29 protein-coding genes and 3 pseudogenes are annotated in these 44117 nt (G+C 59.9%); 26 read left to right on the top strand and 6 right to left on the bottom strand.

Annotated elements, in window-relative coordinates:
• The first annotated feature begins 548 nt into the window (after positions 1 to 548).
• Positions 549 to 2996, top strand: a complete 2448-nt coding sequence (locus M6D32_RS03925) for a TonB-dependent receptor (RefSeq protein WP_298253560.1) — start codon at positions 549 to 551, stop codon at positions 2994 to 2996.
• A gap of 439 nt (positions 2997 to 3435) precedes the next feature.
• Here the strand turns inward: M6D32_RS03925 and M6D32_RS03920 are convergent, their stop codons facing one another.
• The gene (locus M6D32_RS03920; protein ID WP_298253558.1) at positions 3436 to 4380 is read right to left on the bottom strand and encodes a helix-turn-helix domain-containing protein; all 945 of its coding nucleotides are present in this window, start codon (positions 4378 to 4380) and stop codon (positions 3436 to 3438) included.
• 236 nt (positions 4381 to 4616) lie between these two features.
• Between M6D32_RS03920 and M6D32_RS03915 the strand changes: the two genes are divergently transcribed.
• From M6D32_RS03915 to M6D32_RS03890, 6 genes are all read left to right on the top strand, one after another.
• Positions 4617 to 6512 (top strand): AMP-binding protein, encoded by a 1896-nt coding sequence (locus tag M6D32_RS03915; RefSeq protein ID WP_298253557.1) that lies wholly within the window; start codon positions 4617 to 4619, stop codon positions 6510 to 6512.
• Between the two features lie 18 nt (positions 6513 to 6530).
• On the top strand, positions 6531 to 7502 hold the full coding sequence (locus M6D32_RS03910) for an ABC transporter permease (protein ID WP_298253555.1): 972 nt from the start codon (positions 6531 to 6533) through the stop codon (positions 7500 to 7502).
• 35 nt (positions 7503 to 7537) lie between these two features.
• Complete coding sequence (locus M6D32_RS03905) at positions 7538 to 8554, top strand: sugar ABC transporter substrate-binding protein (protein ID WP_298253553.1); 1017 nt, start codon at positions 7538 to 7540, stop codon at positions 8552 to 8554.
• Between the two features lie 82 nt (positions 8555 to 8636).
• Positions 8637 to 10754, top strand: coding sequence for an SMP-30/gluconolactonase/LRE family protein (locus M6D32_RS03900; RefSeq protein ID WP_298253551.1), 2118 nt, complete (start codon positions 8637 to 8639; stop codon positions 10752 to 10754).
• A complete protein-coding gene (locus M6D32_RS03895) occupies positions 10751 to 11845 on the top strand; it encodes a hypothetical protein (protein WP_298253549.1) in 1095 nt (364 codons plus the stop codon). Before M6D32_RS03900 ends, M6D32_RS03895 begins: the two co-directional genes overlap by 4 nt.
• Positions 11842 to 13338, top strand: coding sequence for a sugar ABC transporter ATP-binding protein (locus tag M6D32_RS03890; protein ID WP_298253547.1), 1497 nt, complete (start codon positions 11842 to 11844; stop codon positions 13336 to 13338). Before M6D32_RS03895 ends, M6D32_RS03890 begins: the two co-directional genes overlap by 4 nt.
• Before the next feature lie 202 nt (positions 13339 to 13540).
• Here M6D32_RS03890 and M6D32_RS03885 read toward each other — a convergent pair whose 3' ends face one another.
• From M6D32_RS03885 to M6D32_RS03875, 3 genes are all read right to left on the bottom strand, one after another.
• On the bottom strand, positions 13541 to 15478 hold the full coding sequence (locus M6D32_RS03885) for a hypothetical protein (RefSeq protein ID WP_298253545.1): 1938 nt from the start codon (positions 15476 to 15478) through the stop codon (positions 13541 to 13543).
• 339 nt (positions 15479 to 15817) lie between these two features.
• Positions 15818 to 17806, bottom strand: coding sequence for an HlyD family type I secretion periplasmic adaptor subunit (locus M6D32_RS03880; RefSeq protein ID WP_298253543.1), 1989 nt, complete (start codon positions 17804 to 17806; stop codon positions 15818 to 15820).
• 262 nt (positions 17807 to 18068) lie between these two features.
• Positions 18069 to 19880 (bottom strand): type I secretion system permease/ATPase, encoded by a 1812-nt coding sequence (locus tag M6D32_RS03875; protein WP_298253541.1) that lies wholly within the window; start codon positions 19878 to 19880, stop codon positions 18069 to 18071.
• Between the two features lie 740 nt (positions 19881 to 20620).
• Between M6D32_RS03875 and M6D32_RS03870 the strand changes: the two genes are divergently transcribed.
• The 13 genes and pseudogenes from M6D32_RS03870 (at position 20621) to M6D32_RS03810 (ending at position 33889) form a co-directional block, all read left to right on the top strand.
• Positions 20621 to 22432, top strand: coding sequence for an ethylbenzene dehydrogenase-related protein (locus M6D32_RS03870; RefSeq protein WP_298253539.1), 1812 nt, complete (start codon positions 20621 to 20623; stop codon positions 22430 to 22432).
• A complete protein-coding gene (locus M6D32_RS03865; RefSeq protein ID WP_298253537.1) occupies positions 22432 to 23466 on the top strand; it encodes a 2Fe-2S iron-sulfur cluster-binding protein in 1035 nt (344 codons plus the stop codon). Before M6D32_RS03870 ends, M6D32_RS03865 begins: the two co-directional genes overlap by 1 nt.
• A gap of 12 nt (positions 23467 to 23478) precedes the next feature.
• Positions 23479 to 23577 (top strand): annotated as a pseudogene (locus tag M6D32_RS03860) (ferredoxin); the annotation flags it as partial.
• 327 nt (positions 23578 to 23904) lie between these two features.
• Positions 23905 to 24630: a carbonic anhydrase gene (locus M6D32_RS03855; RefSeq protein ID WP_298253562.1), complete on the top strand. Its 726-nt coding sequence runs from the start codon at positions 23905 to 23907 to the stop codon at positions 24628 to 24630.
• A gap of 426 nt (positions 24631 to 25056) precedes the next feature.
• Positions 25057 to 25425 (top strand): hypothetical protein, encoded by a 369-nt coding sequence (locus tag M6D32_RS03850; RefSeq protein WP_298253535.1) that lies wholly within the window; start codon positions 25057 to 25059, stop codon positions 25423 to 25425.
• Between the two features lie 396 nt (positions 25426 to 25821).
• Positions 25822 to 26349, top strand: a complete 528-nt coding sequence (locus tag M6D32_RS03845) for a hypothetical protein (RefSeq protein WP_298253533.1) — start codon at positions 25822 to 25824, stop codon at positions 26347 to 26349.
• Between the two features lie 27 nt (positions 26350 to 26376).
• Positions 26377 to 27360, top strand: a complete 984-nt coding sequence (locus M6D32_RS03840) for a formylglycine-generating enzyme family protein (protein WP_298253531.1) — start codon at positions 26377 to 26379, stop codon at positions 27358 to 27360.
• Between the two features lie 128 nt (positions 27361 to 27488).
• On the top strand, positions 27489 to 27797 hold the full coding sequence (locus M6D32_RS03835) for a hypothetical protein (protein ID WP_298253529.1): 309 nt from the start codon (positions 27489 to 27491) through the stop codon (positions 27795 to 27797).
• A gap of 84 nt (positions 27798 to 27881) precedes the next feature.
• Positions 27882 to 29576: an arylsulfatase gene (locus tag M6D32_RS03830; RefSeq protein ID WP_298253527.1), complete on the top strand. Its 1695-nt coding sequence runs from the start codon at positions 27882 to 27884 to the stop codon at positions 29574 to 29576.
• Positions 29577 to 29587: 11 nt separating this feature from the next.
• Positions 29588 to 29794 carry a DUF3302 domain-containing protein gene (locus M6D32_RS03825; RefSeq protein WP_298253525.1) on the top strand — a complete coding sequence of 69 codons (207 nt, stop codon included), beginning with the start codon at positions 29588 to 29590 and terminating at the stop codon, positions 29792 to 29794.
• An 82-nt stretch (positions 29795 to 29876) separates the two neighbouring features.
• The gene (locus tag M6D32_RS03820) at positions 29877 to 30881 is read left to right on the top strand and encodes a transporter (RefSeq protein ID WP_298253523.1); all 1005 of its coding nucleotides are present in this window, start codon (positions 29877 to 29879) and stop codon (positions 30879 to 30881) included.
• A 76-nt stretch (positions 30882 to 30957) separates the two neighbouring features.
• Positions 30958 to 31767, top strand: coding sequence for a hypothetical protein (locus M6D32_RS03815; RefSeq protein ID WP_298253521.1), 810 nt, complete (start codon positions 30958 to 30960; stop codon positions 31765 to 31767).
• A gap of 214 nt (positions 31768 to 31981) precedes the next feature.
• Entirely contained in the window at positions 31982 to 33889 is a 1908-nt protein-coding gene (locus M6D32_RS03810) for an acyl-CoA synthetase (protein WP_298253519.1), read from the top strand.
• A 72-nt stretch (positions 33890 to 33961) separates the two neighbouring features.
• On the opposite strand, the gene M6D32_RS03805 is transcribed toward M6D32_RS03810, so the two are convergent.
• A complete protein-coding gene (locus M6D32_RS03805; RefSeq protein ID WP_298253517.1) occupies positions 33962 to 36826 on the bottom strand; it encodes a PAS-domain containing protein in 2865 nt (954 codons plus the stop codon).
• 1337 nt (positions 36827 to 38163) lie between these two features.
• Here M6D32_RS03805 and M6D32_RS26930 point away from each other — a divergent pair.
• A pseudogene (locus M6D32_RS26930) lies at positions 38164 to 39323 on the top strand (aconitase family protein); the annotation flags it as partial.
• A 132-nt stretch (positions 39324 to 39455) separates the two neighbouring features.
• Positions 39456 to 40103, top strand: a complete 648-nt coding sequence (locus M6D32_RS26925) for a hypothetical protein (protein ID WP_366145815.1) — start codon at positions 39456 to 39458, stop codon at positions 40101 to 40103.
• Between the two features lie 975 nt (positions 40104 to 41078).
• Here the strand turns inward: M6D32_RS26925 and M6D32_RS03785 are convergent.
• Positions 41079 to 41249 (bottom strand): hypothetical protein, encoded by a 171-nt coding sequence (locus M6D32_RS03785; protein ID WP_298253509.1) that lies wholly within the window; start codon positions 41247 to 41249, stop codon positions 41079 to 41081.
• Between the two features lie 524 nt (positions 41250 to 41773).
• Between M6D32_RS03785 and M6D32_RS03780 the strand changes: the two genes are divergently transcribed.
• The 4 genes and pseudogenes from M6D32_RS03780 to M6D32_RS03765 all read left to right on the top strand — a co-directional run bounded on the left by M6D32_RS03780 (position 41774) and on the right by M6D32_RS03765 (position 44064).
• The gene (locus M6D32_RS03780; RefSeq protein ID WP_298253507.1) at positions 41774 to 42085 is read left to right on the top strand and encodes a hypothetical protein; all 312 of its coding nucleotides are present in this window, start codon (positions 41774 to 41776) and stop codon (positions 42083 to 42085) included.
• Positions 42086 to 42532: 447 nt separating this feature from the next.
• Positions 42533 to 42985, top strand: coding sequence for an NYN domain-containing protein (locus M6D32_RS03775; RefSeq protein ID WP_366145813.1), 453 nt, complete (start codon positions 42533 to 42535; stop codon positions 42983 to 42985).
• A gap of 78 nt (positions 42986 to 43063) precedes the next feature.
• Positions 43064 to 43216 (top strand): annotated as a pseudogene (locus M6D32_RS03770) (NYN domain-containing protein); the annotation flags it as partial.
• 146 nt (positions 43217 to 43362) lie between these two features.
• Entirely contained in the window at positions 43363 to 44064 is a 702-nt protein-coding gene (locus M6D32_RS03765) for a metallophosphoesterase family protein (RefSeq protein ID WP_298253505.1), read from the top strand.
• Positions 44065 to 44117: the final 53 nt, after the last annotated feature.

The raw sequence follows: 44117 nt of genomic DNA, 5'->3' as shown, positions 1-44117 counted from the left end.
TCGTGAGCCACCACGCGCACGAAAAGGAGTTTCGCGATGGGCCTGTACTTATGAGCCTGCCGACTTCAGAAGAGAACAGGGTTGTTTTGCTCACGTACCATTGTCTCTGAGAAGTTAGCGAGTTGGGGGTAAGTGAGGCATAGGCGGTGCCGAGGTGTTTTGTTGGGAACTTCATATCAATCCTGGCCGCTTTGAGCGGCCCCATTTTTAAAGCCCCCGGCTCTGCCGGGGGATAATTACTGCGGTTTAGAATTTGAAGTTCCTATGACGAGGTTGCCGCGAAACTGATAGGAACTTCAAATTCACCGCACCAGTGCCGCCTGTGAACGGCTAACGGACCGGAAGGAGGGCGCCTGTCGATGTCGGCCTGTGTGTCTCGAGCCGATTCCCGCCCAAACGGTTCTTGCTGTTCGCTCTTTGATCCGAATCGGGAATTTTCCCGACGTTTCGGGACCTTTTTGAGATGCACGGTGCGACGCGCCCATTAATATCGTCCATTCCAGGCCGGCGATGATAAGACCGCGCTTGCTGGAATGGGGCGATACTGGATGCGCGTTCGGGTCTTGCTGATGGCGTCAACAGCGGCCGCAGCTCTGGCTGCCGCAAGCGGGCTGACGCGTGCGCAAGACAGCGGAAGCTACACGACCGAGCTGCCGCCGGTAGAAGTCGCCCCACCTCAGACCAGCGCCAAGCCGGTGGCCAGGCGTCCCGGAATTACCGCTAGTCCGACGACGGCGACTCGCCGGACGGCGGTGACAAGAGTTCGGGTCTACCCGACGAGCCCGGTTGCCACGCCGAGCACGGCGCTCGCCGTCGATAAGGTCCCCGGCAGCATCAACTTTGTGAATACGCCGGAAATCCAGCGCACCAATTCTCTCAACGTGATGGACGCGCTCCAGCAGAACGTCGCTGGAGTTAACATCAGCAACGTCGCCGGCAATGATTTTCAGGCGAACGTCGAATTTCGCGGCTTCGTGGCGTCGCCCGTCTCGGGTACGCCGCAGGGATTGGCGGTTTACCAGAACGGGGTTCGCATCAATGAGGCGTTCGGCGACACCGTCAACTGGGACCTGATACCGACCGCAGCGATCAAGTCGATCGCCGTGGTGACGAACAATCCGGCCTATGGTCTCAATGCGCTCGGCGGCGCCGTCTCGGTCCAGATGAAAGACGGCTTTAATTATCACGGCGCCGAGGTTGACTTGATGGGCGGCTCCTTCGGCCGCCTTCAGAGCTCGATGCAATGGGGCAAACAGGTCGGCGACTGGTCCGTCTACACCGCGCTGGAAGGCGTTCACGACGACGGCTACCGCTATTTCGGATCCTCCGATGTCCGCCGGTTCTACGGCGACGTCGGCTATCGAAACGACAGCAGCGAAATCCATCTCAATATGGGGGCTGCCGACAACAATTTCGGTTCGTCTGCCACGACGCCGGTCGAATTGCTCCAGCAGTACTGGGGCGCGGTCTACACCACGCCGCAGACCTCGAACAACCAGGTCGGCTATCTCAATCTGACCGGCAAGTTCGACGTCACGCCAAGCTGGACGGTCGAGGGCGTCGCTCATTACCGGGCGTTCAGCCAGCGCACTGTGGACGGCAATCCGAGCGGTGCGCAGCCTTGTACGGCTGACGCGACCTTGCTTTGCTTTGGTGACGGTGTCACGCCGGCGAACGGGCTGAATGGGCAGCAGCTTGCCAATCCGTTCCCGGCGAATGCGTTCCTGGGAGAAATCGATCGAACGTTCACCAATTCGAATACCGGCGGCGCGTCCTTGCAAGCCACCAACACCGACCAGTTGTTCGGCCACGACAACCGCTTTGTGGTGGGCGCGACCTTCGATGCCAGCGTGACGCATTTCGGCGCCAGTGCAGAACTCGGCACGATCGGCACAAACTACGTCGTCGATGGCAGCGGCATCTTTCTCGGAACGTCAGGCAGTCCGGTCGCGGACGGGCCGGTAGGGCTGCGGGCCACCAATCAATATACCGGGCTTTACGCGCTCGACACGTTCGACGTCACCAAGGCTCTCTCGGTCACTGCTGGTGGGCGCTTCAATGATGCCCGCATCTCGCTGCAAGACCAGATCGGCACTGCGCTTAACGGCAACGAAGCCTATGATCGCTTCAATCCGATGATCGGTGCGACCTACAAGATTACGTCCGAGCTGACCGCCTATGCCGGCTATTCGGAAGCCAACCGCGCGCCGACCCCGCTTGAACTGGAGTGCGCCAACCCGGCGGCGCCCTGTGTCCTCGCGACCTTCCTGGTCTCCGATCCACCGCTCAGGCAGGTGGTGTCTCACACCTATGAGGCGGGCTTTCGCGGCACCCACGATTTCAGCTTCGCAACGCTCGACTGGAAAGTCGGCGGTTTCCGCGCCAAGAATACCGACGACATACTCGCGCTCCCCTCGCAGGTGCAGGGCTTCGGCTTTTTCCAGAATGTCGGCGACACACGCCGGCAGGGCATCGAAGCCGAAGCCAACCTGAAATCATCCAAATGGCAGTTTCACGCCAGCTACGCCTTTATGGACGCACGCTTCCTCGATTCATTGCAGCTCAACTCGAATAGCCCGTTTGCTGACCCGACCACCGGCACCGTCCAGGTTTCACCCGGCAACATCATCCCGGCGATTCCGCGCCAGCGTATCAAGGCGAGCTTCGACTATTCATTGACCGACGCATTCAAGGTCGGCGGCGATGCGTTGTGGGTTAGCACCCAATATCTGGTGGGAGACCAATCCAACCAGGCGCCGCAACTGCCTTCTTATGCCGTCTTCAGCGCGCACGCGTCTTACCAACTCGACAAGACCTATCAGATCTTCGGCCGCGTCGATAACATCCTCGACAACAGGTATTATACCTATGGGGGATTCTTCGACACGACGCAGTTGCCGAACTTCTACAACGGCGGCAACCAGTTCACCGATGCGCGTTCTCTCGCCCCGGCTCGTCCGCGCGCCTTTTACCTTGGTCTGAAGGCGGTTTTCTGAGACGTATTCGGGAAGGCTGGTGAACCGAATACGGTTCGATCGCTGCGCAGTCGACGGCTGCGTCCAGCGATCGCATGTCGCCTGATCATTTGACCGTCCCCGTTCGCAACCGGGCTCGCAACCGGAATGAACCGTTGTTAACAAACGCGGCGACACTGTGTGGCGTTCGCTGTTCGATGTAAGATAATGCCACTCGCGTGCGCTGGCACTTCACAACTCCCAATGCCAGGATCAAACTCAAGCACCTTTACCCATCAATCTGAGTGAATCGGGCGACTAGTGCTCCGATTCCGAAGTTCGTATCATATTGCGGCTCCACGTTTACGAACTTCGGAATCAAAGAAGCACTAGCCAATTATATGATTCTAGTGCGGTTTAGAATTTGAAGTTCCTACGACGAGGTTACCGCGAAACTGATAGGAACTTCAAATTCACCGCACTAGCGCTTGCGCAGATCCGACGGGCTATGTCCAAACTTCCTTCGGAAGACCGTGCTGAAATGAGATGAGCTATGGAATCCCAATCGATACGCCACTTCGGTTACCGATAGCGAGCGCAGTTCGGGGCGCGTCAGCACGTCGTAGCATCGCTGCAGCCGCCGATCCAAAACCCATTCAGATACGGACACATCATTGAGCCTGAAAAGATAGTGCAAATGCCGCAACGACACGCCGTTACTTTTGGCGATCTTTTCAGGCGAAAGATCGGGATCGGTGAGATGTTCTTCGATCCAATCCTTGACGGAACGCAAGCGAGCCTTCTGCGCCGTCGCGTCTTCCGTGAGCTCATAGTTGTCGCCCATGTCCAGGGCGAGCGCCAGGACGTCCATGAGTTCGCCGCCCAGTCGGGCTCTTGCGGCTTCCTCCAATTGAGCTCCTTCCGCGGCGAGCGTCGAGCAGAATTCGGCGGCAATCCGGCCGAGACCGCGCGCGGTCGCGATCGTCGCTGCGACGGGGATCTTGTGTTCACTGAACCGCGAAGCGAATTCCTTGCGGGGAATCTCCAGATAGAGCGATCGAACCCTGCCGATGCACTCCAGATCGTAGGCTTCTGCCGCTGAGAAAATCGCGCCGACCGCAGGATTGGAGTGCAGGGTCTGGCCTGCCTGAAGGATGTTGACCTGTCCCTGTTGGACGAGCTCGACGTAGTAGCAATCCTTGTCGAGCTTTGCGATGTGCCGCTCGCGTCGTGTTATCCGTTGCTCCGATAGCAAGACGTCCGTCATCGTGACGGAGCCGAACCGTGCTTCTCGAATAAAGCCATGATAGTCGGAGCGCTTCTCGGCGTTCACGTCGACGTTGACATAGACGTCGCAAATAGCCCCTTGCCAAGCTGCGTAACGCTTGGACGGCTCTACCCCTTTTGTCGTGAACACCAGATCCATCGGTCATCCATCGATCATCCATTGGCGTAAGACTTTGTGCGCCGCACCAAAGGTCGAGGGGCGCAATTCTAGGTGTCCTTCGGCACCGCGCAAGCCAACTTTGCGCCTAAAAGCAAAACCTTTGCGCTCCCAAGCAAGTATCGCTTGGGGCATTGAGCTACTTGAAAACCGGAGGAGGCGTTCGCGCGCTGGTTCGGCAGGGATGCGCGTCAGGTGCCGGTCCAGGGAATTCAGCCATGCCTGCTGGTCTGCTTTCGCCAATGACGACGCGGTTCACAAGGCCCGTTGTTTCCATTGCAGACATTGAGGCGCTCGAGCGATTGCCGTACCAATCCCTCGTGCCCGCGCGCAGTCTCTACCAGCTCTTCGAGTCGACGGCGCAATTGCACCCCGACAGGCGAGCGTTGACGGTTCTGACCGGAAAACCTCGAGAGACACGCCAGGTCAGCCTCACCCATCGTGAATTGCTTGCCGATATTTCTGGAGCGGCCAACCTGTTCAGGTCGTATGGGATCACGCCAGGCGGTCCGACGGTTGCGTTTCTTTGCCCGATCTTGCCGCAGGTATTTCCCGCCTTGCTCGGCGCTCAGGTCGCGGGCGTGGCAAGCTCCATCAACTTTCTGCTCAGCGAAATCGCGATTGCAGACCTTCTTGAAGCGCAGGGAGCAAGTGTTCTGGTCATCCCGTCGGAATCAGCTGACTCCGCCGTTTGGCAAAAGGCGAGGAACGTCGCTGCGCGGGTAGGGTCGCTGCGAAAGATCCTGGTGATGGGAGACAGCCGCGATCTCGCGGATCGCTTCATCGATTTCGATGAAGCAATTGCCGCCCGGCGGAATTCTCTCGAGTTTGAGCCATCGATCGATCGAGACCTGGTGTGCGCACTCTTTCATACCGGTGGGACGACCGGACGCCCGAAGCTCGTTCGCCTCACGCACGGCAATCAAATTCATGCCGCCTGGAGCTTCGCTCAGGTTCATGGAATCGACGAACACGATGTTGCCTTGAGCGGCTTCCCGTTGTTTCATGTCGGAGGCACGATGACGGTCGGGTTGTCGGTTCTCGCAGCCGGTGGCCACGTCGTTATCCCGTCGCCGTACAGTCTCAGAAGCCCGGAGGCAATTCGCGACTATTGGCAGATCGTGGCCCGGTTTCGGGTGACGATCGTAAGCGGAGTGCCGACCTCAATCGCCGCCCTGGCCGAAGTGCCGATCGGTTCTTGCGATATCGGCACTGTCAGAATGGCGCTGACTGGAGGCTCCGTGCTTCCGAAGGCGATCGGCGATCGATTCCAGGCCCGAACCGGGATTAGACTGTTTGAAACCTATGGCATGACGGAAACGGCGGCAGCTATCGCATTCAATCCCGGACTTGGAGAGCCGCTCCAGGGCAGCGTCGGATTCAGAGCGCCGTTTGCGAGGACGAAGATCGTGCCTCTTGGCGATGCCAACATGCGCAGCGAATGCCCGCCGCTCACCAGTGGTCTTGTGCTCGCCAAGGGGCCGCAAGTATTTCCGGGGTATGTCGATCCCGGGCATAACGTCGGTGTCCTGACCGAGGATCGGTGGATCGTAACGGGTGACGTCGGCTACCTCACGCCGGACCAGCGCCTCGTGCTCACGGGCCGCGAGAAAGACCTGATCGTACGGAGCGGGCACAACATCGACCCAGCCGCGATCGAAGACGTCGCCAACGGCTTTCCCGGCGTGCAGATGAGTTCGGCAGTGGGGATGCCGGATGCCTATGCGGGAGAAGTTCCGATCCTCTTCGTGGTACCATCGCCGAACCAGACGATCGATGCAGAGCGATTGCGTGAGTTCCTGGAAAACAACGTCAATGAACCGCCCGCCAGGCCCCGGCGCATCGTCCAACTGGACGCGCTGCCGGTGACCGCGGTCGGCAAGATTTTCAAGCCCGCTCTTCGCGATCTCGCGGTGCAGGAGAAGGTGAGGACGGAGATTGAGCGGGTCTTCGGTGCCGGCACAAAAGCCGACATCGAGGTGGACAAGGACGACAAACTAAATACGCTTGTCCTGGTTTCGGTGGTTTCCGGCGACGAGAAGCTCGTGGCTGAGCTTGCCGAAAGCTTGTCCACGCTTCCACAAACTTACCGAATTGAACGCCGTTCGCCTTGAGGGTCGGGGTCGCCTGCGATGAAACGCTTTAGGTTCAGCCAGCAAGAAATCGTGTTCGCGGTCTTCGCGGCCCTGTTTCTTGCATTTTCAATCTTCCTGAACGGCTTTCTCACAGCGCAGAATATGCTGACGCTGCTGCAGAACGTGGCGGTTCTTGGCATTCTCGGCCTGGCGATGGCGATCGTCGTCATCGGCCGTGGCATCGATCTTTCGCTGATCGCGGCGCTCGCGGTTCCCGGGGGGCTTGTGCTGCAGATGGTTCAGAACGGCCACTCGCTGCCCGCATCCTTGCTGGTCGCGGCCGTCCTGGCGATCGGCATCGGGCTCGTCAACGGATGGCTCATCGCCTACGCCGAAGTACCGCCGTTGTTCGCAACCCTCGCCACCGGTCTCTTTGTTGCCGGCCTTGGTCAATCAGCGCTGTTCCAACTCGACGTGGTCCAGTGGAGCGACGGCATGGCGGGATTCGAGCGGCTCGGGCAGGGCAGCATCCTGGGCATTCCCACCTCGATCGTCATGTTTGCGATCGCCTGTGTCGTGGTGTTCGTACTCCTGCGGCAGACCCGCTGGGGAGCCTACATCTATGCCATCGGGGACAATCCATTCGCAGCGCGCGTTACCGGCATTCCGTCGAGGCCGATCATCGTGCTGCAGTATGTCCTCGCGGCGCTTATCGGCTATTTCGCGGGTCTGGTGCTGGCGGCTTCCGTCAGCTCCATGCCGACCCGCATCTTCAACTCGACCTTGATTTACGATGTGATCCTTGTCGTCGTGCTGGGCGGCATCGGCCTGTCGGGCGGGCGGGGTGGCGTCATCAATGTCATCATCGGCACGCTGCTGATCGGAACGATGCTGAACGGGATGACGATCCTCGACGTGCCCTATGCCGGCCAGAATCTGATCAAGGGGGTCGTGTTGCTGGTCGCAGTCATCACGGACACATTCCTGAACCCGAGAAACGAAGAAACGGCTCAACAAGGCGACATTTAACTCGCCCGATTTTGGATTTAAAAACGGAGGAAAACATGACGTATCTTCATAAATGCGGCCTCGGCAGCGTCGTCGCGTTGTTGCTGGCCTGCCTGACTGTCCCGGCGTTCGCGCAAAAGGGCATCGACGAGCCTTTCCAGAAGTCTTTCAAGGATTCACTCGCAGGAAAGACGGTCGCCTATGTGCCGGTCGCGATGAACTTCGATCTCACCGAGGGCTGGTACGCCGGCCTGAAAAAGGAGCTTGAACCCTACGGCGTCAAATTCGAGATCCGGGATCCCAACTGGAACACGAATGCGGGCGCGCAAGCCGTTACCTCGCTGATTTCCGAAAAGCCTGCGGTGATGGTGATCCATAATCCCGACGTTCAGACTTACGCGAAATTGTTGCAGCGAGCCGAGAACGAGGGGATCTACGTCATCCAGATCAACATGGGATCCGCCTATCGCAGTTCGGCGTTCGTCGGCGCAAACTGGATCGAAATCGGCGAACGCGACACCGATGCCGTGGTGAAGGCATGCCAAGGCAAGTCGAACAAGATCGCCATCATGCAAGGGGCGTTGTCGGCGGCCGCCAGCGCTTATACCCTCAAGGGCGTCGAAAACGTGCTCGCCAAGCATCCCGAAATCAAGGTGGTATCGAGCCAGGCGGCCGATTGGGACGCGGCCAAGGCGAAGGCGATCGCGCAGACCGTGTTGAAGCAAAACCCGGATCTCTGCGGTATCGTGGGCTTCTGGGACGGCATGGACATCGGCACCGCGGCCGCCATCAAGGAAGCGGGATTGACCGGGAAAGTCTATCTGGCGACGTCCGGCGGCGGAGAGCGGAAGGGTTCTTGCGAACTTGTCAAGAACGGATCGTTCGATCTCGACCTGAGCTATGACGTGCCGACGCAGGCGGAACAAATGGCGGGAACGATCAAGTGGCTGTTGTCATCCGGCGTCAAGGCCGGATCGGTCAAGGGCTCGGAGTACACGACGTTGATTCCAGTCACGAAAGCAAACGCCGATAGCGAGATGACGTGCTGGAATCTTTCTGACCTAAAGAAGTGATCTCGTGACGCACTCGCGTTCCGGACCGCTCGCTCCGGAACGCGAGCGCACGTCAGTACGCCGGGCTCCAAGGGAAGGATTGATGCGCGAGACGCTGACCCGACTGCGATATCGCTATTGGCCCGATCATCTTCTCGGTGAAATCCTCTCGAAGAGATGGACCGAAACCGCCATTCCGGTCATCCTGCTGCTGATCGTCGGCTTTGCCTTGAGCCGGTCGCTCGAGCATTTCCTTTCGCCGGCGAGCCTCGCTGACACCGCTCGTCAGGCCGGAGAGATCGGCTTCATCGGCCTTGGAATGGGGCTCGTCGTCGTTGCCGGCGGCATCGATCTTTCGGTCGGATCGATGTTCGCGCTGACGGATTTCTGCGCGCTTTATCTGCTGGACGTGCAGGGGTGGCCTGTTCCGGCGGTCATCGTTGCTACGTTGGTGGTTGGCGGCTTGCTCGGGGCCATCAACGGACTGCTGATCGGCTATTTGCGGCTTCGCGCTTTCATCACGACGCTGATCACGCTGATCATCTACCGCTCGACTTTCGATCTTCTGATCCAGCGATATTCGAATGACATCGCTTCGGCGTTCCCCAATATCCCTGCCTGGGATTTCATTGGGAACGGTGACGTGTTCGGCATTCCGAGCGTTGCGCTGGTTTACCTGGCGATTGCGGTTTTCGGTCACGTCTTCATGACCCGGTTGCGGCCAGGATGGCACATCATGGCCATCGGTGGTTCGCGCCGCTCGGCCTACAATTCCGGCATCCCCGTGCGGCGGACGATCGCGCTCTGCTATGTCGCGAGCGGCGTGCTGACAGGCATCGGCGCGTTATTCTTCGCTGCCCGCCTCGGTACGGTTGGCGGCGACATCGGCGTTGGTCTCGAAGTGATCGTGCTGACGGCTACGGTCCTCGGCGGTATCACGCTTGGAGGTGGAAAGGGATCGGTCGTCAAGTCGCTGGTCGGCGTGCTCGTCGTTCTTCTGGTTACCAACGGGCTCACGGCCATGAACGCGCGCGGCGGGGTCAATCGTATGGCGCTTGCCACGATCCTGCTGACGTCCGCGATGATTGATATCCGCTGGCAGAAGAACCGGACCCGCATCATCAGCAAGGTCTACGTCGCGCCGACCTACCATGCATTGCCGCCGCCGCCGCCGACGGAAATCGGAGGCGGAGGGCCTTTTGAGCAAAATGACAAGCTGCGGGAGGTCTCGCTGATCGGTCTCGGGCGCATCGAGGCCCCGGAGGATGTCATTCTCGACCGCAACGATGTTCTCTATGCCGGATCGCGCCACGGCGACATCATTCGATTCTTCCCGCCCGATTACGAGCGAATGGAGGTATTCGCGCATATCGGCGGTCAACCTCTCGGTATGGCGTTTGATCGGCAGGACAATCTCTACGTCTGCATCGGCGGCATGGGCCTCTATCGGATCGCTCCCGATGGGGCAGTCGAAAAGGCCACGGACGAGACCAACCGCAGCGTCTATTCGGTGAACGACGACAGCCGTCTCCGCCTCGCGGACGATCTCGATATCACCGACGATGGACTGATCTTCTTCTCGGAGGCGACCGTCCGCTACGAGATGGACGAGTGGCCGGTCGACGGGCTCGAGGCCCGCGGCAATGGCCGCATCATCTGCTACGACACGAAAACCGGAGCGACGCATACGGCGCTACGCGGGCTCAAGTTTCCGAATGGCGTTGCCGTCGCAAGCGATGGGCAATCGATACTTTTTGCCGAGACGTTCGGCTGTTCGGTCAAGCGCTACTGGTTTGCCGGTCCCAGGAAGGGAACGGTCGAGACCGTGATGGACAATCTCCCGGGATATCCGGACAATATCAACCTTGCTTCCGACGGCAACTACTGGCTCGCGCTCGTCGGAATGCGCAGCCCCTCGCTCGACCTTGCATGGAAAATGCCCGGCTTCCGCCGGCGCATGGCAAAGCGCGTGCCCGTCGATGAATGGCTGTTTCCGAATATCAACACGGGCTGTGTCGTCAAATTCAACGAGCAGGGCAAGATCCTGGAGTCGTTCTGGGATCTCAAGGGCCTCAATCATCCGATGATCACGTCGATGCGGGAGCATCGCGGCTACCTTTATCTCGGAGGTATCGCAAACAACCGGATCGGGCGCTTCAAGCTGCAGAACGCCGATCCCGACTTCGTGCAATACGACCAGCGTTGGAGGAAGAAGTCGTGATCGCCTCCATCCGCGAGTTTGTAAGCCGGGTTCTCGGCCGCGGCGAGGCAACCATCACCGTTCCGTCGTTTGACGGTGCGTTGAAGCCCAATCAGGCGCTCGGATCGGCGGAAACGCTGCTCGAATGCGAAGCTCCGGAAGATATCGCAGTCGACGGCAACTCGCTCCTGGTTGCCGATGGCCCACGGTTGTTGCGTTTCGCCGGATCGTCGGCAACGACGATCCGGACCTTTGAACGCTCGATCTCCGCCCTGGCAGTGCTGCCAGCCGGCGGGCTCGCCGTGGCGCTCGGCGGAACGGAGATCCGGATCTACGACGATATCTCAGCCGAAAATTCAACGCGGGTGTTCAGCGGCGAACTGCATGCCGTCAATGCGCTCGCTGCGGCAGCGGACGGCACCTTGATCGTCACCGACGGTTCGTCGGTGCGCGGCGTGGATGATTGGGCGTGGGACTTGATGGAGCTTGGCCAGACCGGCCGGGTGTTTCGACTGGACCCGAAGACCGGCGCCGTGACACGCCTTGTGGGCGGATTAGGCTACGCATTCGGCGCCGCGGCGTGCGGCGATGACGTGCTCGTCAGCGAGAGCTGGCGGCATCGTCTGATTTCGATCTCGCCCGACGGCAGCAGCAAGATCGTGCTCGGCCGCTTGCCGGTCTACCCGTCCCGGATTGCAACGGCCGGCGACGGGGGCTTTTGGCTCACGGCATTCATCGCCCGCACGCAGCTGGTCGAGTTCGTGCTTCGAGAACCGGCGTATCGCCGCCGGATGATCGCCGAAATCGATCCGGAATACTGGGTCGTCCCGCGGCTCAGGTCCGGAAACACCTTCAAGGAGCCGCTCCAGGGAGCGCATATCAAGACCATGGGCGTGATGAAGCCGTGGGCTCCTCCACGTTCCTACGGTCTTGTTATCCGGCTGGGCGCCGACGGGTTGCCGCGCTACTCGCTTCATAGCCGCGTCGACGGCCTCAATCATGGCATCGTGTCCGCCGTGGAGTTCTGCGGCGATCTCGTCATGGTCGCAAAGGGACCCCGGCGCATCCTCAGGCTTCCTCTGAAGAGGCTGGACGCGGAGGCATCCGCATGACCGAGACCGTCCTCTCCTTGTCGAAGGCAACCAAGCATTACGCCGGCGTGCCGGCGATCGATGGCGTCGACTTTGAACTACGGCGCGGCGAAATCCATGCCTTGGTGGGCGAAAACGGGGCAGGAAAGTCGACGCTGACGAAGGTGATGGCCGGCGTCGTGACATTGACGTCCGGAAAAATGACGATCGATGGCCTCGATGTCACTCCGCAGACCCCGCTCGAGGCGCGGCATCTCGGTATCGCGATGGTGTTCCAGGAGAACAGCCTGGTGCCGACGATGACGGTGGCGCAGAATCTGTTTCTGGGTCAGGAGAAGTTCTATAATCGCCTGCGCGGCATTTACATTGCGGCCCAGCAGTTCCTTCAATCGCTCAATTTCGACGTGACGCCGACGGCCACGGTCAGCGGACTCGGGGCCGCCAAGAAACAGATGGTCGAGATTGCCCGCGCGGTCCTGCACCGGGCAAAGGTCATCATCTTCGACGAGCCCACCGCATCCCTCACACCGGAGGAGAAGAAGTATTTCTTCGATCTGGTGCGCGATCTGAAGAAGCGGGGCGTGTCCATCATCTTCATCTCGCATGCTCTCGAGGAAGCGCTGCTGCTCGCCGACCGCATTACCGTGCTTCGCGACGGAAAGCATGTGGTCACAGACGATGCCGCAAAGTTTGACCGGGCCCGGATCGTTCAGGCCATGGTGGGGCGGGATCTTTCGAAAACGCTCTATGGGGCACGGAAGGAGAAGGTCCGCCCCTTGGGCAGGCGCGTTCTGACGGTGCAGAATCTCAAGATGGCGCCGATGGTGAAGAACAATTCGCTATCTGTATTTGCGGGCCAAATTACCGGCGTGTTCGGTCTCGTCGGCGCTGGCCGCACCGAGACATTCAAGATAGTATCGGGCGTCATGAAGCGTGACTTCTTTCATGGCGGAGAGATTCTTCTGAACGACAAGCCGGTGCGCTACCGGGTGCCGGGGCCCGCCGTCAAGGCGGGTATTGCCTACGTCACCGAAGACCGGAAGGTCGAGGGTTTCTTTGAAACCGCGTCGATCGCACGCAATTTGTATCTTGGGCTGCTCGCCAAATTTCCGGCGGGGCGGGCCTGGTTATCGCGGCGCGAAAGCAATGTGGCAGGCAAGACGTGGATTGAACGTCTGAAGGTCCGTGCCATCGGCGATGAAGTCAAGGTCGTCGAGCTGTCGGGCGGAAATCAGCAAAAAGTGGTGATCGCCAAATCCCTGATCCAGGATCCGGAGCTGATCATCTTCGATGAGCCGACGCGGGGTGTCGATGTGGGGGCCATCGTCGAGATTCACGAATTGATCAACAAACTGGCCGACGAAGGCAAGGCGGTGGTCGTGATCTCCTCCTACTTGCCGGAAATCATGGCGCTGTCGGATCGAATTCTCGTTTGCAGGCAGGGTAAAGTTGTCGAGGAGTTCTCCGCGCTGGAAGCGACCGAGGAAAAGATCATGTATGCGGCGATTCACTGAAAGCCGCCGAAGTCCGGCGTCACCTGCGCAATCATCGGAGCTATCCCAGGCGCCCGGCATGCCCGATAGGGGTGCAGTCAAGCGGCCGGCTTGAACGCGACGCCAAAGGTGCTTGCGGACCAAAGCGAGCCGGCGACCGCGCCCCGTCAAAAGTGATGACAAGGGCGCGCTCGCCGCTGCGGATGCATACCATCAAGGTCCGTCAGTGCCACATGTGCTCGAAATGATGATGGTGGCTGAAGTTAGCGAACTGATCGGGCAGGCCGGCGCCTCCGGCGTCCGTTAAGGGTGAACCATCGTTGCCACTGTGGCCGCTCGCTGCACTGTTGCTGCCAGCACCATTGTTGCTGCCTGCACTGTTGTTGGAATTACCGCTTATCGCTGCCGTCAAAGTTGCGACGGCCGTGCTGATGGCGCTTGTCTGTCCGCCTTCCAGAGCCTGGACTAGACTCGCGATATCGCTGGTGATGGCGCTGGTAAGCATCGAGGTCGACGACCCGCCTGGATCGGCTCCTGAACCGGATCCAGCCGAAACAGGCGTGCCAGCACCCGCGCCTGCATGCGGATCGGTGACGCCAAACCCTTTGTCCGTCAGCCCGTTGACCGGATGATTGGTCGGCTGGTCGTTGCCATTGACATTGCCTGATGTCGGGCTGTTGGCATCCGCGATCTGCGTCGTGGTCGCGCCGGCAACGGTCGTCGCAGTCCCCACATACGTTCCGCCGCCGTTCGGAATATTGTTTCCGGAGACGTCCTGGGCATCGCCGACATAGCCGTCGCCTGCGGCGGTGAGCTGCGCTGCATCGGTGGCCGAGACGGTGCCTCCATTGTTCAGGACGTCATGCAGCGCCTGGAGAGCCGAGCTTGTGTCGGCCTTCAGCGTGCCGCCGAGAAGCTCGTTGTCGAATCGAGCCCCAAAGATGCCGCCCTGCGCCCCGTCGAAGGATGCACCGAGTTGCTCATAGCCTTGTACCTGCTGGATCAGCGCGTTGAGACCCGCGCTATCGAGATGCGTCGTTCCATTGGCTTCCGCTGTGAGCGCGTTGTTGAGATTGTTAGCGCCGGCGATAAAGGCAGACCAGAAATCCGTCTGCGCCTGATTGTCCTGGTAGTGCGTAATGGTGCCTTCCAGATATCCGGGTTGGCTGGCGAACCCTCCATCGTGACTTGTCGTAAAGCTGTTCGCCGCCAAGCCGGCTGCAGTGGCTGTCGGATTGCCCGCATTTGCCGCAAGCGCCTGATCGTTCTGCACGATGTCGATGATGTCGAGCAGGTTGTCGTTGGTCGCCCGCGCCGCGACGTTCGGGTTCGCCCCATAGGTGGCATCGAAATCTTTGACCTGGAGTTCGATCTGGTTGAGCACGGTCTGGAGATGGACGCCGGTCAGGGCTTGTGCCGCGCTGTCCGAGATGCCCTCAGCCACGGCGAGCGCATGCTCGGCGCCCGAATTGGCCTGGATTTCCGCAAGCCCTCCGTTGTTGATGAAATTCTGCAGGCCGGTGGCGACTGCCTTCATGTCCGTGTTGAACTCGGCAAGGTTGCTGTGGTTCAGTCCGCCATCCGCGAGGTTCGTTGCGGCGTTGAAAACCGTGCCGATGTCCGACAGGCTGGCGCCCGCCTTGGCGGTAGCGATCGCCGCTGAATCGTCAGCGGCCTGGGCCGGAAGGGCTTGAAAGCCCTGATCGGTGGCGCCGGTACCGGGATTGGTGACCCCATTCGCCGCGAGCGCATTTTGCAGGTTGGTGTCGTTGGCGATCTCGCTCAGGATCTGCTGCTGCTCGGTGTGAATAACCGCCTGAGCTGCAATTGCCGCCGCACTGTTACCAATGGCCTGCGGCGCTGCTGTTGCAAGATCATTGAGCTGTCCCAGGATCTCACTCAGTGTATTGGGGTTGGACAGTGTGACCGCGGTGCCATTGACGGTCGCCCCATTGGTCGTTGCCGAAGTGATGTCAGCCTTGAGAGCGCTGATGTCCGCCTCGTACATGCTGGCGTAGTTGAGTTGGTTGCTGCTGTCTGCTGGGTCTGACCAAAGTCCGCCGTTACTCAGACGAACCGCGTCGTTGAAAATGAGTCCGGCCTGTCCGAGGTCGTTGGTTGCGGCGCCTAATGCCGTGGCTCGATCGGTCGCAATGGTCATTGCTTAGCCTCCCTGCAGTTGCGTGTGAACTCGTTGTGCATGGTGTCCGGATCGACTGCCGCTGACGCGGCCGTAGAATCGCTTGTTCTGCAAGGCTTGACCACTTTCGTAGAAACGCGAGCGAATCATGTCGCGAGTTGCCATTGCATTCTCCCCTTCAAGAACACCTGCTACTTCGGAGCATCCTCAGGGAGCATGTTAGAACTGTGTCTGCAGTTTGGCTCGTCGGCTGTATGATTGCGGCGAGTCTTTGAAGCGAGGTCGCGCGCCGCAACCGCGTCTGTCCCGCGATCCACTCCGCCTTTGACAGAGGCAGCTCACTACGATCGAGAGTACCGTTCACTGTTCGACGAAGGCGCGGCGCATCTGATCGGCGATCGGCTTGAAGAGATAACTCATCATCGTCCTGCTTCGCGTTTGCATGAAGACCTCGGCAGGCATTCCCGGCACGAGTTGCTGACCGGCAAGCCGCCGGCGCTCCTGGTCCGACAGCACGACTCTCACCGTGAAATAAGGCGCGCTAGTCTGCGGATCATGGCTCGTATCGGCCGAGACATAAGAGACGGTGCCGGTGAGCTGCGGCGTGACACGCTGGTTGAACGCGGAAAAGCGGACAAACGCCGGCTGACCGAAGCGCACCTGGTCTATATCCTTCGGCTGCAGCCGCGCCTCGACCTGCAAGTCTTCCGCGTCAGGGACGATTTCCATGATGGTGTCGCCCGGGCGTATGACCCCGCCGATCGTGTGAGCCGTGAGCTGATGAACGAGACCGGATACCGGCGCATGGATCTCGATTCGGTCGAGCAGGTCGCGTGCCGCAACGCTGCGTTCAACCAGTTCGGCCTCTTTGCCCTGGGCCTCGCCAAGCTCTTTCACGACATCGGTGCGAAAATCCTGATCCGTGCGCACCATCTGCAGCTGAGTCTCGCCGATCTTTGATTTTGTCTCGGCTATGGAGGACACAAGCTGCCCACGCTCGCCGTCGATCCGCGCGGAATCCCGCTGCAGCGCTGTCAGGCGGGCCAGCGGCACGAGGTGCTTATCATAAAGCTCCTGCACGCCGGTCAATTCGCTCGCAATTAGTTCCAGCTGCTTGTCCTTGGAATCGCGCTGCGCTTCGAGGCCCGCAATTTCCTCGGTCAATTGCGCAACCCTGCCTTGCAGTAGATCTTTCTGGCTCTGGCGTGCGGCTGAGCGAGCCATGAACAGCGAACGTTCCGACGTAAGCAGGCTTTTTACGGTCTCATCTCCCGAACGCGATGCAAGCTCCGAAGAAAGTTCCATTCGCGCCAGGCCGTCGCGCTCGGCCACGAGGCGAGCCATCTTTGTCCGCACCTCATCGAGCTGTTTGGTCACCATTTGCAAGCTGGCGCGCGCCTGTGTCGCGTCCAGCCGGAGCAGCAGTTCGCCCGTCTGCACCCGGCTTCCGTCATGCACATCGATTTCGTCGACGACCCCCCCAGTCGGATGTTGGATGTTCTTGACGTTGGATTGCACGACGAGATTGCCGGGCGCCACGACGGCTCCCGCGAGTGGCACGAATGCGGCCCAACCTCCACCGACGATGCCGGCGGTGAGGAGAACCCGAAGGCCGACTCGCAGTTCGTGTTCAAACGCCCATTGGACGCCGGTCTGCAAACCATGCTCGCCGTCGTCTACAGGAGGTGCGCCGCCGCGATCGAGAATGAAGTCTGCACCCACCATCAAACCGTTGCGGCACTTGCCAATCACATCCGCAACAGCCGTGTTGACCGTAGGCTGAGGGGCATCTGCGGTAACAATGGCTTCGCCCTCGCCAATTCGCGATGAATGCGAAGCCTCGGGCGCGGGCATGTCCGGCCCGGGCCTGTCCAGATCCATCAAGACGGGATCGCGTGGAAATAAAGGTGGGCTCTCCTGATAGGACGGCCGTACGACCGGCTCAGCCCGGTGGCTACTGCCGTCTTCGGCCTGGACGGGAGCCGCTATGCCGAACGGCTTCAGGCAAATATCGATGGCCTGCTTGACCTTACTCTTCTTTCGCCTCGCACCGTGTGTTTGCCGTTGGGGTTTGCGCGGTGCTTGACGTTTCCGCGCTTCGCCGCGTCCGGGCGGGGCAGGGGATTGCCGGCCGTCTCGGCGTTCACCGTCAAGCGCCTGGCGCAATCGCTGCAGCTCAAGGATCAGCGCGTCGCCCTGTGGTCCGATGTCGTCGGCGTAAGGCTCGCCGCTTCGGTTTTGCGCAGATTCGTCGTGGTATCGATTGTCCTCAGCGTACCGCATAGCTAGAGCTCCGATTCCGAAGTTCGCAAGCTGTTGCGGCCCCTCCGATGCGAACGTCGGAATCAAAGGAGCTCTAGCAACTTATTGATTTGAGTGCGGCTTTGAATTTGAAGCTCCTATAACGAACTCACGTCGAAACTGATAGGAACTTCAAATTCGCCGCACTAGTGGAGTGGATTTGACATTCGCTACCCATCCGGCCGCGAGTTTGGAAAGCGAATGTCAAATCCTAAACTCCACTAGAAACAGACATTTGCTAGTGGTCCTTTGATTCGAACATTCGCAAAAGTGCACGCTGAGAAGAGATGCGAATGTTAGAATCGGACCACTAGACGTGCTCAGGCACTGCGGCGTATTGCGGCGCCGACTTGGGACCGGGGCGCGCTTGGGTTCTCGGCGCGTTCTGCGTCACGGTTGCACCGACGCGAGCGAATATCTCCCGGCACGGGCCGAAGGCGATCGATCTTCCTTCGTAAAGCACGAGCGCCATATCCAATGCCGCAATCACGCTGGGGCGATGCGATATCACGATCACAACGCTCTTGCTTTGGCGCAGGATCTGGATGGCACGGCTCAATGCGTTCTCGCCATCGGTATCGAGATTCGCGTTGGGCTCGTCGAGTACGACCAGAAACGGATCGCCATAGATGGCACGCGCGAGCCCGATTCTCTGCCGCTGACCCGCCGACAGCGACAAGCCACCCTGACCGATCGGGGTCGAATAGCCGTTAGGCAGGCGAAGGATGAGATCGTGAACGCCAGCGATCTGCGCCGCCCTGATAATTGCCTCTGATGTCGCGCGCTCATCGAAGCGGCAGATGTTTTCGGCGATGGTACCGTCAAACAAGGCGACTTCCTGCGGCAGATAGCCGATATGCCGTCCGAGATCCTCGCTTCGCCACTGATCGATCGCAGCGCCATCGAGTCGAACTGTGCCGGACTTGGCCGGCCAAATTCCGACCAGCGCCTTGGAAAGCGAGGTTTTGCCGGATGCGCTGGCCCCCAGCAAAGCCAGGCCCATACCCGCTGTGAGCGCGAAACTAACGCTCGAGACGATGGGCGTATCGGTGGCAGGCGCTGCGACTGTGAGCTGCTGGACGACGAATTCGCGGCAGGGACGCGCCAGGTCCAATAACGGCACCGGCGGTCTTGCCGTCTCCTTGCAAATCGCGCGCAGCCGCGTGATCCCCTGACGAGCGGCAACAAGCTGCTTCCAGCTGGACAAGGCGACCTCGACTGGCGCCAACGCCCGCCCCATCATGATGGAGGACGCGATCATGATTCCGCCGGAAGCTTTGTCGGAGACGACCAAATAGGCACCCACCCCCAGCATCCCGGACTGCAGGACATAACGCAGCACCTTGGCGCCCGAGCCGAGATTGGCGAACAGGTCGGCGGCACGCATATTTTCCTGCAGGTATCGCTCGTTCGATTGCGACCACCGCGCCTTGAATCGATCCGTCATGCCGAGCGCGCGGATGACCTCGGCGTTGCGCTGGATAGCGTCCACGAGCACCTGCCGCTGTGCGCTGGACTCCGTCGCGGCCTTGGCCGCTCCACGCGATAGGCGTTCGGTCAGGACCGTCATGGCCACGATCGATATGGTTCCTGCCAGCGCGGTCATTCCAATCACGGGATGAAACAAAAACAGTCCGAGCAGGAATATCGGAATCCAGGGCATGTCGAGGAACGCCGTCGGTCCCATGCTCGACATGAAAGCGCGGACCTGCTCGAGATCGCGCGATGGCTGCTGCATGGCAGCCGGCTTCACACCTCGAAGTGGTAACGTCACCAGTGCATTGTGGATCGCTTCCTGTAGGTCGACATCAAAAAGCGTTGCGACCCGGCACAGCATCCTTGCCCGCAGCGCCTCGAAATATCCCTGCACCAGATAGGCAAGCAGCACTATCGCCGAAAGACCAAACAATGTTGCAAGATTGCGGCTCGGAATGACCCGGTCATAGACCTGCAGCATATAAAGAGAGCCGGACAGCATCAACAGATTGATCACGCCGCTGAATATGGCAATACCGGTCATCCGTCGCGCACTCTCGCGCAGAGCGCGCGAGACCGGATCATCCGCTGCCGTTGCCAGAAAACTGCGTGGGCTGAACCGCGAAGACGGTCGCCGATCTTGCATGTCACTCCCCATTGCATCTTCTCACCGCGCGTTAGTCGAACTTTTGTTGGCAGCGGATGCTGTCCATTTTCCGGCAGCAATTGGACCGACGACCACTTCGCTGCGGCATTCTGGCGACGCGAGACAAACGGACGGTTCGAATCACAAAGAAAATTCAGCGTGAGAGATGTGCAATCGACCGACTCGCACCGCCGCACGAAGACATTATTATTTCGGTGACGCGCGGGTGGCGGCTACGCGCCATGATCGCAGTCATAGAATCGTCAGCCTATCACCTTGCTTCAACAGCGATTGGCCCTCGTCTCGGCCGAATGACGCCACGAACCCGAATATCTTTGTCCGGTCGGCCAACGGCGTTCGTCAGTTTCTTTCGAAGCCGACGGCGCGACGAAAAGCAGGGGAGAAGTAACATGAGCCGGTTGGCATACAGCGCGAACCCGCCGGGTAGTCCTGGGATCCGCAGCTAGCGACTCAACCACGCGCAGACTGGTGCAATCGTTCAATTCAGCCGGGCGTGTTTGTTTGGACGACGATGCTGCGCGTCGACGAAAGGAGAAGTTTTGTTCGCTGACCGGCGATCTTCTCTTTGGGGAACAGTTGAGTATGCGTTATCAAGTTATTGTACGGCTGCGCTCGGAGATATCCGATCGAGATTCGTATTGCGTATCTGGCAGATACGTAAATGACGCGTGCCGAACGAAAACCGAAGCCCGCCGCACGCGTGAAAAGGGAGTGCGCGGGTGAGACAGCGGAAGACCGATTACGGCACGGTCCTGTTGCACTGGCTGGTCGTCGCGGCAATCGGCGTCGCCTTCCTCAGCGGTCTGCGCATCGCTACGGAAGCGCCGGGGCGAACGTGGATCAACCTGTTCGATGCGTTGCTGCCACGGACGAACGTCTGGACGATGCACATCGAAGCCGCCGTGGTGCTGATCGCGATTGCGATCGCCTACACGGTCTATCTAGTCCGATCCGGGCTTAGCAGCCGCGTTCGATTGGACAAACTCCGTCTGCGCGCGTTGATCGGGCGAAAGCACGGCCGTCTCGGCGCGTTCAGCGTCCTTCTTACCTGGGTGTTCTTCCTCACCATGGCGACCCTGATCGTCAGTGGCGGCCTTCTCTATTTTGGTCTCTTCGCGGACCATGGCGTAGCGGCCGCACACTGGTGGGCGAGCTGGGCCGTTCCGCTCTTTACCTGCCTGCATGTTGTCGTCCAGGTCATGATCGGCGGCACTTCGCAGCTTTTTCGCATTGTTCGTCCGGGACGTTTGCCGCCTCCGCCACCTCGCCTAGATGCCGCGGAGCTACTCGCGTTGCTGGTCGAACAATCCGGACAGCCGGCGGCGCCGTCTCGGCAGCGGCCGCAGGCGGGGGCGCAAACTGGCAGCGCCGCAAAACAGCGAGACGTCACATTGCATTCAAACCCTTTCATTGTTGCAGCGGCCTTTGCAATTCTGGGCACCGGCGTGCTGATCGGGACCGATGTTCTGGTGGTTGACAGCCTGTACATCCACCGGATCTCGAGCGGGGAAGCTCCCATTCTTGACGGCGACACGTCCGATCCGGTTTGGCGAAACATCCAGCCATTCTCTCTGATGACAAATCAGGGCGACAATTTCGACGGCAAGGGTGAAACCAGGATCAATATTCGCGCGGTGCACGACGGTACCTGGGCGTATTTCCTGTTCACCTGGGAGGATCCCACGCGATCGCTGAAGCAACTGCCGCTAATCAAGAGGGCCGACGGTTGGCAGCTGCTTCATGACGGCTATGAGAGGGGCGAAGAGCGCGACTTCAATGAAGACAAGTTCGCCATCTTGTTCACGACGCTGGAGGCAACGCTTGCCGGCGACCACACTTTCCACGCTGGCCCACAGCCGGTTGCAGACGCACCGGCGACCAAGACCGGGAGAGGCCTGCATTACACACCGGCCGAGGGAATCTATGCGGATGTGTGGCAATGGAAGGCCACCAGCGGCGGCCCAAGCGGCTGGATGGATGACGATCATTTCGGCCCGCCGCTCAAGCCGACCCCGATGCAATTGAATAATGTCGTTCCGTACAGGGGCGGATTCGCGCCCGACCCCGGCACTGCAAACTATTTCAACAATTTCGATGCGCCATTGAACCCGACGGACCGCAATCAATTGATCAGGCCGCGCCGATTGCCGAAGGATGCGGCCGCGACGACCGCGGCGATGGGATCCATCAATCTCGATCCGGAGGTCGGCGAGAGCGACGGCGCGCGCTGGTTCATGACAGAGACCGAATCGGTGCCGTACACGACGGAGCTGGACCGTCAGATTCCCGTCGGCACCGTCATTCCCGGGGTGATCATATCGGGAGAATTTTCAGGCGATCGCGCCGACGTTCGATGCGCGGCGCGATGGGCCTCCGGCCACTGGTCGCTCGAGGTCGCGCGTCGCCTCGATACGCACAGCCAGTTTGACGTCCCGATCAAGACAGGCGTCTTCATGCGTGTCGCAGCCTTCGATCATAGCCAGATCGGGCACACGCGTCATGTCCGTCCAATTCGCATTGAGGTGGAGTAATGGCTAAGATTTGCAAGGTGACCTTCAACAACGAGACGTTTCTTGCCAATTGCGGTGATCTCCTGCTCGACGGCGCGCTGATGAGCGGCGTCGAGCTGCCCTACGACTGCCGCAGCGGCATTTGCGGGTCCTGTCGGGTGCGTCTAGTGGATGGCAAGGTATTCGGCGGTACCGATGACAACAGCGATATGATCTACGCCTGCCAGGCGCGGATCGTCTCCGATCTTCAAGTCGTCGCTGAGCCCACGCCCGAACCAATTTCGACGCCGGCGCGCGTGGCCGAATTGGTTCGGCTTGCCCCCGATGTCGTCGGCGTCGGCCTTGAGCTCCAGCGACCGTTCCGGCACTTGCCCGGCCAATATTGCAAGCTTCAATTTCGAGGCTTTCCGGCGCGATGCTATAGCCCGACCTATCCGCTTGAGGGGGCGCCGCGCAGCCGCCGGCTGAATTTTCACATCCGGCGCCTGCCGCACGGAGCCGTATCTTCCGTGATCGGAACCAGGATTCGCGTTGGCCACCGCGTGAGGCTGTCGGGCCCGTTCGGCAGCGCATTTCACCGGCGCAACCATCGCGGTCGCGTGATTCTGATCGCCGGTGGGACCGGGTTTGCACCGATGTGGGCAATCGCAGCCGCCGCCATCACCGAGCGTCCGCAGCGCGAGCTCGCATTCGTCGTTTCCACTCGAAAGCTCCGGTCGTTCTACATGCATGGCGCCTTGTGCCGATTGGCACGCTTCCCTAACGTCACCATTGTCCCGGTCGTGTCGGAGCCGCAGAGCGTCTCGTACGCCATCCGAAGTGGCCAGCCCACGGATTACCTGCCAGCCCTGTCGCCGGAAGACCTCGTCTATACCGCGGGTGCGCCCGGCATGACCGAAACGGTGGCTGAGCTTGCCAAGGCGGCAGGCGCCAGATGTTACGCGGACCCGTTCGCGCCAAACGACAATAGTGGCGAGCCCTCCGGTCTGGTGGCGCGCTTCGTTGGCTGGCTGGATCGCTCCCGAAAGGCTCCCGAAACTCTGCGCGCGGCGTAGGACACGCCGCACTCGCTAGGTCACGGCATCAAAGGAATCGTCGCGGAATGCGGCGGCAACGCGATTTGCGCGACGTGCTATGTCTACGTCGACGAGCCATGGGTTTCAAAATCGGCCCCATCGCAACCCGGCTTCACCACCAACATCATTATAAACCCGGCCCCCCTAAACATAGCGGGCAGGTGCAACACTAAGCTCCGCCAGCGCAACCCGAGCCCGTGCGGCCAAGAACTCGCACGATCAAACATTCGAAATGCAATTGGGCCGCCTAGCTAGCGGCCATTTTGCATTGTGATAGCTTGGGCCGCGGCGGCCCTCCTGAGCCGGATTTGGAGGACGGTACTGATCCGCCGAATTTGCATAGCGCGAGCGGTATCTCAGCCTACGATCGAAGTGATATACCGGTCGAAGCAAAACCGAACCGATCGAGAGGAAGACATGTGTGAGATCTGCCGGCCCGGCAGGGGCATCTCTCGGCGGGCACTTGGCCTGTTTGCGGCTTCTTCGGCAGGGTTCTTGCTCGCCGGCGAGGTGAGCGCGAAAGAGAAGGAATCGAAGCCGCCTAAACCGCAGAACGTACTTTCCCCGGAGGACTCTCTCAAACGACTGGTCCAGGGCAACGAACGCTATGTGGAAGGGCTGATGCGGCGCCACGATTTCAAGCACGAGCGCGAGGCGTTAGCGGCCGGCCAAAACCCATTTGCAGCGATCTTGAGCTGTGCCGACTCGCGTATAGCTCCCGAATATGCATTCGATAGCGGCCGTGGTGATCTTTTTGTGTGCCGTATCGCCGGCAATTTCGCCAGCGAAGAGACCATCGCCAGTCTCGAGTATGCGGTCGCGGTCCTCAATACGCCGCTCATTCTGGTTCTGGGGCATGACGCCTGCGGTGCCGTCGACGCGACCATCAAGTCGCTGAAAGACGGCAAGCCGCCGCCCGGACACATTCCCTCCCTGGTCGCAGCCATTGCGCCGTCGGTCAAAGCGGCTTCCTCACAAAGCGGGGATGCTCTCGACAACGCGATCCGACAGAACGTCATCGATAACGTAGCCAAGCTAAGATCAGCGGCACCCATCCTCAGCGCGGCGGTGGGCGAAAAAAAGCTGAAAGTCGTCGGCGGCATCTACCGGCTCAAAAGCGGGAAAGTCGAGATGGTAGGTTGAGCGAACGAGAGCTCGAGCTGTCGAACTGCTCGCTGTGAAGCGTCAAAGCGAAGCCGTGAAGACGACGTTACCAATTATCGGCTATCGAAAGCCGGGTGCGGAGGGGGCGAGGTCTGCAGCCCGCCCCGGCCTCAGTGGACACCCGCAAGAGATGAGAAACTGCCGGGCACCAACGTGGCCTGGCATGTGGACTGCCGCAATGTGTCCGACGGCGACTCTCCAAACAGCGTGCGGGAGGCAACCGCAAACCGGCCAAGCTCCCAAAAGCCGTGGTCGGTCACAATTTGTGTGTGACGGTTCCAGATTTGCCCGATAACGATTCTTCTCACGCCAATTTTCCGCATCGCTCAACCAGGGATCGCCGCCGAAGACCGTCGGCAGTTCGTGTGGGTCCAGTCGAATGACCGCATAAGCAGATGCGCCACAGTGAACGGCGTGATGCTCTGCCTGCGGAGGTATCACGACGATGTCCGAAGGCAGCATGTCGAACGACCACTGGGTCACCCGATCCGCGGCGCCCAGCAACATGCCGACGAGTATCTTCACGTCTGCGGAAGTGCGCTGTGCGCAGACGCCTTCACTGAAGGCGCAGACACTCAGCGTGAAGTCACCGATTCCCAGATGGGAAATGCATCCGCCCAGTTTGCCGCGGCCGAGCTGCAGGATATCAAAATGCGTACCCTTGACTGCTTGCTGCAAACCCTCGAAGCCATCGAGATCGCGTCTTTCGACTCTGAGGTGCTGGGCCACCGCCACCCTCGCCATTGCTGTCCAAATCAGACGACGATAGCGTGATCGGTGATGTGACAACAGCACGAAATCCCGCGAATGCGACCAAGTGTCCCGCGACCAAAACGCGGCAAGCGTGGGGCACCTTGATTTAAATCAAGTCGAAGAGTTCTCCTTGTTTTATCGAATGAGCCTGCTCGAGCGACGGGAAGATCTTGACCGATCTCTGTCATCATTCGTTAAGCGTGGGCCGGACTGCGATGTCGATTGGCACAAACTGCACATCACAGCGTGGCCGGATTGGCCTAGCATCTAAACCTCAACGAGAATGGGCACGCGGATACCTCCGGCTCAAATCGGAGAACGCGCAGCGAGATGCTGCGCGCGAAAGCATGTGCGCCAAAGCGGACGAGGTCTGACGTTTTACCCTGAAAGACATCTCGGAAATTGGGAGGGAGTAACATGCGTTCAATGTCACAGCTTCACTTTCCATCAGCCGCCGCCAAGATCCTACTGATTGGGAGTTTGGGCGCCGTCGTGATGATGACGCCGGCCTCGGCCTTGAATGTCGCAACGCCTTCTGCTTTTGGCATCAAGGCCGCGTCGCAGGCATCTGGTGATCTCATCGAGGTGCGCGCGGTTGCCCGGCGTGGCGGGATGGCGCGCGGTCCGCGCGGCGGCATGGTTGGCCATCGCGGCGGCGCCGCCGTCGGATATCGCGGCGGTGCCTATCGCAGCCGTACCGCCGTCGTTGGACCGCGCGGCAATGTCGCTGTTCGCAGCAGAACCGCCGTCGTAGGACGTGGGGGTTGGGCGCGTCCCGGCTGGTATGGCTGGCCCAGAGGTGGCGCGATCGCGGCCGGTGCGGCGATCGGCTTCGTGAGTGCGGCGACCGCAGCAGCCTGGGCGGGAGCGGCTCCCGCGCCAGGAATGTGCTGGTACTACACCGATCCGTCCCGTACCCAGGGATTCTGGGACTACTGCCGATAACGATGCAGCGCGCGGGGAGATACCACGATGTTGCATCAAGAAATCAGACCAATCGAACAGGCGCCTGATCTCGCCGGCATCCCCGACATGGTCTGGATCCCCGGCGGTACTTTCCGGATGGGCTCCGACCATCACTACCCCGAGGAGGCGCCGGCTCATCGTGCGACGGTCGATGGCTTCTGGATCGACCGCACGCCGGTGACGAACCGGCAATTCAAGGAATTCGTGCGCTCTACGGGCTACGTGACCTTCGCTGAGATCCCGCCAGATCCGAAAAACTATCCCGATGCACTACCGCAGTTGATCTTTGCGGGATCGCTCGTCTTCTCGCCGCTGCCGCGCGTGACCGACCTCAGCGACTGGAGTCAGTGGTGGACCTTGATGAGGGGCGCGGACTGGCGGCATCCTTATGGACCGAAGAGCAGCATCAATGTGCTCGACAAGCATCCGGTGGTGCACGTCTCATACGACGACGCGGCTGTCTACGCCAAATGGGCCGGCAAGGAATTGCCGACCGAAGCCGAATGGGAATTTGCTGCGCGCGGCGGCCTGGATGGCGAAGAGTTTGCCTGGGGAAACACGCTGGCCCCTGACGGCAAGCACATGGCGAACACCTGGCAGGGCAATTTTCCGAACCAGAATGTGTGCGAGGACGGATACGACCGCACCTCGCCGGTCACGGCGTTTCCGCCGAACGGTTACGGCCTCCACGACATGATTGGCAATGTCTGGGAGTGGACCACAGATTGGTGGTCGACCAGGCACGAGGCTGACGCCGCTAAGCCGTGCTGCATCCCGCAAAATCCGCGCGGCGGCCCCGAAAGCGAAAGTTACGATCCGTGCCAGCCGCAGATCAGGATTCCGCGCAAGGTCATCAAGGGCGGCTCGCACCTCTGTGCGCCGAACTATTGCCGCCGCTATCGCCCCGCAGCGCGCCACGCCGAACCGATCGACACGTCAACAAGCCATCTCGGATTCCGCTGCGTAGTTCGTGCAGGAGAGAAGCCATGAGTGAGACCGGAAATTCCGACAAGTTCGACTGACGGCAGTTGGAGAGCAACTCGAGAAGCAGGGATTCAGTCTCACATTACCAACGGGCAACTGACGGCAAAGCCGCCGTCGATCGGAGGAGAACCAAAATGTCTGCAACCCTTATCAACCTGATCGTTCAGCTTGTCGCAGGCGCTCTCGGTGGAAACGCCGCCGGCGCCACCATGAAGAACTTCGACCTCGGCACGCTTGGCAACACCGTTGCCGGCGCGATCGGCGGCGCAGGCGGTGGGACGCTGCTCACCACCTTGCTGCCGCTGCTGCAAGGCGCTGCGGGCAATGTCGATGTCGGCGCACTGGTCGGGCAAGCCGTCGGCGGCGGCGTTTCCGGCGCAGTCCTCACCGCGATTATCGGCGTGATCAAGAATGCCATGGGTGGCGGGCGCACCGCGAGCTGAGCGCTTTTGCGTTGCCGGCGGCGCAAGAGGCCACCGGCACCGCTGAAATGAAGACAATCAGTTAGTCAAGCCGAGGAGTTTGGAATGAGTAGCGAGGTCAGAAACCAGAACAACACTGACAAGACGCAATCGATCGACCGGCGTAATCTTCTGCTTGGCACCTCGACACTGGTAGCGACTGCGACGCTGACTTCCCGCGCGCTGGCGCAAGCTCAGAAAGCGGCGCCGGCAACGCCCTCCGCTCCCTCCGGCCGCAAGCCGAACATCCTCTTCATCATGGGCGACGACATCGGCTGGTTCAACATCAGCGCCTACAACTTGGGAGTGATGGGCTACCGGACGCCCAACATCGACCGCATCGGCAGGGAAGGTGCCATGTTCACCGATTGGTATGGCCAGCAGAGCTGCACCGCAGGACGCGCGGCCTTCATCACGGGGCAATCGCCGATCCGCACCGGATTGACCAAGGTGGGCCTGCCCGGCGCCGAGCTCGGGCTCGGGCCGCTCGATCCCTGCGTCGCCGATGTGATGAAAACGTACGGCTACGCCACCGGTCAGTTCGGCAAGAACCATCTCGGCGACCGCAACGAGCACCTACCGACCGTACACGGCTTCGACGAGTTCTTCGGCAATCTCTATCATCTCAATGCCGAGGAAGAACCGGAGAACCCGGACTATCCCAAAGATCCGCGCTTCCGCGCCAAGTTCGGGCCGCGCGGGGTGCTCAAATGCAAGGCGAGCGACCGCGACGATCCGACCGTCGATCCGGCCTATGGCCGCGTCGGCAAGCAGGTGATCGAGAATACGGGTCCGCTCGACACCAAGCGCATGGAAACCATCGACACGGAGTTCCTCGCTGCCGCCAAGGAGTTCATCAATCGACAGCAGCGCGCCGGCACGCCGTGGTTCTGCTATTTCAATTCCACGCGGATGCACATCTTCACGCACCTGAAGAAGGAATCGCAGGGCAAGACCGGGCTCGGCCTCTATCCGGACGGCATGGTGGAGCACGACGGACATGTCGGCGAGCTGTTGAAGCTGCTCGACGATCTCGGCGTAGCCGATAACACCATCGTGGTCTACACCACCGACAATGGCGCTGAAGTCTTCACGTGGCCCGATGGCGGTACGACCCCGTTCAGGGGAGAGAAAGCCACCAACTGGGAGGGCGCCTTCCGGGTGCCCTGTCTCATTCGCTGGCCGGGCGCGATCAAACCGGGAACGATCGTCAACGACATCTGTGCGCATGAAGATTTCATTCCGACCTTCGCGGCGGCCAATGATGATACCGATCTGGTGGAAAAGGTGAGGGGCGGACACATCTTGAACGGCAAGCAGTTCAAGGTTCACCTCGACGGCGCGAACCTGATGCCATTTTTCAAGGGTGAGATGGAGAAATCGCCGCGCGAAGAGTTTCTTTACTGGAGCGATGATGGGGATCTCATGGCGCTCCGGGTACGCAACTGGAAGATTGCGTTCATGGAGCAGCATACCGAAATCAATCCCAAGACCCCGCTCGGGGTCTGGCAGGGAAATTTTACCAAGCTGCGTGCGCCCAACATCTACAATTTGCGGGCCGATCCGTTCGAGCGCGGCGTCGACGGCATCTATTACGGCGACTGGCAAGCGCGCCGCGTGTTTCTGATCGTGCCGGCGCAGGCCATCATTTCGCGGTACATCGAAAGCTTCAAGACTTTCCCGCCGCGTGCGAAAGCTGCGAGTTTTACCGTCAGCGACGTGATGGAGAAGATCACGACCGCCGGGCCGGGCGCGGACTGAACGCCGGATTTATGCCCGGCTACGACATCTTTGCCTGGATCGTGCTGGTCATCCTGGTGACCAGCGCAATCGGCGTGTTCTGCATCGCCGGATGGCTGCCCGGGCACATCGCGAAATCGCGAAATCATCCGCGGGCGCAGGCGGTGACGGTCGCCGGCTGGAATGGCTCGGTATCAAAACGTCAAAATCACTGTGATGAACCATTAGGATCGGAATAGATTCGGCGGATCGAACGCAACCTGGCGGGGAGTACTTGAAGTGAATTGAAAATAGAAACAGCCAGCCGAGGAGAGCAAAAAAATGGCACGTACCACATATCGCATCCTGGCAGGAGCGCTGAGTGCGTTCGCTCCGCTGGGGCTTACGCCGAGCGCGCTCGCCGACGAAGGAGGTCTCAGCTTCTGGCTGCCCGGCACGTTTGGAAGCCTTGCCGCAACCCCTGGCACTCCAGGATGGGCGTGGGCGACGTTCTATGTCCACACCGATGTGGCAGCCGGTGCGGGCGCCCAATTCCCGCGCGGCGGGCGGGTCGATGTCGGGATCAGCGGCCGAGGCGACCTTGTCGGATACGGACCGACCTACGTTTTCGCCACGCCGGTTTTCGGCGCGCAGTTATCGGCCAGCCTGCTCGGCATCGCCGGTCGGAACGAGGCAACGGCGGCGCTTTCTCTGACCGGGCCACTCGGCAACACGATCGCACTCAGCCGGACGCAGGATCTGACCTCCTTCGGCGATGTGCTGCCGCAAATCGCGCTCAAATGGAATCAGGGCGTCAACAACTTCATGGTCTACGGCACGGGGGACATCCCTGTCGGCGACTACGATCCCAACCGTCTTGCCAATCTCGGCATCGGCCATGGCGCGATCGATTTCGGCGGCGGCTACACCTACTTGAACCCGAAGACCGGCAATGAATTTTCCGGCGTCGCCGGCTTTACCTACAATTTCAAGAACCCCGATACGCAATATCAGAACGGAATCGATTTTCACTTCGACTGGGGCGCTTCGCATTTTGTCACCAAGCAGCTCCAGCTCGGCCTGGTCGGCTACTATTTGCAGCAAGTGACCGATGACTTCGGAGCACCGCCTGCGCTCGATGGTTTCCGCTCGCGCGTCGCCGGCGTCGGGCCCCAGGTCGGCTTTCTTTTTCCGGTCGGTGATATGGAAGGGTACGTCAACGTAAAGGCCTACAAGGAGTTCGCGGCCCAGAACCGGCCCGAGGGTTGGAATGCCTGGCTGACCTTCGCGATTTCGCCGAAGGCACCTGAACCGCCGCCTGCCGTTACGCCGACCTATCACAAGTGATATGAGGAACTCCTCCAGCGCGCTTGCGCAAGCAACTGCGCGGAATGTACGCACGCTGTGCGGCATCACGGGTTGCATGTTTGCTGCCATAACGACCGGTTCGGCCGCAGCTGTCGCGCAGACCTCTACCGAGCAGAACCTCGCCGCAAACCCGGACGCGCTCGATTTCTTCCGTCCGCCCCCGAACCTGTTTCAGATGACATACGACCACAAAACCGCACCCGGCTCGGTGCGCGAGGTCACCAGTCAGACGCTGAACCTGCGCTATGACCACGCCTTCGATTTGCAGTCTGGCTGGATTCTGGCGACGCGGTCCGATTTGCCGATGCTTGCAAAGAATCCCATCAACGATTCAAATCCTGCTGGCGATTTTGTCCGGGGGATCGGCGACACGGATGTTCAGGCGGCTCTCATTCACGATATCGATCAGCGCTGGGCCTTCGGCTTCGGAATGCGGCTCGTGACGCCCACCGGCGATGAGCTGCTAACCTCCGGCAAATGGCAGGTGATGCCGATCGTCGGCGCGCGACTAGCCCTGCCGGAGATCAACAATGGCAGTTATTTCGAGCCGCTGTTGCGCTACGCCGTCAGCGTCGCCGGCGATCCCACGACGAAGAACATCAGCAATCTACAACTCGCACCGATGCTCAATATCGGTCTGCCGGACCACTGGTACGTCACTCTTTTCCCGAGTCCGGACATCCGCATCAACTACGGCGATCCGATCACCGGACAAACCGGCCGCTGGTTCGTCCCGTTCGACTTTCGTGTGGGGAAGAAATTCACCGACAATATCGCGCTGTCGCTGGAGATCGGCGTGCCGATCATCAGGGATTACCCTGTCTACGATTTCAAGACCCAGCTTCGGCTCAATGTGACGTGGTGATATGCTTTGGGCCACAACACGGGGTCTCGCGCCAGTCGTAAGACCGCAAACCGTGCTTACATCGCCAGGCTCCAACTCTTCCCATAGCCCGGCGCAATGGTCGACAACGCTGTTACCAGGTTGCACTTGGCCGCCGTTATGGAAAGATGCGGCCGCGCTTGGCCGAGATAATGGGGTCTCACCGCCGGGGAAATGAAGAATAGGGAGGCCGAGCATGGCCGGCATACATTCGCTCGATCGGCTCATCGCCGACGAATATCCGATTTTTGCCACCGATGCCGATGTTCGAGCCTTCGAACGCGTCCCCTATGCCGACCGCATCGCGGCCCGGAGCACCTATGATGCCATCAAGCTGGGCGCCGCCAGGAATCCCGACGCGCCCGCTATCCAATTCCTGGCTAACGCCGATCCGGCAGACGCACCATCTGTTATTTCCCACCGCGACTTCTTCGCTCGGGTGACGCAAGCCGCCAATATGTTTCATGCGTTGGGAGTTGGCGAAAGCGACGTGGTGAGCTTCATGCTTCCGCTGCTCCCGGAAGCCTTTGTCGTTCTGTTCGGGGCCGAAGCTGCCGGTATCGCGAATCCGATCAATCCGCTCCTGGAACCGCATCAAATTGCGGAAATCCTGGACGCCGCGAAAACCACGATCCTTGTCGCCCTCGGTCCGGTGCCCGGAACCGACATATGGGAGAAGGTGAAGCAGGTCCGTGGCCGGCTGAAGCACCTGAAAGCGACCGTGCAGGTTCATGGTCCCGGCGATCCCGTGGACAAGGTCTACTCCTTCGGTGATCTCATCAAGGACCAGCCTTCCGACAGGCTCGTCAACGATAGGCGGATTTCCGGCGAGCAGATTGCAGCGTACTTTCATACCGGAGGCACAACCGGTACCCCCAAGCTCGTCTGCCACAGCCATGCCAATCAGGTCTATCAAGCCTGGGCTTGCAATCTCCTGCTCAAGGCGAAAGCGGGAGCCAATCTGCTTTTTGGCATGCCTCTTTTCCATGTCGGCGGCTCGCTCACACAAGCGCTTAGCAGCTTGTCAGCAGGCGGCTGCCTGATCGTTCTGTCGCCATCAGGATGGCGAAATCCCGCGGCTGTAAGGAACATCTGGGGCCTTGTCGAACGCTTCAGGCCCGAAATTGTTAGCGGCGTCCCGACGGTCCTGGCCGCAGCGCTTTCCGTTCCGCCCGGCAACGCTGACTTATCGAGCTTGCGATATGCAGCCGCCGGAGGATCGGCCATACCGATTGCTGTCGGCAAAGCGATCGAGGAAAGGTTCAAGATACCGGTTGTCGAAGTCTATGGCATGACCGAAACCTCCAGTGTCCACACCATGGCGTACCCCGATCGTCCCATCCGTCTCGGATCGGCCGGCCTGCCGGTACCCTATGGTCGTGTTCGCATCGTCAAGCTGGACGACAATAATCGCGTCGAGCGTGACTGCGAGCCCGACGAGATCGGCGTCGTGGTGATGGCTGGTCCCGGTGTCTTCCGCGGCTATCTCGACGAAGTCCACAACAAGGGAGCCTTCGTCGATGGAGATTGGGTCAACTCGGGGGATCTCGGCCGCCTCGACGAGGACGGGTACCTTTGGATCACCGGCCGCGCCAAGGATCTTGTTATTCGTGGCGGCCATAACATCGATCCCGGTCCAATCGAGGATATCATATTCCAGCATCCCGCCGTCGGCCTGGCCGCCGTCGTCGGCCAGCCGGACGCCTATGCGGGCGAGTTGCCCGTGGGCTACGTACAATTGAAGCCGGGCGCTTCTGTCCAGCCGGGCGAATTGGAGGCGTGGGTCCGGGAGCGCACGCCCGAGCGCGCCGCTGTTCCCGCGCAAATCATTCCAGTCGATCCGATGCCACTTACCGGTGTCGGCAAGGTCTTCAAGCCTCGGCTTCGATGGGATGCGGCCAGGCGAGTATTCACCGGCGTTCTAGCGCCTCTTGTGGAAAGAGGCATCGACTGTCGCGTTGAGGTGGGGCCACATGGCAGCCATGGTAGTATGGCGACAGTCACGATCGCGCATGTTCCGGAGCAACAGCGGGAGGCAATCGCTAACGAAGTCGATACCATGCTCGCCCCGTTCGTGATGCGCCACCGGATCGTCTATTCATAGGCATTGGTACGTCGAGGCAGCGCCAATCCGGCGCGCTCGCACGGCGCGGCTCTCGTCTGACGGCGGCCGTTGCTATGCAACGCGGTCGATCGGGTTCAATTGTTCGATCACGCGGCCGATGTCGGCGGCCGGACGCGGGCGGCCGAAGTAGAATCCTTGCACCGCAGTGCAACCGGCTTCGCGCACGAGCTCAAGCTGCTGCGCCGTCTCTACACCTTCGGCCGTGGTTTCCACACCGAGATTAGCGCCGAGGGCAGCTATGGTGCGGACGATGGCTCCGCTTTCATGGCTCTCGCCGAGGGTCTGCACGAAAGAGCGATCGATCTTGATCGTGTCGAAACGAAATTTGCGCAAATAGCCGAGCGCGGAATAGCCGACGCCAAAATCATCGAGGCTGATCCGCACGCCGAGGGTTCGCAGCTGCCGCAGGATCGCAACCGTCGCCTCGTCGTCTTCAAGCAGCGCGGTCTCGGTGACCTCGAGTTCGAGCCGATGCGGAGCAAGGCCTGCTCCCGCCAACGCACTCGTGACCATCGCGACAAGCCCGCGGGCGCGGAACTGCACCGGTGACAGATTAACTGCAACCCGGACGAAGTCCGGCCATTTGGCGGCCGTGGCACAGGCGCTGCGCAACACCCATTCGCCGAGCGGGACAATGAGACCGGTCTCCTCGGCGATCGGTATGAATTCGGCAGGCGAGACCGCACCGCGCTTGGCGTGGTGCCATCGCAGCAGCGCCTCGAAGCCGGTCAGCTCATTGTTGCCGAGATGAACCTGTGGCTGAAACGCCAGATGAAACTCGCCGGCCTCAAGAGCCTTGCGCAACTCTGCTTCCAGAGTCTGCCGCGACCGCACCTGCGTTTCCATATCGGGTTGGAAAAGTTGATAGGCCCCACGGCCCTTTGCCTTCGCCTGATAGAGCGCGAGGTCGGCGCGTTTCATCAGTTCGTCGGGATCGAGGCCGTGATCGGGCGCGGTCGCGATCCCAATACTCACACCGGTATGGATTGTCTGGTTTTCCAGCGGCGGCGGGCGGCCAATGACCTCGACCAGGCGGCGGGCAAGCGCCTCAGCCGATTGTGGTTGCGGCCCTCGCTGCAACACTGCGAATTCGTCGCCGCCGAGGCGGGCGACGGTATCAGCCTCGCTAACGCATTCGAGCAGGCGCGCGGCGACCCAGCGTAAATGGTCGTCTCCGACGGCGTGACCCAGGCGGTCGTTGACGGTCTTGAAGTTATCGAGATCGAGGCAGAGCACCGCCATTGCATCGCCCTGCGCAACTTCCTTGAGGCTATCGGCCATCTTCTCGCGGAACAGCACGCGGTTTGCCAGGTCGGTCAGCGCGTCATGCTTGGCCATGTGCGCGACGCGCTCCTGGGCCTTGTGGCGCTCGGTAACGTCCTCATAAGTTATGATCCAGCCACCCTGGTCCATAGGATGGTGGCTGAGCTTGATGATGCGGCCGTCGCTGAGATGGCGGTGTTGGGTACGCGCGCCCTCATTCAGCCTTTTGACATAGTCGTCGTAAAGTTGTTGCGCTGTCGTGGCTGGATAATTGCCGAGCGCCCAGCTGTGCTCGATGATCTCGCGCATGGTGACGCCGGGCTTCACGATCTCCGGTGACATGCCGTACATGTCGATATAGCGCCTGTTGCATACGATTACGCGCAGATTGCCGTCCAGCATGCACAGGCCCTGCGACATGTTGTTCAGCGCCGCATCGAACCGCCGGTACTGCTCGCTCAACTCATCATGATCGCGCTCGCGGTCCGTGACATCCTCATAAGTGCAGACGAAGCTGCCGTCACTCAGCGGGCTATAGCGCACGGCAAGCCGGCGCCCATCCGGCATGCGGCGCTGAACGGCCAGATCCTTGTGTCCCGAAAGCCGTGCACGCAGGTCGTACAGCAGCTGGTCGGTCGCGAAATCGGCGGCGTAGACGCCGTTCTGTTTGACCATGCTCACGAGGTCGGACAGATGCGTGCCCGGCCTCGCCTCGTGAGGAGCCAGGCCGTAGATCTTGAGATAGTTGCTGTTGCATACAAGCAGCCGCATGTCCTTGTCGTAGACGCATAGACCATGCGCCATGTTCTCGAGCGCGGCATCCAGCAGGAGGTTCTTCTGTCTCAGCGCTTCCTCGGAGCGCCGCCGCTCGGTAACGTCCTCGCAGGCGCTGACCCATCCGCCGTCTGGCGTCTCCCGCGATATCACCTGGATCACGCGTTGGTCGGCACGGGTGAGAAAGCCCGCGCGGGTACCGCTGCGAATCTCGCTCATGCGCCTTGAATAGAGCTCATTCGCCGACAGGCCCGGCGCATTTCCCTTTGCGACCCAGTGCTCGATCATCGCGCGGTGTGTGATGCCGGGGCGAATAATCTGCGGATCAAGTCCATAAACTTCGAGGTACTGCCGGTTGCAGACGATCAGTTTCTCGTCGGCGCCGAACATGCTCAGTCCATGGGACATATTGGCGACCGCGTGCTCGATGCGCTCGGTCTGGACCCGCAGCGCCTTTTCCAGCCTGGCGCGGGGGGTGACGTCGTCGCAGACGGTGAGCCACCCGCCGTCGGGCAGCAGCCGTACATCCAGCGTCGTGACCACACCGTTCGGCTGTTCCTGTTCGACGCTGCACGGTCTTCCGGAGGCCAGCAGGGCAAGACGGGTTTGGTAATGGTCTTCGACCAGCTCCGGCGCAAAATTGCCGCGCGAAGCACTGTGTTCAAGTAATTGCCGATAGCTGATGCCCTGCCGGATTACATCCGGCGACAAATTGAACAATTCGAGAAAGCGCTGGTTAAGCAAGACCACCCGGTTGTCAGCGTCGTAGACGCAGACACCTTGCGTCACGCTCTCGAGCACGTTTTGGCTGAGCGCAAGGCGGGCCGTTATCGTTTGAGCCTTACGGGAGCGGCGTATCTTGTTGCGGGGCGCAGCCATCGGGCGAGAAGTTTCCAACGTCCAAGAAACATCAAATCGTAACGCATTGAATTTGCGGGCTCTCAGGCTAGCGTCCATCTGGGAATATTGTCTTAAGCGTCTTAGTTTACGGACCATGACCGCCTTGACGCCAGAAGGGCCAGCGCACTGCCGTTCGTCGTTGCCTGGATCGCGATACTATTCGGCGCCTGGATCAGTGCGTGTACAGCGTTCCCTGGATTGGGGGATCTGGGCTCCTGTCGCGCAGTTTGGTATCGCGAAGATACCAACCGAGATGCTGTTTGTGCTCTTCATGCGGTTGAAGGGCGCGTCGTCCCTGAAATGGGTGTTCGCCGTCAGCGGCTTCTTCTGGCTGCTGTTCCTGTATGGGCTGAGCATGACAGATTACTCGAACCGGCGGGGGTTTCCGCCTACGCCGGCCGCGAGCACCTGGAATCGGCCGGTCGGGTGCGCCAAAAGGGCGTCGATTCACATAGGATAATGCGGAAGCCATGGTAGCGCGCAATGATCCGGCGGCAAGGTGAAGGCGGTCGATCGATTTGGTTTTGCTCGATTAAGCCAGTCACGTTGGGCCGTCCAGCATCATTCAGCAGACTCTGTGTATGTCGGAGGCACTGAAATTGGTCGTTGACGGCTATGCAAGTCTTTTAGGATCGCAAGGCGCGATCGAACAACTTCACCAACGTGCGATGGTGTGTTGAGGAAACGACAGATTCATTGTTCGGCGCTAGTTTTTTTGATTGCCTTATTGGGTGAGGATATTAAAGCAGTTGAAGCGGTCCAAGACTGCAGAAGAGGATGGGGGCTGGCGCACGAAGAAAGAAGTTGCGTTGGAGGAAGCTACAATGATAGGCGCCGTTTTTCAGCCTGAACTCATCGAACTGATGAGGTCCGTGCTTGAGGAAGCAATAGTAATGCTGCCTGAGGCAAAGCGAACGTCGACGACCAAAGCCGACATAGCCTCTAACATTTTAGCCTGTGCGGCGAAGGGCGAGCGCGACCCGGCAGTGCTAAGAGCTGCTGCATTTTCCGACGTCATGAATTGTACTCGCTATTCGCACGATGTTTCAACGCATCGGCGGGCGGTTTAGGGAACTCTGCTTCTATGCCCTGTTCCACCGCTTCGGTTTAGGTCAGCCGCCGGCCCGGGTTTCAACGTGAACATCGCCTGAGCCGTCGCGAAGCTCTGCCGACGGCTAGCATCAGGCAGTCGAACATCGCCCGAAGGGAACGTAACGCGTCAACGCGCATTACATTGGCACCAGGTAGTGCGCCTGAGCATCAATATCCAAACACGATGGGGAAGCGGGGACATCGCAGTCCGAGAGGCTGTGCAGATGCCACAGAATGTTACCCAGAAGCTTGTCTCGGCCCATCTCGTACACGGCAAGATGCGTCCGGGCGAGCCCATCTTGATCCGCATTGATCAGACGCTCACACAGGATGCGACCGGCACGCTGGTGATGCTGGCGCTGGAGTCGATCGGCCTGGATCGCGCGCGTACGGAACTCAGCGCGCAATATGTCGATCACAACCTGCTGGAAGCCGACCACCTGAACGCCGACGATCATCTCTTTCTGGAGAGCGCCTGCCGCCGTTTCGGCTTGTGGTACTCGCGCGCCGGCGACGGCATCAGCCATGTGGTGCACATGCAGCATTTCGGCAAGCCTGGCAAATCCCTTCTGGGCTCCGACAGTCACACGCCGGCGGCGGGAGCGCTTGGAATGCTGGCGATCGGAGCCGGCGGTCTTGACGTTGCGCTCGCCATCAGCGGTGAGCCGTTTCCCACGACGATGCCCGCCGTACTCGGTGTCGAGTTCACCGGCAAGTTGCCGCCCTGGGTGAGCGCCAAGATGTCATCCTCGAGATGTTGCGACGCCACGGCGTCACCGGCGGCGTCGGCAAGGTGATCGAATATTTCGGACCCGGGCTCGACGCGCTGTCCGCGATGGACAGGCACGTCATCGCCAACATGGGTGCCGAGTTGGGGGCAACCACCACGGTGTTTCCGTCCGACCGCAAGACGCGCCGTTTTCTGGAGGCCAGCGACCGGGCTCGTGACTGGCAGGAAATCGTTGCCGACAATGCATGCAGTTATGACGAGGAAGATTCGATCGACCTGTCGAAGCTCGAACCGCTGATCGCGACGCCGTCGAGTCCCGGCAATGTCGTCGGTGTGAGCGAAGTTGCGGGCCAACCGATCTACCAGGCCTATATCGGATCATCCGCCAATCCCGGCTGGCGCGACTTTGCCGTTGCCGCAGAAATCGTTCGCGGCAGCCATGTCCCGGCCGATGTGTCGTTCGACATCAATCCGACGTCGCGCGACACGCTGGAGGCGCTGGTCGTCGACGGCCGGCTCGGGGCGTTGCTCGCAGCCGGCGCGCGGATCCATCAGACCGGTTGCAACGGCTGCATCGGAATGGGCCAGGCGCCCGCGGTCGGGCGCAATTCGCTTCGCACCACGCCGCGCAACTTTCCCGGCCGGTCGGGCACCGAGGAGGATTCGGTGTTTCTCTGCTCGCCGGAAACCGCGGCGGCTTCGGCGCTCGCGGGACGCATCACCGATCCGCGAACGCTGACGAAGTCCTGCCCTGAACTGTACAATCCCGTCCGGCCGACGCTGAACATGAAACTCTTTGGAGCCCCGCTCGCGGCGGAACAGGCGCGAACTGTCCAACTCGTCAAAGGTCCGAACATCCGCTCGCTGCCGGATTTCGATCCGCTTCCCGACCAGCTTGAGCTGAGGGTTCTCCTGAAAATGGGGGACGATGTTTCAACCGATGAAATTCTCCCCGCCGGCGCCAGGGTGCTTCCCTATCGCTCCAACATCCAGAGGATCGGCGACTTCGCCTTTGAGCGGATCGATCGCGGCTACGCCGAGCGCGCGCGTGCGGCGCGCGGCGGACACAGCGTCGTCGCGGGGCGCAACTATGGCCAGGGTTCCTCGCGCGAGCATGCGGCTGCGGCGCCGCGAAACCTGGACCTGAGAGTGGTTCTTGCGAAGAGCTTCGCGCGAATTCACCGCCAGAATCTCGTCAATTACGGCATTCTGCCCCTGACGTTCGTCAACGAGGCCGATTACGATCGTTTACAGAAGGACGATGTCCTGCGTGCCGACAATCTGCGCCGCGTCCTCAAGAGCGGTGAGGACATTACACTCGATTGCCGCTGGGCCGTGCGGGCGCGCCACGGCCTTACCGCGCTGCAGATCGATGTGATTCTGGCTGGCGGGCTGATCAATTGGCGCAGGAATGAATCGCAAGCCGCGGCATAGCCTCTCCGCATCCAGGGCTTTTTGCTTGAAAAGCTCCGCCTCGCGGACGATGAAGCGGAGCCGACTCTTAACGCCTTAGCTTCGGGGACCGAGGCGTAAGGGCTGCATATCAGACAGGGTTCTAATTCACCAAATGTGCTTGGCGCGAGCAGAAAAAACCCACCGCGCTGAGAACACGGTGGGGTCGAAGTGATGGTCCCAGCGGGACCGCTCTTAATTTAGCTCGAAAGCCAGTAGTTTCTTCGCGCCATTCGTAATTTTGATTTCTGGCGTGCTAATAATTCCCGGAAAATTTTCCATCTTCCTGTGAGCGGTGCTTCCAATAAGGAGGTTCCGATTGAAACGAAGCGGTGCGATTGGAGCGAGCGGTCCCGCACGCATTCAGCTTTGCTGATCTTGCGCCCGACAAGGACGGCGTCATGGTTCACATTCGCTTTCAGTTCACGGACTGGCAAATTGTAGCACCGGCCTGTAGACCGAGCCGGAATGTGGCCTAGCAGTCAGCCGAACCGCTTATCGCTTCGTCTCGGTGGTTAGATACTCCAATGTTCTATTGCAGGCTTGCTCGGCATCAGCAAATGTCTTGAAGGGCGCTCCCGCGATTTTGATAGCGCCTATGTTTTTGTAGAGCGGTCGCCATGTCGCCATGAAGCCAAGGCGTCCGTGAAAGCCCTCTCCGGCGTTGCTCTCATGGCTTATTACGAATGAAAAGCCACCGCTGGCGGCGCTCCATATCTCCAGGCGATCAAGTGCGTGGTGAAAGTGCAGAGCCATTGGTGGACTCTACACCTCTCGGGCAACTCGGGCTTTCCTTCGCTCCGGTAACGTTACCTATCTGGCCAGGAATTAGGACCTCCAGCACTCGGCTAATAGATGCCGACCGTTAGGGCGAATTGCAGACGACCCCACACCGTCAGCCTTTGTCTGACTTGGCTGGCTAACGGCATCGAATTACCGTGCCAGCGCGGCGGTCCCTCAAAAGGACGCGTACCAATCTTCAGGAAAAGCGATCGGTGGCCAGCGCTTTCCATTGTCATTGGCAACGACGGCCCTCTCGTTGTCCGCGTCGGGATCTGCCTGCTGATTTGATGGGGTGTCGCTAATCAATGCGACATCAACTGCCGCTACGTCTGAATCGACTTGCATGATCAAGCTCCCGTACAGGAAGCAGTCGCTTATTTTTTGGCGCTATAAAATGAGTTGAAATATATAGCAGGCTAGTGCTCCAGAATAGGCAAGCGACGCTGACCCAGCGACAGCTTCGGCACCGCAGTTCTACCGTTAGTGCGGCGACGTCGATGGGCAATTGGAATCGCGGATGTTTTGACTTGAACGACCAGAACGTTGTGATTCACGCGATCCTCCTCGCCGATCTTCGATGCAGTCGCCGTTGGTCTGGCAAACAGGGCTGAGATTAAGGGATAAGCAAGATGTAGAGGGCTTTCATCGCCGGCCATTTTGCCTTGCTATGCGTGGACGGCGAGATCCGTGACAGCAAACGATCAATTGAGCGCCCTGCTGACGCCGCTGCATCGGTCCTCGGCGGTCACCAAAAATTTCCTCTGTTGGCTAATCGGCGAGTAACCGCCACGGCATATTGGGCCTGCTGTTTAGGGCAGCGTTTATGGCGGCCGTCGCATCATGCCTGGAGCGTTAGAGGCCTGGATAACATGTCCACTTTAAAAGAGACCACCATTGCGGTGCCGGTTGTCGCTGCGTTGCTATTCGTTAGTCATATTATTTTCGGCCCGGACGAGAGCTGTCGCTTGCCGGCGATCACATCCTGGTTGGGGGCAGTACAGGTCCCGGATGAGCGCTTTCTGGCAACCGATTCCTTCACCGGCAGGGCGTCTGACGTCGTCAATGCCCCGTCAGAAGACGTGCCGGCCGCCGATTTGACTCCGCAAGCGCGGATAAGAACTGTATTCGCCCAGTTCGTGCCGCGTGTGCGCCGCTCTGCAACTCAACGGGACGCAGGCTGAAAAACTTACACCGTGGAAAAGCTGGCCTACCGCTGCAATGATCGCAGAGATCGCTGTGACTGAGAGAGGGGCAGGGAGCACGCGGCTATCTGCCATGATTGCCCCCTGGTGCGGCGAATTTGAAGTTCCTATCAGTTTCGCCGTGAGTTCATTATAGGAACGTCAAATTCAAAGCCGCTACTCAAAACAATAAGTTGCTAGAGCTCCCTTGATTCCGAAGTTCGCATCGGAGGGGCCGCAATAGCTTGCGAACTTCGGAATCGGAGCTCTAGTCTGACAGAATTCGGCCCGTGCGATTATGTTGGCATTAACCGTGAAACGGACTGGCCTAAGCTCAAAGTAGATAGTTACCCAAAATCGCCTCATAGCTGGACGAAGTCGTTTGGCTTCGAAGTGGGCTTCGTCGCCCGCTGAAATCCTTCCATCTGCAGTTTGAAGAGGCGTTGAATGCAGGCGGGCTCGGGGAAAATTGCGCTTTTCATCGACGGCGCCAATCTCCATGCGTCGGTCAAGGCTCTTGGTTTTGAAGTCGACTATAGGCAATTGCTTCGGGAGTTTGCGGGCCGCGGCCGGCTTTTGCGGGCGCTCTATTACACGGCCATCGTAGAGGATGACCAGCAATTCTCCCCACTTCGACCGTTGACCGATTGGCTCGATTACAATGGCTATACGGTAGTCACAAAGCCCGCCAAGGAGTTCACTGATGCTAATGGACATCGCAAGGTCAAGGGAAGCATGGGTGTCGAGCTGGCGGTCGACGCATTAGGGCTAGCGGATTACATCGATCGGATGGTGCTGTTTTCGGGAGATGGCGACTTTTGCGCACTAGAGCTCCGATTCCGAAGTTCGCAAGCTATTGCGGCCCATCCGATGCGAACTTCGGAATCAAGGGAGCTCTAGCAACTTATTGATGCTAGTGCGGCTTTGAATTTGAAGTTCCTATAACGAACTCACCGCGAAACTGATAGGAACTTCAAATTCGCCGCACTAGTTGCCGCGATGCAGAGAAGGGGCATCAAGGTCACGATCGTGTCGACAATTAGCTGTGAACCGCCAATGATCGCCGATGACCTGCGGCGGCAAGCAGATACATTCACCGATCTTGCAACGCTTCGGGCTCGGATTGATCGAGCCAACGAAAAGAAGCGATAGGCCCAACGAATAGGGAGTTTGCGGTCACGCGGGTCAGGCAGCTAACGCTTCTTCTCGAAACATCTGCTCGCTGGTCCAACGAATGCTGTGCTGAGCTCGCTAAAGAGATGCGATAAAATGGTCTCATGAGTACCTCGGTAACATTTGCGATAGGCGATGTTCACGGCTGCATTGATGAATTGCGGTCATTGTTTGAATTGTGCCGGAAAAGCGCGGGCAGCGTCGAGCATGAATTTATCTTTTTGGGCGACTACGTTGATCGGGGGCCCGCTTCGAACGAAGTCGTCGCGTTTTTAATGAAAGAGCAAGCAGCCGGACAATGCCGTCTTCGCTGCTTGCGGGGAAATCATGACGAGATGCTCCTCACCGCAGCTGACCCCGAGCGATCCGACGCAGACCTTTTGCGGTGGTTTAGTAACGGTGGGGATGCCACGCTAGATGCCTACGGATTGGGTGACCCAGCCGAACTGCCGCCCGACCATCTTGCCTGGATCGGCAACTTGCCAATTCGGATCCACGAGCGAGAGCGCTTCTTTGTACATGCGGGAGTGCGTCCTGGAATCCCGCTGATCGAGCAGATCGATGGCGATTTGCTCTGGATCAGAGAGCCGTTTCTCTCTTCCCGGCAATGGCATGGTGCCCTTGTGGTACACGGCCACACGCCGACAACGAACGCTGCGCCGGAAGTGCGGTGCAACCGGGTCAACATCGATACCGGTGTGTGCTTCGGACGAATGCTGACCGCAGCTGCATTCAGCGCGAACAGATTGGGGCCGTCGTTCTTCCTTAACAGCGATGGCCTACGGTTTGAAATCGCGGAGGAGTAGGCGATCAGGAGGTGTCTGCGTCGCCGAACTAGTGGTCCGATTCTAACATTCGC

Origin of the sequence: Bradyrhizobium sp. (assembly GCF_027307225.1) — a bacterium.
Lineage (GTDB): Bacteria > Pseudomonadota > Alphaproteobacteria > Rhizobiales > Xanthobacteraceae > Bradyrhizobium.
This window is presented reverse-complemented; position numbering and strand designations above follow the sequence as displayed.

Coding starts and splice junctions, on each gene's coding strand:
- M6D32_RS03925 (WP_298253560.1), top strand. CDS start 549: ATGCGCGTTCGGGTCTTGCTGATGGCGTCAACAGCGGCCGCAGCTCTG.
- M6D32_RS03920 (WP_298253558.1), bottom strand. CDS start 4,380: ATGGATCTGGTGTTCACGACAAAAGGGGTAGAGCCGTCCAAGCGTTAC.
- M6D32_RS03915 (WP_298253557.1), top strand. CDS start 4,617: ATGCCTGCTGGTCTGCTTTCGCCAATGACGACGCGGTTCACAAGGCCC.
- M6D32_RS03910 (WP_298253555.1), top strand. CDS start 6,531: ATGAAACGCTTTAGGTTCAGCCAGCAAGAAATCGTGTTCGCGGTCTTC.
- M6D32_RS03905 (WP_298253553.1), top strand. CDS start 7,538: ATGACGTATCTTCATAAATGCGGCCTCGGCAGCGTCGTCGCGTTGTTG.
- M6D32_RS03900 (WP_298253551.1), top strand. CDS start 8,637: ATGCGCGAGACGCTGACCCGACTGCGATATCGCTATTGGCCCGATCAT.
- M6D32_RS03890 (WP_298253547.1), top strand. CDS start 11,842: ATGACCGAGACCGTCCTCTCCTTGTCGAAGGCAACCAAGCATTACGCC.
- M6D32_RS03885 (WP_298253545.1), bottom strand. CDS start 15,478: ATGACCATTGCGACCGATCGAGCCACGGCATTAGGCGCCGCAACCAAC.
- M6D32_RS03875 (WP_298253541.1), bottom strand. CDS start 19,880: ATGCAAGATCGGCGACCGTCTTCGCGGTTCAGCCCACGCAGTTTTCTG.
- M6D32_RS03865 (WP_298253537.1), top strand. CDS start 22,432: ATGGCTAAGATTTGCAAGGTGACCTTCAACAACGAGACGTTTCTTGCC.
- M6D32_RS03855 (WP_298253562.1), top strand. CDS start 23,905: ATGTGTGAGATCTGCCGGCCCGGCAGGGGCATCTCTCGGCGGGCACTT.
- M6D32_RS03845 (WP_298253533.1), top strand. CDS start 25,822: ATGCGTTCAATGTCACAGCTTCACTTTCCATCAGCCGCCGCCAAGATC.
- M6D32_RS03840 (WP_298253531.1), top strand. CDS start 26,377: ATGTTGCATCAAGAAATCAGACCAATCGAACAGGCGCCTGATCTCGCC.
- M6D32_RS03835 (WP_298253529.1), top strand. CDS start 27,489: ATGTCTGCAACCCTTATCAACCTGATCGTTCAGCTTGTCGCAGGCGCT.
- M6D32_RS03830 (WP_298253527.1), top strand. CDS start 27,882: ATGAGTAGCGAGGTCAGAAACCAGAACAACACTGACAAGACGCAATCG.
- M6D32_RS03825 (WP_298253525.1), top strand. CDS start 29,588: ATGCCCGGCTACGACATCTTTGCCTGGATCGTGCTGGTCATCCTGGTG.
- M6D32_RS03820 (WP_298253523.1), top strand. CDS start 29,877: ATGGCACGTACCACATATCGCATCCTGGCAGGAGCGCTGAGTGCGTTC.
- M6D32_RS03815 (WP_298253521.1), top strand. CDS start 30,958: ATGTTTGCTGCCATAACGACCGGTTCGGCCGCAGCTGTCGCGCAGACC.
- M6D32_RS03810 (WP_298253519.1), top strand. CDS start 31,982: ATGGCCGGCATACATTCGCTCGATCGGCTCATCGCCGACGAATATCCG.
- M6D32_RS03805 (WP_298253517.1), bottom strand. CDS start 36,826: ATGGCTGCGCCCCGCAACAAGATACGCCGCTCCCGTAAGGCTCAAACG.
- M6D32_RS26925 (WP_366145815.1), top strand. CDS start 39,456: ATGAAACTCTTTGGAGCCCCGCTCGCGGCGGAACAGGCGCGAACTGTC.
- M6D32_RS03785 (WP_298253509.1), bottom strand. CDS start 41,249: ATGCAAGTCGATTCAGACGTAGCGGCAGTTGATGTCGCATTGATTAGC.
- M6D32_RS03780 (WP_298253507.1), top strand. CDS start 41,774: ATGTCCACTTTAAAAGAGACCACCATTGCGGTGCCGGTTGTCGCTGCG.
- M6D32_RS03775 (WP_366145813.1), top strand. CDS start 42,533: ATGCAGGCGGGCTCGGGGAAAATTGCGCTTTTCATCGACGGCGCCAAT.
- M6D32_RS03765 (WP_298253505.1), top strand. CDS start 43,363: ATGAGTACCTCGGTAACATTTGCGATAGGCGATGTTCACGGCTGCATT.